This window comes from Halorubrum sp. F4 (assembly GCF_027257195.1).
In the GTDB taxonomy this organism is placed as follows: Archaea; Halobacteriota; Halobacteria; order Halobacteriales; family Haloferacaceae; genus Halorubrum.
Genome location: NZ_JAPDFS010000001.1, coordinates 680,837 through 736,171, shown reverse-complemented (window position 1 = coordinate 736,171; position 55,335 = coordinate 680,837). Strand labels below are relative to the sequence as shown.

54 protein-coding genes and 1 pseudogene (2 of these 55 only partly in view) are annotated in these 55,335 nt (G+C 69.1%); 21 read left to right on the top strand and 34 right to left on the bottom strand.

Annotation, left to right across the window (positions count from 1 at the left end; genetic code table 11):
• Window positions 1-625, top strand: partial view of a CoA ester lyase gene (locus OKW78_RS03745; RefSeq protein WP_281193962.1) — the 3' portion only. 323 nt of this gene lie to the left of the window's left edge; the window shows 625 of its 948 coding nt (coding positions 324-948); its start codon lies off the left edge, out of view; it ends in the stop codon at window positions 623-625.
• A gap of 108 nt (window positions 626-733) precedes the next feature.
• Window positions 734-1,987 (top strand): Glu/Leu/Phe/Val dehydrogenase, encoded by a 1,254-nt coding sequence (locus OKW78_RS03740; RefSeq protein ID WP_281193961.1) that lies wholly within the window; start codon window positions 734-736, stop codon window positions 1,985-1,987.
• Between the two features lie 55 nt (window positions 1,988-2,042).
• On the opposite strand, the gene OKW78_RS03735 is transcribed toward OKW78_RS03740, so the two are convergent.
• The 7 genes from OKW78_RS03735 to OKW78_RS03705 form a co-directional block, all read right to left on the bottom strand.
• Window positions 2,043-2,510: a hypothetical protein gene (locus tag OKW78_RS03735; RefSeq protein WP_281193960.1), complete on the bottom strand. Its 468-nt coding sequence runs from the start codon at window positions 2,508-2,510 to the stop codon at window positions 2,043-2,045.
• 90 nt (window positions 2,511-2,600) lie between these two features.
• On the bottom strand, window positions 2,601-3,317 hold the full coding sequence (locus tag OKW78_RS03730; protein WP_281193959.1) for a diphthine--ammonia ligase: 717 nt from the start codon (window positions 3,315-3,317) through the stop codon (window positions 2,601-2,603).
• A gap of 147 nt (window positions 3,318-3,464) precedes the next feature.
• Window positions 3,465-4,754: a dicarboxylate/amino acid:cation symporter gene (locus tag OKW78_RS03725; RefSeq protein ID WP_281193958.1), complete on the bottom strand. Its 1,290-nt coding sequence runs from the start codon at window positions 4,752-4,754 to the stop codon at window positions 3,465-3,467.
• A gap of 96 nt (window positions 4,755-4,850) precedes the next feature.
• Window positions 4,851-5,420: a hypothetical protein gene (locus tag OKW78_RS03720; RefSeq protein WP_281193957.1), complete on the bottom strand. Its 570-nt coding sequence runs from the start codon at window positions 5,418-5,420 to the stop codon at window positions 4,851-4,853.
• Between the two features lie 148 nt (window positions 5,421-5,568).
• Window positions 5,569-5,913 (bottom strand): glutaredoxin, encoded by a 345-nt coding sequence (locus OKW78_RS03715; protein ID WP_281193956.1) that lies wholly within the window; start codon window positions 5,911-5,913, stop codon window positions 5,569-5,571.
• A 141-nt stretch (window positions 5,914-6,054) separates the two neighbouring features.
• Window positions 6,055-6,687: a transcriptional regulator GfcR gene (gene gfcR / locus OKW78_RS03710; RefSeq protein WP_281193955.1), complete on the bottom strand. Its 633-nt coding sequence runs from the start codon at window positions 6,685-6,687 to the stop codon at window positions 6,055-6,057.
• Window positions 6,674-7,744: a glucose 1-dehydrogenase gene (locus OKW78_RS03705; protein WP_281193954.1), complete on the bottom strand. Its 1,071-nt coding sequence runs from the start codon at window positions 7,742-7,744 to the stop codon at window positions 6,674-6,676. The genes gfcR and OKW78_RS03705 overlap by 14 nt, the downstream gene beginning before the upstream one ends.
• Before the next feature lie 115 nt (window positions 7,745-7,859).
• Between OKW78_RS03705 and OKW78_RS03700 the strand changes: the two genes are divergently transcribed.
• Together OKW78_RS03700 and OKW78_RS03695 are read left to right on the top strand one after the other, a co-directional pair.
• Window positions 7,860-8,633 carry an NRDE family protein gene (locus OKW78_RS03700; protein ID WP_281193953.1) on the top strand — a complete coding sequence of 258 codons (774 nt, stop codon included), beginning with the start codon at window positions 7,860-7,862 and terminating at the stop codon, window positions 8,631-8,633.
• A 25-nt stretch (window positions 8,634-8,658) separates the two neighbouring features.
• On the top strand, window positions 8,659-9,012 hold the full coding sequence (locus OKW78_RS03695; RefSeq protein ID WP_281193952.1) for a MarR family transcriptional regulator: 354 nt from the start codon (window positions 8,659-8,661) through the stop codon (window positions 9,010-9,012).
• A 91-nt stretch (window positions 9,013-9,103) separates the two neighbouring features.
• Here the strand turns inward: OKW78_RS03695 and OKW78_RS03690 are convergent, their stop codons facing one another.
• The 13 genes from OKW78_RS03690 to OKW78_RS03630 all read right to left on the bottom strand — a co-directional run bounded on the left by OKW78_RS03690 (window position 9,104) and on the right by OKW78_RS03630 (window position 23,997).
• Window positions 9,104-9,955 carry a hypothetical protein gene (locus OKW78_RS03690; RefSeq protein ID WP_281193951.1) on the bottom strand — a complete coding sequence of 284 codons (852 nt, stop codon included), beginning with the start codon at window positions 9,953-9,955 and terminating at the stop codon, window positions 9,104-9,106.
• Between the two features lie 10 nt (window positions 9,956-9,965).
• The gene (locus OKW78_RS03685) at window positions 9,966-11,741 is read right to left on the bottom strand and encodes a Na(+)/H(+) antiporter subunit D (protein WP_281193950.1); all 1,776 of its coding nucleotides are present in this window, start codon (window positions 11,739-11,741) and stop codon (window positions 9,966-9,968) included.
• Window positions 11,738-13,855, bottom strand: a complete 2,118-nt coding sequence (locus OKW78_RS03680; protein ID WP_281193949.1) for a cation:proton antiporter — start codon at window positions 13,853-13,855, stop codon at window positions 11,738-11,740. Before OKW78_RS03680 ends, OKW78_RS03685 begins: the two co-directional genes overlap by 4 nt.
• Window positions 13,852-15,459 carry a proton-conducting transporter membrane subunit gene (locus OKW78_RS03675; RefSeq protein WP_281193948.1) on the bottom strand — a complete coding sequence of 536 codons (1,608 nt, stop codon included), beginning with the start codon at window positions 15,457-15,459 and terminating at the stop codon, window positions 13,852-13,854. The genes OKW78_RS03680 and OKW78_RS03675 overlap by 4 nt, the downstream gene beginning before the upstream one ends.
• Window positions 15,452-15,988 carry a cation:proton antiporter subunit C gene (locus OKW78_RS03670; RefSeq protein WP_281193947.1) on the bottom strand — a complete coding sequence of 179 codons (537 nt, stop codon included), beginning with the start codon at window positions 15,986-15,988 and terminating at the stop codon, window positions 15,452-15,454. Before OKW78_RS03670 ends, OKW78_RS03675 begins: the two co-directional genes overlap by 8 nt.
• A complete protein-coding gene (locus OKW78_RS03665; RefSeq protein ID WP_281193946.1) occupies window positions 15,985-16,680 on the bottom strand; it encodes an MnhB domain-containing protein in 696 nt (231 codons plus the stop codon). The genes OKW78_RS03670 and OKW78_RS03665 overlap by 4 nt, the downstream gene beginning before the upstream one ends.
• Window positions 16,677-17,246: a DUF4040 domain-containing protein gene (locus OKW78_RS03660; RefSeq protein ID WP_281193945.1), complete on the bottom strand. Its 570-nt coding sequence runs from the start codon at window positions 17,244-17,246 to the stop codon at window positions 16,677-16,679. Before OKW78_RS03660 ends, OKW78_RS03665 begins: the two co-directional genes overlap by 4 nt.
• Entirely contained in the window at window positions 17,243-17,569 is a 327-nt protein-coding gene (mnhG, locus tag OKW78_RS03655; RefSeq protein WP_281194144.1) for a monovalent cation/H(+) antiporter subunit G, read from the bottom strand. Before mnhG ends, OKW78_RS03660 begins: the two co-directional genes overlap by 4 nt.
• Entirely contained in the window at window positions 17,569-17,874 is a 306-nt protein-coding gene (locus tag OKW78_RS03650; RefSeq protein WP_281193944.1) for a cation:proton antiporter, read from the bottom strand. The genes mnhG and OKW78_RS03650 overlap by 1 nt, the downstream gene beginning before the upstream one ends.
• Window positions 17,871-19,043, bottom strand: a complete 1,173-nt coding sequence (locus OKW78_RS03645) for a monovalent cation/H+ antiporter subunit E (RefSeq protein ID WP_281193943.1) — start codon at window positions 19,041-19,043, stop codon at window positions 17,871-17,873. Before OKW78_RS03645 ends, OKW78_RS03650 begins: the two co-directional genes overlap by 4 nt.
• 149 nt (window positions 19,044-19,192) lie before the next feature.
• Window positions 19,193-20,362: a bifunctional phosphopantothenoylcysteine decarboxylase/phosphopantothenate--cysteine ligase CoaBC gene (gene coaBC, locus OKW78_RS03640; RefSeq protein ID WP_281193942.1), complete on the bottom strand. Its 1,170-nt coding sequence runs from the start codon at window positions 20,360-20,362 to the stop codon at window positions 19,193-19,195.
• A gap of 25 nt (window positions 20,363-20,387) precedes the next feature.
• A complete protein-coding gene (locus OKW78_RS03635; RefSeq protein WP_281193941.1) occupies window positions 20,388-21,473 on the bottom strand; it encodes a DNA topoisomerase IV subunit A in 1,086 nt (361 codons plus the stop codon).
• A gap of 40 nt (window positions 21,474-21,513) precedes the next feature.
• Complete coding sequence (locus tag OKW78_RS03630) at window positions 21,514-23,997, bottom strand: DNA topoisomerase VI subunit B (RefSeq protein ID WP_281193940.1); 2,484 nt, start codon at window positions 23,995-23,997, stop codon at window positions 21,514-21,516.
• Between the two features lie 135 nt (window positions 23,998-24,132).
• On the opposite strand from OKW78_RS03630, the gene OKW78_RS03625 reads away from it, so the two are divergent.
• From OKW78_RS03625 to OKW78_RS03610, 4 genes are all read left to right on the top strand, one after another.
• Complete coding sequence (locus OKW78_RS03625; RefSeq protein WP_281193939.1) at window positions 24,133-24,639, top strand: desampylase; 507 nt, start codon at window positions 24,133-24,135, stop codon at window positions 24,637-24,639.
• A gap of 278 nt (window positions 24,640-24,917) precedes the next feature.
• Complete coding sequence (locus OKW78_RS03620; RefSeq protein ID WP_303653808.1) at window positions 24,918-25,862, top strand: agmatinase family protein; 945 nt, start codon at window positions 24,918-24,920, stop codon at window positions 25,860-25,862.
• 111 nt (window positions 25,863-25,973) lie between these two features.
• Entirely contained in the window at window positions 25,974-26,675 is a 702-nt protein-coding gene (locus tag OKW78_RS03615) for a YqjF family protein (RefSeq protein WP_281193937.1), read from the top strand.
• Window position 26,676: 1 nt separating this feature from the next.
• Window positions 26,677-27,147 carry a thiol-disulfide oxidoreductase DCC family protein gene (locus tag OKW78_RS03610; RefSeq protein ID WP_281193936.1) on the top strand — a complete coding sequence of 157 codons (471 nt, stop codon included), beginning with the start codon at window positions 26,677-26,679 and terminating at the stop codon, window positions 27,145-27,147.
• Between the two features lie 38 nt (window positions 27,148-27,185).
• On the opposite strand, the gene OKW78_RS03605 is transcribed toward OKW78_RS03610, so the two are convergent.
• Both OKW78_RS03605 and OKW78_RS03600 read right to left on the bottom strand, forming a co-directional pair.
• Window positions 27,186-27,905 (bottom strand): type 1 glutamine amidotransferase, encoded by a 720-nt coding sequence (locus tag OKW78_RS03605; RefSeq protein ID WP_281193935.1) that lies wholly within the window; start codon window positions 27,903-27,905, stop codon window positions 27,186-27,188.
• 123 nt (window positions 27,906-28,028) lie between these two features.
• Window positions 28,029-28,622 carry a DJ-1/PfpI family protein gene (locus tag OKW78_RS03600; RefSeq protein ID WP_281193934.1) on the bottom strand — a complete coding sequence of 198 codons (594 nt, stop codon included), beginning with the start codon at window positions 28,620-28,622 and terminating at the stop codon, window positions 28,029-28,031.
• Window positions 28,623-28,888: 266 nt separating this feature from the next.
• Between OKW78_RS03600 and OKW78_RS03595 the strand changes: the two genes are divergently transcribed.
• Together OKW78_RS03595 and OKW78_RS03590 are read left to right on the top strand one after the other, a co-directional pair.
• Window positions 28,889-29,956, top strand: coding sequence for a hypothetical protein (locus OKW78_RS03595; RefSeq protein WP_281193933.1), 1,068 nt, complete (start codon window positions 28,889-28,891; stop codon window positions 29,954-29,956).
• Between the two features lie 93 nt (window positions 29,957-30,049).
• Window positions 30,050-31,036 (top strand): oxidoreductase, encoded by a 987-nt coding sequence (locus OKW78_RS03590; protein WP_281193932.1) that lies wholly within the window; start codon window positions 30,050-30,052, stop codon window positions 31,034-31,036.
• An 85-nt stretch (window positions 31,037-31,121) separates the two neighbouring features.
• On the opposite strand, the gene OKW78_RS03585 is transcribed toward OKW78_RS03590, so the two are convergent.
• The gene (locus tag OKW78_RS03585) at window positions 31,122-31,316 is read right to left on the bottom strand and encodes a cold-shock protein (RefSeq protein WP_007999482.1); all 195 of its coding nucleotides are present in this window, start codon (window positions 31,314-31,316) and stop codon (window positions 31,122-31,124) included.
• Between the two features lie 139 nt (window positions 31,317-31,455).
• Between OKW78_RS03585 and OKW78_RS03580 the strand changes: the two genes are divergently transcribed.
• Window positions 31,456-32,421 carry a D-2-hydroxyacid dehydrogenase gene (locus OKW78_RS03580; RefSeq protein ID WP_281193931.1) on the top strand — a complete coding sequence of 322 codons (966 nt, stop codon included), beginning with the start codon at window positions 31,456-31,458 and terminating at the stop codon, window positions 32,419-32,421.
• Between the two features lie 3 nt (window positions 32,422-32,424).
• On the opposite strand, the gene OKW78_RS03575 is transcribed toward OKW78_RS03580, so the two are convergent.
• Window positions 32,425-33,909, bottom strand: a complete 1,485-nt coding sequence (locus OKW78_RS03575) for a M20/M25/M40 family metallo-hydrolase (RefSeq protein WP_281193930.1) — start codon at window positions 33,907-33,909, stop codon at window positions 32,425-32,427.
• A gap of 254 nt (window positions 33,910-34,163) precedes the next feature.
• Between OKW78_RS03575 and OKW78_RS03570 the strand changes: the two genes are divergently transcribed.
• A complete protein-coding gene (locus OKW78_RS03570) occupies window positions 34,164-35,672 on the top strand; it encodes an MATE family efflux transporter (RefSeq protein WP_281194143.1) in 1,509 nt (502 codons plus the stop codon).
• Between the two features lie 11 nt (window positions 35,673-35,683).
• Here OKW78_RS03570 and OKW78_RS03565 read toward each other — a convergent pair whose 3' ends face one another.
• The 7 genes from OKW78_RS03565 to acs (OKW78_RS03535) form a co-directional block, all read right to left on the bottom strand.
• Window positions 35,684-35,941 (bottom strand): hypothetical protein, encoded by a 258-nt coding sequence (locus tag OKW78_RS03565; RefSeq protein ID WP_281193929.1) that lies wholly within the window; start codon window positions 35,939-35,941, stop codon window positions 35,684-35,686.
• A gap of 109 nt (window positions 35,942-36,050) precedes the next feature.
• Complete coding sequence (locus tag OKW78_RS03560) at window positions 36,051-36,512, bottom strand: universal stress protein (protein ID WP_281193928.1); 462 nt, start codon at window positions 36,510-36,512, stop codon at window positions 36,051-36,053.
• A 3-nt stretch (window positions 36,513-36,515) separates the two neighbouring features.
• A complete protein-coding gene (locus OKW78_RS03555; protein ID WP_281193927.1) occupies window positions 36,516-38,282 on the bottom strand; it encodes a VC_2705 family sodium/solute symporter in 1,767 nt (588 codons plus the stop codon).
• Complete coding sequence (locus OKW78_RS03550) at window positions 38,279-38,719, bottom strand: DUF4212 domain-containing protein (protein ID WP_281193925.1); 441 nt, start codon at window positions 38,717-38,719, stop codon at window positions 38,279-38,281. Before OKW78_RS03550 ends, OKW78_RS03555 begins: the two co-directional genes overlap by 4 nt.
• 105 nt (window positions 38,720-38,824) lie before the next feature.
• A complete protein-coding gene (gene acs / locus OKW78_RS03545; RefSeq protein ID WP_281193924.1) occupies window positions 38,825-40,819 on the bottom strand; it encodes an acetate--CoA ligase in 1,995 nt (664 codons plus the stop codon).
• Between the two features lie 131 nt (window positions 40,820-40,950).
• The gene (locus OKW78_RS03540; protein ID WP_281193923.1) at window positions 40,951-42,852 is read right to left on the bottom strand and encodes a bacterio-opsin activator domain-containing protein; all 1,902 of its coding nucleotides are present in this window, start codon (window positions 42,850-42,852) and stop codon (window positions 40,951-40,953) included.
• Window positions 42,853-42,999: 147 nt separating this feature from the next.
• On the bottom strand, window positions 43,000-44,961 hold the full coding sequence (gene acs / locus OKW78_RS03535) for an acetate--CoA ligase (RefSeq protein ID WP_281193922.1): 1,962 nt from the start codon (window positions 44,959-44,961) through the stop codon (window positions 43,000-43,002).
• Between the two features lie 176 nt (window positions 44,962-45,137).
• Here acs (OKW78_RS03535) and OKW78_RS03530 point away from each other — a divergent pair, with 176 nt between their 5' ends.
• Window positions 45,138-45,446 (top strand): hypothetical protein, encoded by a 309-nt coding sequence (locus OKW78_RS03530; protein ID WP_321169318.1) that lies wholly within the window; start codon window positions 45,138-45,140, stop codon window positions 45,444-45,446.
• A 104-nt stretch (window positions 45,447-45,550) separates the two neighbouring features.
• Here OKW78_RS03530 and OKW78_RS03525 read toward each other — a convergent pair whose 3' ends face one another.
• Window positions 45,551-46,015, bottom strand: coding sequence for an MGMT family protein (locus OKW78_RS03525; protein WP_281193921.1), 465 nt, complete (start codon window positions 46,013-46,015; stop codon window positions 45,551-45,553).
• Window positions 46,016-46,120: 105 nt separating this feature from the next.
• Between OKW78_RS03525 and trpC the strand changes: the two genes are divergently transcribed.
• The 6 genes from trpC to OKW78_RS03495 all read left to right on the top strand — a co-directional run bounded on the left by trpC (window position 46,121) and on the right by OKW78_RS03495 (window position 51,846).
• Window positions 46,121-46,978, top strand: a complete 858-nt coding sequence (gene trpC, locus OKW78_RS03520) for an indole-3-glycerol phosphate synthase (RefSeq protein WP_281193920.1) — start codon at window positions 46,121-46,123, stop codon at window positions 46,976-46,978.
• Complete coding sequence (gene trpB, locus OKW78_RS03515; RefSeq protein WP_281193919.1) at window positions 46,975-48,279, top strand: tryptophan synthase subunit beta; 1,305 nt, start codon at window positions 46,975-46,977, stop codon at window positions 48,277-48,279. The genes trpC and trpB overlap by 4 nt, the downstream gene beginning before the upstream one ends.
• The gene (gene trpA, locus OKW78_RS03510; RefSeq protein ID WP_281193918.1) at window positions 48,280-49,134 is read left to right on the top strand and encodes a tryptophan synthase subunit alpha; all 855 of its coding nucleotides are present in this window, start codon (window positions 48,280-48,282) and stop codon (window positions 49,132-49,134) included.
• Between the two features lie 181 nt (window positions 49,135-49,315).
• On the top strand, window positions 49,316-50,107 hold the full coding sequence (locus OKW78_RS03505; protein WP_281193917.1) for a 2-amino-3,7-dideoxy-D-threo-hept-6-ulosonate synthase: 792 nt from the start codon (window positions 49,316-49,318) through the stop codon (window positions 50,105-50,107).
• A 159-nt stretch (window positions 50,108-50,266) separates the two neighbouring features.
• Window positions 50,267-50,842, top strand: a complete 576-nt coding sequence (locus tag OKW78_RS03500) for a halocyanin domain-containing protein (protein ID WP_122105037.1) — start codon at window positions 50,267-50,269, stop codon at window positions 50,840-50,842.
• Window positions 50,843-50,952: 110 nt separating this feature from the next.
• On the top strand, window positions 50,953-51,846 hold the full coding sequence (locus OKW78_RS03495) for a DUF5821 family protein (RefSeq protein ID WP_281193915.1): 894 nt from the start codon (window positions 50,953-50,955) through the stop codon (window positions 51,844-51,846).
• Window positions 51,847-51,992: 146 nt separating this feature from the next.
• Here the strand turns inward: OKW78_RS03495 and OKW78_RS03490 are convergent.
• Window positions 51,993-52,784, bottom strand: a pseudogene (locus OKW78_RS03490) (RIO1 family regulatory kinase/ATPase); the annotation flags it as partial.
• 169 nt (window positions 52,785-52,953) lie between these two features.
• Here OKW78_RS03490 and OKW78_RS03485 point away from each other — a divergent pair.
• Window positions 52,954-54,102, top strand: coding sequence for an acyl-CoA dehydrogenase family protein (locus OKW78_RS03485; protein WP_281193914.1), 1,149 nt, complete (start codon window positions 52,954-52,956; stop codon window positions 54,100-54,102).
• A 54-nt stretch (window positions 54,103-54,156) separates the two neighbouring features.
• Here OKW78_RS03485 and OKW78_RS03480 read toward each other — a convergent pair whose 3' ends face one another.
• Window positions 54,157-54,747, bottom strand: coding sequence for a hypothetical protein (locus OKW78_RS03480; protein WP_281193913.1), 591 nt, complete (start codon window positions 54,745-54,747; stop codon window positions 54,157-54,159).
• A 252-nt stretch (window positions 54,748-54,999) separates the two neighbouring features.
• Here OKW78_RS03480 and OKW78_RS03475 point away from each other — a divergent pair, with 252 nt between their 5' ends.
• Window positions 55,000-55,335, top strand: the 5' portion of a protein-coding gene (locus OKW78_RS03475; RefSeq protein WP_281193912.1) for a halocyanin domain-containing protein. The gene runs 177 nt beyond the window's last position; the window shows 336 of its 513 coding nt (coding positions 1-336); the start codon lies at window positions 55,000-55,002; its stop codon lies beyond the right edge, outside the window.

Here is a 55,335-nt window from a genome sequence, read left to right as displayed (position 1 = left end):
GGTCATGCTCCCGAAGGTCGAGGCGGCCGCGGCGGTCGATCGGGTCGCCGACTCGTGTGCCGACCGCGGGATCGACCCCGTCGTCTTCGCGCTCGTCGAGACCGCGGAGGGAGTCCTCACCGCCCGGGAGATCGCGAACGCCTCGGCGACGACGGCCCTCGTCTTCGGCGCGGAGGACCTCGCCGCCGACCTCGGCGCGACGCGGACCGCGGAGGGGACGGAGGTGCTCTACGCCCGTGAACACGTCGTCCTCGCGGCCAGCGCCGGGGACGTCGACGCGCTCGACACCGTTCACACCGACTTCACCGACGAGGAGGGACTCCGCGAGGAGGCCGAGTTCGCGGCCACGCTCGGATACGACGGCAAGCTGGCGATCCATCCGGATCAGGTCGACCCGATCAACGAGGCGTTCACGCCCTCTACCGACGAGATCGAGTGGGCCGAGTCGGTCCTCGACGCCCGAGACGCCGCGGACCGGGCGGATCGGGGCGTCTTCTCGGTCGACGGCGAGATGATCGACGCGCCGCTCGTCGCGCAGGCGGAGCGCGTGATCGAGCGCGCCGTAGCCGCCGGAGTTCGAGAGAGCCGACGGGGAGGGTTGACGGGAGCCGACGGGGAGGGTTGACGGGAGACGACGGGGAGGGTTGACGGGAGACGACGGGGAGCACTGGCAGATCGTACTCGAGCGGACCGCAGCCGCCACCGTTAACTCACGCGGTTGGGATGGACCGGTATGAGCGAGGAGGCGAACCCGTACGAGAGCCTGAAAGAGCAGATCGATGACGCCGCGGCGTACCTCGACGCCGACGAGGGGGTCATCGAGCGGCTGAAGAACCCCGAACGGGTGCTGGAGACGAACTTGACGTTCGAACGCGACGACGGCTCGCTGGAGACGGTCCGTGCGTACCGCTCGCAGTTCAACGGCGACCGCGGTCCCTACAAGGGCGGGATCCGGTATCATCCCGGCGTCACTCGCGACGAAGTGAAGGCGCTCTCCGGCTGGATGGTGTACAAGTGTGCGGTCGTCGACATCCCGTACGGCGGCGGAAAGGGAGGGATCGCGATCGACCCGGCCGACTACTCGACCGACGAGCTCGAGCGGCTCACGCGGAGCTTCGCGACGGAGCTCCGGCCGCTGATCGGCGAGGACCGTGACGTCCCCGCACCGGACGTGAACACCGGCCAGCGGGAGATGAACTGGATCAAGGACACCTACGAGACGTTGGAGAACACGACCGCGCCGGGCGTGATCACCGGGAAGGCGCTCGATTCGGGCGGAAGCGAGGGACGGGTCGAGGCGACCGGTCGGTCGACGATGCTCGCGGCCCGCGAGACCTTCGATTGGCTCGACCGAGACATCGAGAACGCGACCGTCGCGGTTCAGGGATACGGCAACGCCGGCTCGGTCGCGGCCGCCCTCATCGAGGACCTCGGCGCGACCGTGGTCGCCGTCTCGGACTCGAGCGGCGGGATCTACGACGCCGACGGGCTCGACGCTCGCGAGGTCAAAGACCACAAGGTCGAGACGGGGTCGGTCTCGGGATACGGCGACGCCGAGCCGATCACCAACGAGGGGCTGTTGATGCTCGACGTCGACGTTCTCGTGCCCGCCGCCCTGGAGAACGCCGTCGACGCCGACCTCGCGACGGACCTCCGGGCGGACGTCGTCGTCGAGGCGGCGAACGGCCCCCTCACGCCCGGCGCGGACGACGTGCTCACCGAGCGCGGGACCTGGGTCGTCCCCGACGTGTTCGCGAACGCGGGCGGCGTCACCGTCTCGTACTTCGAGTGGGTTCAGAACCGGCAGCGGTTCCACTGGACCGAGTCGCGCGTCAACGAGGAGCTCGAACGCACCATCACCGAGGCGTTCGACGGGATCGTCGAGGCCTACGAGCGGGAGGAGCTCCCGAACCTCCGGACCGCCGCGTACGTCGTCGCGCTCCGCCGAGTCGTGAACGCCTACGAGCAGGGCGGCAACTGGCCCTGAACCGGTGACCCCGGAAAGCGCCGCGGCGGTCGCTCGGACGTCGCTCGGACGTCGATCAGACGTCGAACAGCCGCTCGGCGTCCGCCGACTGGCGGCGGTAGATGCCCCGTCCCTTCAGCCTGGGGACCGGGTGCGTGTGGAGTTCCTCGGCGTTCGTGTCGTATACCAGCGGGAACACGTTCGTCCGTCGCTCGGCGACGGTGTACGACGTCGCCGCCGACACGACCGCGTCGTCGGGGGAGCCGACGGCGAAGGCGACGTAGCCGATCGGGGTGGTGCCGTCCCGTTCGCCGAGCCGGGAGAGGATCTCGCCCCGGAACCGGTCGGCCACCTCGACGACGTCGTCGGGGTCGTAGTCGTCCGCGTCCGCGACGGCCGCGAAAAGGGAAACGCTCCCGACCGTCGGGTCCTCCTCGCGCGTTCGCCAGAGTCCGTCGACCCCGGAGACGTCGCCGTCGAGTCGGTCGAATCCGTGTTTCCGTCGGTTCGCAGCGACCGCCTCGCAGTACCGATCGAAGTCCATGTCACCACGAGTGGTCCGCGTGGTGAAAAGTGACACACATGGTGGCAGGACTTCCGCGCGGGATACGCACGACTCGCGACCGATCTCCGGTCAGGCCAGCTCGGCGTCCGTCACCTCGAGGTGGCCGCGGTCGCCCTCCCAGACCGTCCGGTACGAGAGGTCGATCCGGCGGTCCATGTGGGGCCCGTCGACCACGAACGTCTCGAACTCCCCGCCCTCGCCGAGCGGGTGGACGCCGTACTCCTCTCGAAGGTCGAGCAGCTCGTCGAGGGCGTCGGCGTCGTAGCGTCGTCCGAGCCACGACTCGTCGAGGCCGTAGGCGGCCACCTGGACGATCCGGACCTCGAAGCCCGCCTCGAACATCGCCTCGGCGAGCGCGACGGGATCCTCCCCCCAAAGCGGCGCGAAGAGGTCGATCCCGAGCCGGTCGCACATCGCGCGGATCCGGCTGGTCTGAAACTCGCTCTCGACGGCCCCGGCGGTGACGCCCGCCAGACCGAACCCGTCGGTCGCGGCCAGCTCCCGGAGGGCGGCCTCCATCGGCTCCAGTTCGGCGTCGCCCTGGACGCCAGCGTCGTCGACGTCGTCGGCTCCGAAGTCGTCCGGTTCGACCTCCACGAGGTCGATCCCGATGCTCTCGGCGGCGAGTTCGGCCAGGTGCGTCGCCGGCGTGTGGTACATGTAGGAGTCGCCGGCGGGGTGAACGGTGAGGAGTCGAGAGACGTTCAGTCCCTCCTCGAGCGCTCGATACAGCGCCCACGAGGAGTCCTTTCCGCCCGAAAAGAGGCTCACCCAATGGTCCGTCATACCGTCGGTAGGGCGGGCGACGCTTAAAACGTCGAGGAAACGCGAGCATGCGGACGGAACGGACGAGAAACACGGACGGAACGGACGAGAAACACGGACGGAACGGACGAGATACACGAGAGAACCGAACGCGGGAGACGGCTCGCCTCAGTCGGCCGGCTGTGGCGTGTCGCCGCCCCAGACGCCCGCGGTGAAGTCGACCGCGCCGTTCCACTTCGCGACGACCGTCGTCACCGCGAGGTCGCCGGAGATGTTCGTCATCGTCCGCAGCCGGTCGAGGATCGGGTCGACGCCGGCGACGAAGCCGACGACCTCGAGCGGGAGTCCGAGCTGGGTCAACACGAGCGTCAGCATGATGAGCCCCGTGCCGGGAACGCCGGCCGACCCGATGCTCGCGAGGACGGCGATGAGGACCACGGTCAACTGCTCGAAGAGCCCGAGCTGGACGCCGACCAGGTTCGCGGCGAACACCGCAACGACGCCCTGGTACAGCGCGGTCCCGTCCATGTTCACCGTCGCGCCGAGCGGCAGCGAGAAGCTGTAGACGCTCTCGTCGATCTTCAGGTACTCGTCGGCGTTCGACATCGTCACGGGGAGCGTTCCGCTCGACGAGCGGATGCTCAACGCGGTCACGAGCGCGTCACGACCGCCGACGAGGAAGTCGACCGGCGACTGTCGGGAGAAGAGGACGATCAGGATCCCGAGATGTACCACCGCGATGTGGATCGCGACGGCGAGCACCAGCGTGAGGATCAACAGCGCGAAGGGGACGATCGCGTCGACGCCCGCCTGGCCGAAGACCGCGGCCATCAGCGCGAACACGCCGAGAACCCCGAACTCGAGGACGCCCCAGACGATCTTGAACATCGCCTCCGCGCCCGCCTCCGCGAGGTTGAAGAAGGACTCGACGCCCTCGGCGACGTTCTCGCTCACGTCCGACTCCTGGACGACCGCGAGCGCGTACGCGAACACGATGACGAAGAAGATCAGCGGGAGGATGTTCCCCTCGGCCATGGCGGCGAAAGGGTTCTCCGGAACGATCCCGAGGATCACTTCGACGGGGTCCGGCGCGTCGGCCGGGTCCACCTCGGCGTCGCCCAGCGTCAGGCCCGTGCCCGGATCGATCAGGTTCGACACCGCGAGCCCGATGAACACGGACAGCGTCGACGTGAGAGCGAAGAGCCCGACGGTCTGTCCGCCGACCCGTCCGAGCTTGCTCGGCGTGAGCCGGCGTGCACCCATCAGCAGGGTGAACACCACGATGGGAATGATGAGCATGCTCAACAGTCTGACGAAGAGGTCACCGAGAGGCCGGAGCGCCGTCGCCGGCTCGCCGAGACCCAGCCCCAAGAGCGAGCCGAGAAGGAACGCGACTCCGATCCGATACACGATCGGGACCGACCGGTACCTCGACCACGCGTCTGAAACGAGACTCATTTCGTCGGTACTCCGAGAAGGGGATAATAAAGTCTGTTCGTGTGGCGTCGAGAGGAAAACAGCGCGCCGTCGCGTCGTCTCGATCGCGTCGTCGACTCAGTCCGAGATGAACTCGTTGTCGCGCCAGTTCACGCCGCCGTCGCCGTCGCCCGCGCCCTGCGGGCTCTCGACGACTTCGATGCTCGCGGGACGGGACTCGCCCTCGACGATCCGGGTCGCCTCGAGCTCGCCGTCGGCCTCCGTGATGGCCGTGAGCGTCCCCTTCTCCGCACGGGTCGCGATCTCGCGGAGCACGAGGAACATCGGGTACTGGAGCGCGGTGTTCTGGAGGACGGTCTCGCGGTCACCCTTGAAACACGCGAACTCGACGAGTTCGGAGGGGATCTCCTCCTCTTCGTCGTCCATCCACTGCGGACCGCCGGCTCGCGGGGGCTCCTCCTCGTACACCCGGGTCTCCGTCACCGAGGCTTTCAGCTGGGCCGTCGGGGTGTACTTGCTGATGCTCTCGTCGTCGGACAGGGCCTTGATGATGAGGGTGTTGTTTCGACGCGTGATGTCGATGTCGTCGATCTCCGCGGGGAGGTCGGGGTCTTCGTCGAAGTACGCCTCTACGTCTTCGAGTGGCAGTTCGAGCGTCGAATGAAGTCGGAACACGCGGCCTGTCATTGTTTACTGGGATGGGTGTGGGTCGGACCGGTCGTCGCGACGCGGGCGGTAAACGACTGCACCTACCCCACCTAGGTGACGTAGGCTTATATGGGCTACTCTTCGGAGGGCTCGGAAGCGGGCGGGACGGTTTCGGGCGACTGCGCGGCTACTCGGCTCCGAGCTCGGCGGCCAGCTCGCCGCGCTCTTCGAGCTCCCCGAGCACGTCGCTGCCGCCGACGAACTCCCCGTCGACGAACGTCTGCGGGATCGTCTCCCAGCCGCTGTGATCCGCGAGCGCGTCTCGGTAGGCCGGAAGCGCGGGCAGCACGTCGACCGTCTCGAACTCCTCGACGTGCCCGCTTATCAGCTCGATGGCACGCTGTGAGTAGCCGCACTGCGGCATCAGTCGGTTCCCCTTCATGAAGAGCACCACGTCGTTGTCGGCTATCGCCTCGTCGACGCGCTCGCGCACTACGTCCTCGTCCATGTCGCTTTCGGGCTGGAACGTCATGAGGACCGTTAGGCGGCGACGAGCCAAAGGGGTTCCGGCCGCCCACTGCGAGAGCAACTCGCCCGCGACTCCCTCACCCGGGACCGGCTCGTCCGCGGTCCGCTCGCTCTTCCACTCGCGGTTCGCTCACTCGCGGTCCGCTCACTCGCGATCGACGCTGACGACGTCGACGAGCGAGTGGACCGGAACGCCGTCGAGCTCGTCGTAGCCGACCTTGTCGACGAGCACGACGCACGCGACCGGCTCGCCGCCGTGTTCGCGGATCGCGTCGATCGACTCGCGCATGGTCGTCCCCGAGGTGACGATGTCGTCGACGACGTAGCAGTCGCGGTCGCGGATCGCGGCGAAGTTCCGGGAGAACCCCCCGCCGTGGTCGGCGATGTCACCCTCCTCCCACTGGTGTTTCGCCGGGGCGTACGTGCCGAGGTCCGTGTCGAGCTCGCGAGCGACCGCGGTCGCGAGGGGAGCGCCGGCCTTCTCGATTCCGACGGTCAGGTCGACCGACTCGCCCTCCTTCGTGAGGAGGTCGGCCATCGCCTTCGCGGCGTAGGTGAGCCGCGTGGAGTCGCGACCGAGCGCCGACCAGTCCACGTGGATGTCGGCGGTCGTTCCGGCGTCGGTCTCCGGTGCGCCCCCGTCGTTTCCGCCGGCGCGCTCGACGAGCCAGCTCGCCGTCTCCCGCGAGACGTTCAGCTCGTCGGCGATCTCGCCCTTCGAAAGCCCGTGTTCGGCGAGCTCGGCCGCGCTGTCGATCAGGTCGTCAACGTTCTTCATATGCGGCGAATTCGACCGCCGTTTTAATAGTCGTGTCGTCATCCACGAAGGCCGCCTCGAACGACTCGAGCGGATGGACGCCGGTGACCAGATCCGAGAGGAACGGCTCCGAGAGCACCGACAGCGACTCGACGGCCGCCTCGAAGTGTTCGTATCCGGAGTTGACGCTGCCCACGAGCGCCTTGTTGTGTAAGACGAGCTCGCGGTGGAGCCGGCCGCCGTCGACCTCGAACGTCCAGTCGCCGGGCACGCCGAGCAGCGCCGCGACCCCGTTCGGCGCGAGCGCCTCGATCGTCTCGAAGGCGTGAGGCGCGTACCCCGTCGCCTCGTAGACGAGGTCCATCGGCTCGTGGACGTCGGGAACGTCCGGGACCGACGTGTCGTTCGAGTTCACGTACGTCGCCCCGAGCGACTCGATCACGTCGATCGTCGGGTCGGGTCGTTCCCGGCGGCCGAGACAGTAGATCCGATCGAGGTCCGCGTCCAGCATCGCGACGGTGAGCAGTCCGAGCGAGCCGTTCCCCAACACGAGCGCCGAGTCCGGCTCCCAGTGGAACGCGGACCGGCTCGCGAACGCGTGTTCGAGCGCCTTCTCCGTGATCGACGCGGGCTCGACGAGGAAGCCCCACTCGGCGAGTTCGGGCGGGATCTCGACGAGGAACTCCGCGGGGCTCGTGAAGTACTCGGCCATGAAGCCGTGCGCGCCCACGATCCCCCGCTCGTGATACTCGCCGTCGGGGGCCATGTCCGGCTCGCCGCGCGCGAAGTACTCGTTCGCGCCGTTCGGCGGCCGGCGGACCGTCGGGACGACCACGTCGCCGACCTCGAACGGCGTGTCGTTCGGCTCCTCGACGACCCCGACCGCCTCGTGACCGAGCACGATGTGGTCTTCTCCCTCGGGTCGTCCGCCGTGGCCGCCGGCGATGACTTCGTGATCCGTCCCGTCGACGCCGACGCGGAGCGTACGGACCAACGCCTCGCCGGCCTCGGGCTCCGGACGTGGTTTCTCGATCACGACCGGCTCGGTTCCGTCCTCGTACACGGCGATCGCTTTCATACGCGGACCGAGAACCCCAGTGACCAAAAGATTTCTTTTATCGCGAGTAAACGTATGTTCCCGGTGGACCCCCGTCGGCGTCGGGCTTTTCACCCGGCCCGTCCCACTCGGAATCGTGTGCACGCTCACGCTCGCATGGCGGGTCTTCCCGGAGGTCCCGGTGGCGCTGGCCGCCAACCGCGACGAGTCGCTCGGGCGCGCCTCGGAGCCTCCTTCCGTCCGGGGAGACGACCTCCGGTTCATCGCGCCGCGCGACGCCGAGGCCGGCGGCACCTGGATCGGGACCAACGACGCCGGCGTCGTCGTCGCCGTCACGAACCGGTGGCTCGAGGCCGACCGCGAGGGAGACCGCTCGCGGGGCCTGCTCGTCGAGGACTGCCTGCGGGAGCCGTCCGCGGAGTCGGCGGTTCGAGCGGTCGAAGGGGAGACCGCCGACCGCGACTACGACGGTTTCAACCTCATCCTCGCCGACGGCGCGGCGGCCTTCCTCTGCTCGTACGACGGCGGGCTGGCGGTTACCCGTCTCGATCCGGGGGTTCACGTCGTCGGCAACGTCGGCGGCACGGTGAACGGAGAGGCACGGTTCGCGATACCCGACCGGCGAGCGGAGGTCGGCGGGGAGCGCGCGGAGAGCGTCCGCCGGATCGCGGACGCGCTCGTCCCCCAATCGGGGGAATCCGGCGAGGCGTGGCTCGACCGTGCGAGCGAGGCTCTCGCCGACCACGCGTACGGCGCGTGTATCCACGGTGACGGCTATGGAACGCGCTCGTTCACCCGGATCCGGACCGGCCCCGAGCCGGCGATGGCGTTCGCCGACGGCCCCCCCTGTGAGACGGCGGCCGAACCGATCGCGATTCCGGCGGGCTTCCGGACGGAAAGCCAGTTTTAAGCGACTCGCCGGCGGCTGTGTGGGTATGAGCGTGTCCGAACTCGAGTCCGAGCTGTCGGCGGACGAGCGCGCCGGCCTCGAGCTCATCCGCGAGACCGGCGGGATCCACCAGAGCGACTTCTGGAAGGAGCTCGACGTCTCCTCGCGAAAGGGGAGCCGAATCGCGGAGGCCTTACAGGAGTCCGGGCTGATCCAGCGCGAGAACACGGTGTACGACGGCCACAACACCTACTACCTGGAGCCGGCCCCGAGAGACCTCGACTTCTCGCTTCTGATGGCCGGCGACATGCTGTCGCCGTTCATCGGCGAGGAGGAGATCGACCCGCAGTCCGACGCGTTCTCGCAGTGGCTGATGAACCTCGCGTACGAGGAGTACTGAGCCGATCCTTCCGAGACCACTGAGCCGATCCCTCCGGCTGCGTCGTTTCTCTCCGCATTCGGGCCCGTTCTCCCGAACCCTCGCTCCGCGTCTATCCTCGCCGATCGTCGACGATCGCCCGCGCGACCCGCACGGCGTTCGCGAGCCCGACCTCCACTCCCGTCTCGGTGAGCGACGTCTCGAACGACTCGCGTGAGGAGCTCCCGGGCTCCGGCCGGTCGTGGTTCGAGATCCCGCGGATGCTGAGGTACCGATCGCCGAGGCCGAACCGTCGGAGCGCCGCGGCCGTCCCCGAGTCCTCCATCTCGGTCGCGCGGTACGGGCCCCGTCCGACCGCCTCGACGAACCACGACACGCGCTCGGCGACGGTCCGGCCGTGCCACAGCTCGTCCGCACAGACGTTGGTTCCGACGACGACGGTCGGGTCGCTCCCCTCCGCGGCCTCCTCGAGATCGGCGTGGGTCGTCAGATCGACCGCGTCTTCCGCCGCTTCGGTCGCAGTCGAGACGAGGTCGGGATCGAGGTCGAAGACGCCCTGCCCCTCCGTGTAGGGATCGGGAGCGATCGGAACCTCCCCGTCGGCCGGATCGAACCGGCACTTGTCGTCCCAGTCGACGATCGCGTCGGCGATCACGACCGATCCGACCGGGAGGTCGGGCGGCGCGCCGGCGATCCCGACCGAGAGGACGAGCGCGTCCGTCAGGTCGGCGGCGTCGCCGGCGCGGAGCGCGGCGGTCGTCGTCGCCGCCGCGGTCTTGCCGATCCCCGTCGGGACGACCCCGAGTCCGTCGCCGTCGTGACGCAACGGGGCGGGAACCCCCGGGACGTCGATCCGCTCCGTGAGGTCGTAGGCGTCCTCCCACGGGCCGACCTCACCCACTGTCGGCAGCGGGTCGAGCTCCTCGAACGCCGGCAACACGAGCGCGTCCAGCGCGACCGACATTCGAACCCGGTCACCCCAGAAGCAGCGCGAACAGGGTGACGGCCGCCGTGAGCGTCAAGAACAGCACGCTCCGGCCGATCCCGGCCCGGATCTCGGCGTCGACGCCGGCGTTCGCGAGCAGCTGCCGCGGGTTCATCGCGACCCACTTCGCGCCCGCGACGAACCGCATCGTCGCGCGGTCGACCGCGGCCCATCCCTCGGTCACGCCCCACACCGACCACCGCCCGGCGTAGAAGGCGGCCGGGAACAGGACGGCGTCGACGTCGCGCATGTGGTGGGCGAGCCAGCCCAGCGGCCGCTTCAGCGCGAAGAAGCCGACGAAACCGGCGACGAGCAGCGCGGCGCTCTCGGTCAGGTGGCTCGTGCTGTACGGGTGAAGCTCCGGCTTGACGACCTCGGTAAACGGCATCAGCTCGACGAGGTAGCCGTAGGTCAGCGGCGTGCCGAAGAAGACGCACGCGCCCGCGGCCAGCAGCATTCCCGCGGTCTGGAACGGCGTGGCGTCGTCCGGCGAGATCGACGCCGATCCGTGGAAGAACACGTAGTAGCCGAGCTTGATGAACGACATGAACGTGCCGACGCCGCCGAGGATGAGGAGCCACCAGAGCAGTCCCTCGCCGAGGAGCAGCTCGTAGTTGTGGACCTCGTGAGCGGAGTCGATCACCATCCCCTTCGAGATGAACCCGTTGAACCCGGGAACGGCGGTAATCGAGGCCGCCCCGACGACGTACACGAGGAAGGTGACGGGCATCACCCGCCAGAGCCCGCCCATCTCGCGGATGTCCTCGAGTCCGGTCCGGTAGATCACGACGCCGACCGCCATGAACAGCAGGCTCTTGTAGAGGACGTTGTTGAACAGGTGCGCGAAGCCGCCGGTGACGGCGAACTCGCCGACGTAGGTCGCGAGCCCGAGCCCCGCGAGCATGTAGCCGACCTGCGCCTGGATGTGGTACGACAGCAGCCGGCGCGGGTCGTACTGGAGCAGCGCGAAGAAGGCCCCGTAGACGGCCATGAAGCCGCCGAGGTACGCGAGCCACATGCCGCCCTCGGGGAACGCACGGTACATCACGTACACCGCGGTCTTCGTCGTGAACACCGAGAGGAACACCGACGCCGCCACGTGCGGGCGCGGGTAGGTGTCGGGCAGCCAGCTATGGAGGAAGATGAATCCGCAGTTGATCCCGATCCCGATCGCGGCGAGGAGGGTCGCGGCCGGGTCGATCCCGCTCGTCGCCGAGAACAGGAACGTTCCGGCGTTCGCGAAGTGGACGACGACCGCGGCGAGCAGGATCGTCCCGCCCGTGCCGTGAAAGAGCGCGTAGCGATAGCCGGCCCGCACCGCCGCGCCGCCGTACTGCCAGACGAGCAGCGTCGAGGTGACCGCCATCAGCTCCCAGAAGAACACCAGGGTGAGCCAGTCGCCGGCGTAGATCGTCCCGATCGTGGTGGCGACGTAGATCAGCGCGAGCGACGTGACCCACTTCGGGGCGTCGCTGCCGTAGGCGTACAACACCGCGGCCGTCGCGAGGAAGCCGACGACGACGCCCATCAGCAGCGAGAACCCGTCGACGTTGAAGAAGACCACGTCGAACTCGAGGAACGTCGTCGCGAGGTGTGCGCCCGTTCCGCCGTCGTCGAGCAGCACCGCCTGCGCGAAGACGAACGCGGTCGCCAGCGCGCCGAGGCCGTGCCCGATCGCCCGCGGGAGCGCGAGCACGAGCAGCGACGCGACGGCGACGACGAGGTACGGCGGGATCGCGGTCAACGCGGCGGTCGCGCCCGTCATGGGCGAGCCACCTCCTCGGGGAGCCGCGTGTCGACGATGAGTTCGATCAGCTCCAGGAAGCCCATCTCGTAGGGGATCACGCCGAGCAGGACGGCGAGCGTCATCGCCGTGAGGATCGGCGCGAGCGTGAACCACGTGGACTCGCGGCCCCGGAGGGCCTCGAGCCCGCGGAAGTGCTCCCAACCGCCGGCCGGCGGTCCGCCGTGGTGGTCGGCGTCGTGCTCATCGTGGTCTACGTGGTCGGCGTCGTGCTCATCGTGGTCTGCGTGGTCGACGTCGGTCGCGGGAGCGTCGTCGATCCCGCCGTCCCTGCCGTCCCCCGTATCGTCCCGACCGACGCCGAACGGGACGTCGACGTCCGAGGGACGCTGGTCGACCGCGTAGTCGCCGGTGTCGACCCGGTCGGCGGGCTCCGAGAAGTCGCGTTCGCTCGTGTTGAAGTCCGGTCGGACGACGCCCTCCCCGTCGGTCGGGAGATCGTCCATCTCCGCGTCCGGGATCGCGGACTCGTCCGTACCCTCGGGGGCCCCGGCGTCGACCTCGCCATCGGGTCCGTCGGCGTCCTCGACGATGTCGTCGACGTCGACCGCGTCCTCGTCGGATGCGTCGTCATCGTCCTCGGGACGCCCTCCGTCGGTCGCGGCGTCGCCGTCTGCGCCGCGACCAGCGGTCGCCGCCAGCGTCGACCGTCGCTCCCCGCCCATCCGGAAGTCGACGAGGGGTTTCGCGTCGTGGTCGTCCTCCGCCTCGAAGAAGGCGGTGTAGATCACCGGCCAGAAGTACGCGACGTTGAGGACGCCGGATAGGAGCAGCGCGCCGACGAGGTAGTAGGCGACGGGGGTCAGTTCCATCCCCATCCGGACCCCGCCGATCAGCATGTAGTACTTGCTCACGAAGCCGGCGAGAAGCGGGATCCCGGCCATCCCGAGCGAGGCGACGGTGAACGCGCCCATCGTCAGCGGCATCCGCTTTCCGATCCCCGCCATCTCCGAGATGTAGTCGGTGTGCGTCGAGACGTGGAGGTTCCCGGCACAGAAGAACAGGGTGAGCTTCATGAACGCGTGCGCCGGGATGTGGAGCAGCGCCCCGACGAGCCCGTACCAGCCGAACAGGCCGAGCCCGAGCACGATGTAGCTCAACTGGCTCACCGTCGAGTAGGCGAGCCGCTGTTTCAGGTGGTCCTTCCGGAGGGCGATGAGCGAGGCCGCAGTCAGCGTGATCGCGCCGATCGTCGACAACACCAGCCCGGCGGAGAAGCCGAACGGCAGCGAGAGGTCGAAGACGAGCTCCGGGCCGAACACGTCGAGGACGACCCGCGAGACGCCGAACGCGCCGGACTTGACGACCGCGACCGCGTGGAGCAGTCCGGAGACGGGCGTCGGCGCGACCATCGCCTCGGGAAGCCACTGGTGCAGCGGCATGATCCCGGCCTTCACGCCGAAACCGATCGCGAGCAGGAAGAAGGCGAGCATCGCCAACCCGGGGTCGGCGTTCGCGAGCTCCTCGATGCCGCCGGCGGTGAACGCGACGGTCCCCGTCAGCCAGTAGACCATGACGGTCCCGGCGAGCACGAGCACGCCGCCGCCGAACATCGTGTACGCGAGGTACTTCCGGCCGGCCGAGCGCGCCTCCGGCGTCTCGTCGTGGGCGACGAGCGGGTAGGTCGCGATCGACAACAGCTCGTAGAAGACGAAGATCGTCACGAGGTTGCCCGCGAACGCGATCCCCATCGTCGCCGACAGCGACACGGCGAACGCGGCGAAGTAGCGAGTCTGGTTGGCCTCGTCGAGCCCCCGCATGTACCCGATGCTGTAAAACGAGGTGACGATCCAGAGGCCGGACGCGAGGAACGCGAACAGCATCCCGAGCGCGTCCGCGCGGAGGACGAACGCGATGTCCGGGAGGAACTCGACCACCGTCCACTCGAAGACGGTTCCCTCGAGCACGCGCGGAAGCATCGAGGCGACGATCCCGAACTTCGCGACCGCCGCGAGGATCGTCCACCCCTCGCGGACGTTCGGCGAGCGGTACGACGCGACGATGAACGCGGCCGCGACGAGCGAGACGAGGACGGCGAGCAGTGGACGTGGGTCCTGAACGATGGCTTCGGTCATGCGAACACCTCCGAGAGGTACGGGTCGAGAAGCGTCTCGAACCCGGCCCCCGCGAAGCCGAGTCCGACCGTGACGAGCGCGGCGACGACGAGCACGGCGAGCGGCGCGGTCGGAACCGTTCCGGGAACCGCGGCGTCCACGCCGTCTCCGGCGTTTCCGCCGTCCCCCCCGTCGGCGACCGCGCTGCCGGCGTTACGGCCCGCCCCGTCGCCGGGACCGCCACGGTTGCCGGGAGCAGTCACCCCGTGTGCCGCGTCCTCGCGGTCGACGCCCGCGAAGTACAACTGTTCTATCACGCGGGCGACGTACGCCAGCGTGAACAGCGTGCTGGCGAGGATCACCGCCGCGAGCCCGATCCCGACGACCCCGCCGGTCGCGCCGGCGGAGCGGACCGCCCCGAGCGCGATGTACCACTTGCCGAGGAACCCGACAGACGGGGGAATGCCGACCAACGAGAGTCCGAGGACGGCGAGCGCGCCGGCCGCGAACGGGGCGTCACGCGCGAGGCTTGCGAGGTCCTCGACGCGGCGCGCGCCGTAGCCCGCGGCGAGGAGGGCGAGTCCACAGAAGAGCCCGAACTTCATCAGACCGTGGCCGAACAGGTGGACGATTCCCCCCAGTAACGCCGTCTCGTCGGCGATCCCGACGGCGGCGGCGATCATTCCGAACTGTGCAACCGAGGAGTACGCGAACATCCGTTTGAGGTCCGATTGCATGACCGCGAGCGCGGACCCCGCGAGTATCGAGACGCCGGAAACGACGAGGATCCCCGTCGTGATCGCGTCGTTGGCGGCGAGGAAGTCGACGGTGAACACGGAGTAGCTCACCCGTATCAGCGCGTAGGCGCTGGCTGTCGACACGAGCGCGGCGACGAGCGTCGTCACCGCGTCGGGCGCGCGCTGGTAGGCGTCCGGCTGCCAGGAGTGGACGGGGAACAGCGCGATCTTCAGCGCGAAGCCGACCACGATGAAGGCGTACCCCGCCCGGATCAGCGGGTCGGTGTAACTCGCCTGTTCGACGATCTGGGTGCTCACGTCGGCCATGTTCAGCGTCCCCGTCGCGAGGAAGACGTATCCGACGCCGACGAGGTACAGCGACGCGCCGACGGTCCCCACGACGAGGTACTTCAGGGAGGCGTAGGCGCTCGCGCCCGAGCGGTCGGCCGCGATGAGCGCGTACGTGGTGAGCCCGACGATCTCGAGGAAGACGAACAGGTTGAACAGGTCGCCCGTGAGCGAGACGCCGACCAGCCCGCCCGTCAGAAGCAGGTAGGCGCTGTGGAAGGCGTTCCCGCGCGGACCGATCGCCCGCGAGAGGACGAGCGTGGCCGCCGAGACGAGCGCGACGAGGAGGAACACCGCCGCCGAGAGCTCGTCGGCGACGAGCTCGATCCCGATCGGTGGCGCGAACCCGCCCAACTCGTGGTCGAACGGGCCGGCCGTGTACACCTCGAGCGCGACCGCGGCGGCCGACCCGACCACTCCGAGGGTCGTGACCGCCGCGACCGGCCAGCCGACGTCGTCGTACCGCAGCCCCAGCGCGAGCGGTAGCGTCGCCGCCACGATGGGAACCGCGATCGAGAGCGGCAACAACACGTCAGTCATCGCGCTCACCTCCCTCGCGACCAGTCGCGGGCTCCGAGCCCGAGCGTCCCGACTCCGTGCCCGGAAGTCCCGGGCCCGCGGGCAGCGATCCCTCCTCGCGAAGGAGCTCCCGAAGGGTGTCGACCCGGAGCGTGCCGTACTCGTCGTAGATCCGGATGCACAGCGCGAGCGCCACTGCGGTGAGGCTCACGCCGACGACGATGGCGGTGAGCACGATCACGTGCGGGAGCGGGCTGACGTACGGGCCCTCCCCGCCCGAGTGGACGATCGGGATCGCTCCGCCCTCGACGTACGCCGAGGCGATGAAAAGCAGGAATATCGCGGTCTGGAACAGGTTGAGGCCGATGACTTTCTTCACCAGGTTGGGGTTGGCGATCATCATGTAGAGTCCGATACAGAGCAGCAGCGCGAACGTCACGTACGCGTGACGCGTCCCGAGCACGTCGAGTGCCGAACCGGCGGCGACGGACGACCCGGCGAGCAGCTCGGCCGTGGACCGCGCGGCGGATCCGACCGAAAGCGTCGTCATCGCTCACCCCCGTCGGTGGCGACGCCGTCGCCGTCCTCCGGGGACTCCCCGTCGGAGAACGGGTCCCGCTCGCCGATGGACGGTCCCGAGTCCTCGCCGTTGAAGCCGCGGGCGAGCACGAAGAACAGCCCCATGAGCACGCCGCTCACGATGGCGGCGATGCCGATTATCTCCACCGCCTCCATCCCGTACTTCACGGGATCGAGGATCGGCAGCGGGAGCAGGTCGTACTGGAGGAAGGCCCCGCCGAGCGCGACCGGGAGCAGTCCGATCGCGGCGAACGCGAGGGTTCCGCCGACCGCGAGCGCGACGACGACCGTGTTGGCGAGCCACTGCCGGGTCGCCTCGATGCCGAACGCGAAGGCGATCATGAACACGACCGCCGCCATGATCGCACCGCCCTGGAAGCCCCCGCCGGGCGAGCCGCCGCCGTGGAACGTGACGAACAGCCCGTAGGTGAACGCGAACGGCGAGACGACCTTCACCGTCGACATGATGACCTGGCTCTCCGTGTACGGCGTTCCCTGTCTCGTCTCGGAGTCGAGCCGTCCGGACCGTCGGGGCGGATCGGCCGATCCGGATCGGTCGTCGTCGCGTCCGCCATCGTCAGCGTCGCGTTTGCCGCCCGCGTCGTCGCGTCCGCCGCTCTCGTCTCCCCGTCCACCCGCGTCGACGTCGGGAGCGTCGCTCATGCGAACACCTCCCGTCGGAGGACGATGAGGGCGGCGATCCCGGCCGCGAAGACGACGACCGCCTCGCCGAAGGTGTCGAACCCGCGGAACGCGGCCAACACCGCCATCACGGTGTTCTCGACGCCGGTCTCGGCGTACGTCTCCGCGAGGTACCACTGGGTGACGTCTGGGTTGCTCCAGACCGGCGCGTCCGGCGAACCGACCGCCGGAACGTCGACCATGGTGATCGCGAGGCCGGCGAACAGCAGTCCGGCCGCGCCGGCCGCCGGGTAGTTCACCGACTCGAAGACGGCCTCGTGGTCGATCCGCGTCGTCTTCGCGAGCGTGAGTAGCAGGAGGACGGTCGTCACGCCCGCGGAGATCGCCGCCTCCGTCATCGCGACGTCGGGCGCGCGGTAGAAGGTGTACAGCGCGGCCATCCCGAGGCTGTAGGCCCCGAAGACGATGACCGCGGCGAGCACGTCGCGTGCGAACGCGGTCGCGAGCGCCGTGAGCACGACGAAGACGAAGAGGCTCGCCTCGATCGCGGTGACCTGCGCGACGGCGGGCGAGACGGTCCCCGTCATCGGCGCTCGTCCCCCTCGGTCCACGGCACGATCCCCGCCTCGAAGGCCGCCCGCGCGATGGCGTGGGCCGCCGTCGGGTTCGTCACGAAGATGAAGAAGACCAGGAGTACCGACTTGAATCCCACGCCCTGCCAGCCGGCCGCGAGCGCGACCGCCGCGAGCGTGAAGCCGGCTCCCAGCGTGTCCGCCTGCGAGGCGGTGTGCGCCCGGGAGTAGACGTCCGGCAGCCGGATGACGCCGGTCATCGAGACGAAGGTGAAGAACAGCCCGAGCAGGCTGAAGGCGACGATCAGCGCGAGCCGCGCGGGACCGATCGCGTCGATCACAGGACACCACCCCGTTCGACGGTGAACTTCGAGATGGCGATCGCCATCAGGAAGTTCAACAGCGCGTACACCAGCGCGATGTCGAGGAACGTCGGCTCCGAGAGCGCGGCCCCGAGGATCGCGAGGATGACCACGGTGTTCGTCCCGAGCACGTTGACCGCGAGCACGCGGTCCTGCATCGTCGGACCCTTCACCGCCCGGTAGAGCATCCCGATCGCGAGGACGACGAAGCCGGCGGCCACGATGAGGAGGAAGTCACCCACGGTGTAGCCGGCTCCGAGGGTCGCGTCGACGACGCTCATTCCGGCGTCACCTCCTCGTCGGCGTCGGCGACCGAGCCGTCCACGGGGTCACCCTCCTCGCGCGTTCCGCCGTCCGAGCGCGCGCCGGGGTACTCCTCGGTCGCGTCCGGTCCCTGGAAGATCCCGACGTCGTCTCGCTCGCGTGGGGTCGGCAGCCGGGCCGCCTCCCGACCGTAGAAGACGAACCGGGTCCAGCGCTCCAGCGAGCCGTCGAAGAGCCCCTCCCGGGCCCACGGGATGAGCGAGTGGACGTAGAGGTTCCCGTCGCGGGCGCGGACGGTCAGCGTCCCCGGCGTGAGCGTGATCGAGTTCGCGAGCGTCGTGATCGGGAGCCCGCTGCCGACGATCACGCGGACCCGATTCAGCGTCGGGTCGATCGGCAGCCGCGGGTCGAGTATCACCCGCGCCACGACGAGGTTCGACTTGAGGATCTCGAGGAGCAGGACGGGGACGTACACCGCACCGCGGAGCAGCCGGATCGGCGTCCGCGGGAGGGACGGATCGGCGTCGAGGCTGATCCGCGAGAGCGTGATCGCGACGATAGTCGCGCTCGCGACGCCGCTCACGAGGTCGAACGGGTAGAGCGGGTCGCCGAGCGCGAGGTAGAAGGCGAGCGACAGCCCGAAGATCGCTACGAAGCGGATCCCGGTCGCCTCCTTGCGAAGCCGCTCGCGGCGGGTCGGCCGAGTGACGGGAGCCTCCCGGACGGCCAGGTCGGTGCTCGAGAGGGCGAACTCGAGCGGCTGGAGCAGCGTCGTGTTGCCGACCGGCGTGTACTCCGGGTCCAACACGACGGTCTCCGCGCCGTGTTCGTCGGCGTACGCCGCCAGTTCGCGGACGTAGTCGTCCGCCCCGAAGAGGTATTCGTCGTCGCCGACGACCGCGGTGACGACCTCCACGTCGTCGACGTCGACGTCGTCGGCGTCCGCGAGGTCGGCCTCGGCCCACGTCGAGACGCGCTCGAGCAGCCGGTCGACGGCCGCCTCCCGGTCGGCCGTGTCCGGGTCGTCGCGACGCCACGTGGCGAAGACGACGAAGTGGATCGACGAGAACTCGCCGTCGGCCGCCGACTCGACGAGGTGTGTGACGGTCGCGCGCAGCGTCGGCGTCGATTCGACGGGCACGACGACCGAACCGCGCTTCGGGGCGGCTTCTCCGGCGTCAGCCACCCGATTCACCTCCCACGGCGTCGGGGATGGCCGTCTGGCTACACATGGGTATGTCTACCCGAGGCGTGGCCCTACCGCCCCAAAACAGTTTGTATCCCGGTCGGCTTACCGGCGGTCGAGTCGGCCGATCCGATCGCCGCTCGGGACCGTCAGTCATCGCGTTCCAGAACCGTCGCCAGCCGGTCCGCGATCCGCCCGGCGACGACGTCCTTCGACCCCGAGACCGGCTCCGGGTCGGTGCCCGCCTCCCCGACGAGCAGGACGCGCGTCCGGTCGTCGCCCATCACGCTCGCGTCGTTGGCGACGACGAACGCGAGCCCGACCCGGTCGCGGATGCGTTCCGCCTCCGCGACCATCGCCGCGTCGTCGCCGGACGTCTCGGCTTTGAACCCGACGAGCGGGAGGTCGGGATGCGCCTCCCGGACGGAGTCGAGCAGCTTCGGCGTCGGCCGGAGGTCGACCGACAGCGGCGACCCGGACCGGATCTTCTCGTCGACGGCGTCGGCGGTGAAATCGGAGATGGCCGCCGCCGAGACCAGCGCGTCCGCGGTCACGGCCGCCTCCCGACAGGCCTCGATCATCTCGTCCGCGGTCTCGACGGCGACGGTATCGGCGTAGGGGACCTCGGGGCCGTCCTGCACGAGCGTCACGTCCGCCCCGCGGACGTAACACGCGCGGGCGACCGCCCGTCCCGTCTTGCCGGAGGCCCGGTTCGTCAGGATCCGGATCGGGTCGATCCGCTCCTTGGTCGCGCCGGCCGTGACGACGACGTGGGCACCGGAGAGCGTGTCCGGCGTCGTCGCGCGGGCGACCTCCGTGAGTATCGTCGACTCCGCGGCGATCTTCGCCTTCCCCTCCTCGATCCGCGGGTCGGCGAACGTCAACCCCCACGCCGAGAGCGTGTCGAGCGCGGCGAGCACGCCCGGGTGGTCGTACATCGGCTCGTGCATCGCCGGGGCCATCACGACGGGCACGTCCGCGCCGAGCGCCGTGGTCGCACACGTGGTCACCGGCGTGTCGTCGACGGCGGCCGCGACCTTCCCCGCGGTGTTCGCGGTCGCGGGCGCGAGCAACAGCACGTCCGCCCAGCCGTCGCGACCGCAGAGTTCGACGTGCTCGACGTCGCCGGTTATCTCCGTGACGACGGGCTCGTCGGTGGCGAAATCGACCGCCCACGGGTGGACGATGTTCGTCGCGGCCGGCGTCATCACCGCGCGGACGCTCGCGCCGTGGCGGCGCAACTCGTGGGCGAGTTCGACCACCTTCACCGCCGCGATGCTGCCCGAGACGCCCAACGCGACGTTGACCCCCGTTAACATTGTCGGCCGTTCCAGCCCCGGCGGCTTATATCACGCCCATCTCGTCGAGCCGCTCCGGGAGGTAGGTGTCGGTGACGAAGTCGAGCCCGCGGCTCGCGAGCGACTGCTGTTCGGACTTCTTGCCGATGTCGAGCTGGAGCTCGATCTGCTCCTCCCAGTAGTCGGTCTGGAACCGCGGGTCCTCGAGCTCGGACTCGAGGGCGTTGACGTCGGAGTCGGAAAGCGGGTCCGACGGGAGGTCGTACTCCACGATGTCCTCGGGTTGTATTCCGACGAACTCCGCCTCGGGCGTCGCGAGGTACTTCGAGAGGTGCGCCGACTTGATCGACCCGTACGCGACGGAGCCGTAGATCCGGTAGGACCACGGGTCACCGTCGGCGAAGACCACGATCGGCACGTCGAGTTCGTCGTGGACGCGCTTCGTGATCCGGCGGGTCGCCCGGGCGGGCTGGCCCTTGAGGTGGATCACGAGACAGTCGTACGCCTCGTCGAACCCGTTCTCGACCAGCCGGTCGCGCATCCCGCCGGTCTCGACCGCCAGCGCGAAGTCGATGTCGTGGTCGAGGAACTCGATCATGTCCGGGTTGTTCGGGATCTGGTAGCCGCCCTCGCCGACGTCCTTCTGGCAGTGGATCTCGCGTTCCCCGCGGCGGGTCTGTTCGCGAAGCTCCAGCGGCCCCATGAGCGTCGCGCCCGACTCCTCCGGGCGCATGTGGAAGTCCTCGCGGGTGACGCCCGTGACGATCTCGAGGTCCTCGATGAGATCGTTCGACTCGTCCTGTGAGCCGAACTGCGCCTCGTCGTTGTCCCACGACTCCGAGAGGTAGTACAGCTCCCGCAGCGTCGACGAGCGGTCCTCGTCGAGCTGGTCCGCGAGGAACTCGATCGTGTACGCCGCCTTGAGCAGCTTCCGCGCGCCGTTGACGGAGTTGGCGCTCCGGATCGACGTGCGGTCGCCGTACGTCCACACCCCGCTCTCCTCGTCGTACTCGATGTTGCTCTTCGTCCGGGTCGGCAGCTCCATCTCCGGGATCTCCCCGGCCGCGAACTGGTCGTAGAAGTCCGCGGCCAGGTCGATGAGCTGGTCCCGTGCGTCGCTTTCGGTCGTCATTTGGCGTTCTCCGTCGTCATTTGGCGTTCTCCGTCGTCATTTACGCGTTCACCGTGAGTTTCTCCGTCTCGACGCCGCCGACGCTGACCTCGAAGTCGGCCTCGCCGTCGACGCTGTAGGTCAGTTCCCGCTCGTCGCCCGAGGCGACCTCGGGCTTCCACTGGACGAACCACTCGCCGTCCATGTCCACCACGGTGCCGTCGGAGACGTCCGTCGGCTCGGTCGAGACGATGTCCGTGATCTCCAGCCGCTCGTTCACGTCCGAGTGGTTCTCGACGACGAGCCGGACCGTGCCGTCGTCGACCTCGCGTTCGAGGCTGACGTTGTTCATGATCCGCGCCAGCGCGCCGTCGATGTCGGGCCGCGAGCGCCCGGTCACCTCCGAGACCTTGTCGGCCATCTCCGGGAGGATCCGTCCGAGCACGTCCTGTTTCTCCCGGCGCTGTTGCATCGAACGCCGCTTGTTGAGGTACGACTTCAGCTCGCGGGCTGCCTCGCGGACCGCGAGCTCGATCTCGTCCTCGATCGCGGGCACGTTCGCGATCGCGTCCTTCGACTCGCTCGTGAACGGGACGTTCGTCGATGCGACGTGGATGCTGATGACTGCGGGGCCGTTCGGCATCCCCGAGCCGCCGGGCTGGTCGAGCCCGTAGTTGCGCCAGCCGATGGTGCGGATCACGTCGGTGGTCGCACAGGCGCCACGTTGATAGACCAGCGGGACGCGGTTCGCGAACCGCAGGAGCTCGACCGCGCCCTCAGCGGGGATCTCCCCGCCGTAGGCGATCCCGGCCTCGACGATGAACGGGTCGCCGCCGTGGACCTCGGCGTCCCGGGTCGCCGCCGCGTAGAAGTCGGCGTCGTACTCCTTGCGGAGCCCGGCCTCCACCAGCTCGGCCGTGATCGGCGCGAGACAGTCGGTCGGCGGCGCGAGGATGTCCGTGCCGCGCATCGCCTCGAGTAAGTCGGCCGCGGCGTCGCGGTCTCCCGCCACGTCCCGCACTTTCGGCGGGTCGTCGGGGACGGTTCGAGCCCGCGACCAGACCGACTCGACGACGTTCTCGCGGGCGGTCTCGCCGAACGTGGCGTCGTGCTGTTCGGCGACGAACGCCGCCGCGTCGGCGACGAGCCGCTCGAGGTCGTCGCGGGTGATCCGGTAGGCGTCTCCCTCCAGGTCGGCGAGCCGGAACGCGAGCGCCTCCGCCATCGCTCTGATCGTCTCGTCGTCCTTCCGCGTCGAGGTGGCCTCGTCGACGAGGGCGTACAGGTCGGCCACGAGCGGGGAGTCGCCGTCGCCGGCATCGTCGGCGTCCGGGTCGTCGCCCACGGCCGCGTCCGACTCGCCCGCGGAGCCCGTCGTGACGACCCGCCACGCAGCCTCCGTGGCGTTCTCCCGAACCGTGGAACCGAACGTCCGGCCGGTGTCGTCCTCCACCGCGTCCGCGACGTTCCCGACGATCGTCACCAGATCGGAGCGAGAGAGGTGGTCGTTTCCGGCCACGGTCTCGGCGACTCCCCCGGCGAACGAGCTGGTCGCGTCCGCGCCCTTGTTCGCGACGGCGGCCTCGACCGCCGCCTCGACGTCCGCGCTCGTCGCGCCCGTCCCCGTCGACCGCGACGACGGCGGCGACCAGGCGAGCTCCCGGCCGTAGTGGCGGTCGCGGAACTGGTCGATGACGCCGTCGGCGGTCTTCTTGCCGACTCGCGTGAACTCCTCCTGGAGGAACCCCGAGACCGAGTACGACTCCGTCGCCTCCAGCATCTTGATCAGCGCGCCGAGTTCGACGCCGTGCGGATGTGGGCGGATCTCCTCCGTCTCGGCCGGCAGCTCGTCGGTCGCGCGCTCGAACTTCCAGGGCTCCTCGAGCCCCGGCTCGCGCAGCTCGATCCGGGCGTGCGGGTTGACGACGGCGGTGTGTTTCACGTAGTCGTGGAGCTGCGAGCGCGCCCGCATGTTCGCCTCCATCTCCAACTCGATCCGCGTGCCGTGTGGACGGTCCCAGGAGGTGGTCTCGTCGACGCTGATCTCCGGCTCGTTGGTGTCCGTGTCGATGATCAACTCGAAGTACTGCGCCTCCGACTGTCCCTTCGGCCGCGACGTGATCTTCGCGGGCTGTCCGGAAGTCAATTGAGCGTACAGTACAGCCGCTGAAATACCGATCCCCTGTTGACCGCGATTTTGTTCGCGCTTGTGGAACCTCGAACCATACAATAACTTCCCGAAGACCTTCGGGAGTTGCTCTTTCGTGATCCCCGGCCCGTTGTCCTCGATCACGAGGCGGTAGTAGTCGCCGACCTCCGTGATCTCGACGTAGACGTCGGGCAGGATCCCGGCCTCCTCGGTCGCGTCGAGGGCGTTGTCGACCGCCTCCTTGACGGCGGTGACGAGCCCGCGAGCGCCCGAGTCGAACCCGAGCATGTGTTTGTTCTTCTCGAAGAACTCGGCGATGGAGATCTCGCGCTGGCTCTCGGCCAGCTCCTCCGCGATCCCCTCGTCCTCGCCGAGACTCGACTGGAAGGACGTCATTCGGTGCCCGTACCTTTCGCCGAGGGGAATAAAAACGAACCGGCAGCGAGGTGAAAGTGGAGACCGGGTCGATCCCGCCCCGTTCCCGCCGCCCCGACGGAGGGGTTTATGCGTCGCTCCGACGTGATTCCGGCCGTGATCGAGTTCACCCGCAGGGCCCACGACGTCGTCGTCGACCACGCCCGCCGCGGCGCCCCGGCGGAGGTGTGCGGCGTGTTGGCGGGGAGACGCGCCGACGAGGCCGTCGACCGGGATCGCGCCGACGACGTCGTCGATCGGAATCGTGCCGACGACGCCATCGACCGGGATCGCGGCGTCGTCCTCGAGGCCCGACCGACCGACAACGTCGCCGACCGGCCGGAGACGCGCTACCGGATCGACCCGGAGGAGCTGTTCGCAGTCGTCGAATCGATCGAGGACGACGGGCTCGAAGTCGTCGGGTTCTATCACTCACATCCCGCGGGACCGGCGGAACCGAGCGGGACGGACGTCGCCCGCGCGACGTGGGTCGATCACTCGTACGTCATCTGCGCGCTGGACGGCCACCCGTTCGTCGGGTCGTGGCGCTGGCGGGGGGACGACGAGGGGTTCGAACCGGAGACGGTCGCGCTCCGCGACGACCGGACCGGGACCCGTTCGTGAACGTCCGGAACCTCCCACGAACGAGCACCGGCACGAACGTTTAATTGGAGACGACGCGACTGCCCACGCGAACCGCGCGTTTCGCGATCGGCACATGACTCCTCAGACACACACATGACACGGCAGAGACACCACGCGATCGAGACCGTCCGCAACGATACGACGAGCGACGACGCCGGCGAGGTGATCCGAGCGTGAGCGATCCGGATCCGGACGCGGCGGGCGCGGCGAACCGGGCCGCGGCCTTCCGTGAGTCGACGCCGGGCGCGGACGTCGAGATGGCCTACGCCGGGCTCGACACGTTTCTCAAGGCCGATCCGCGCGACCCGGACGACCTCGACGACGTCGACGTCGCGGTCTTCGGCGTCCCCTACGACGGGGCGGTCTCCAACCGACCGGGCGCGCGGTACGGCCCGGGAGCGGTCCGCGAGGCGAGCGCGTGGTGGGCGTACCTCTCCGAGTACAAGGGCGCGCTGACGAACATGCGAACCGGCGACCAGGTGGACTTCGACGCGTTCACCGTCGCGGACGTGGGCGACGCCCCCGTCTTCCCGATGGACCACGAGGCCACCGCCGAGAGCGTCACCGCCCACGCCGCGACCCTCGCCGCACGGACGTTTCCGGTGATGATCGGCGGCGACCACTACTGTACGTTCCCCGCCTTCCGCGGCTTCGCCGAGGGGTCGGACCACGACCGCGTCGGCTTCGTCCAGATCGACGCCCACACCGACACGGTCTCCGAGAGCCCCGTCTTCGGCACCGACTTCCACGGGTCGAGCACCGCCCGGATAGCGGAGCTGCCCGGCGTCGAGTACGACTCGGTGAGCCAGGTCGGGATCCGCGGCTACGAGTCGCCCGACTACTTCGAGTTCGCCGAGGAGACCGGGTTGAACCTGTACACCATGCGAGACGTCGAGGAACGCGGGATCGGACCGGTCGTCGCCGACGCGGTCGAGGCGGCCGCCGAGGACGCGGACGCGGTGTACGTCACCTTCGACGTCGACGCCGTCGATCCGGGCGTCGCGCCCGGTACCGGGACGCCGTGTCCCGGCGGACTGACCGCACACCAGGCGCTGGAGGCGATGGAGGTGCTCGGCACACACGACGCGGTCGGGGCCGTCGATATGATGGAGGTCGCCCCGCGATACGACGCCACCGAGGGGACGGAGCGACTCGCGGCGTACCTCCTCGTCACGTTCCTGGAGCGAAAGTTCGCGACGTGAGGGCGGTCGGGGACGGACTCGACCGAACACGTCCGGACGCGTCCGGACGCCTCGGACGCCCCTGACGACCGCGGCCAGAAGGTATTTTCCTCCGCGCCGCCGAGTTCGACCATGGTTCTTCCGTTGGAGATGGGCTGGCGACACCTGCTGTTCGAGAGCTGGCCGGTCGACCCGGAGCTCGTGGCGGCACACCTCCCCGAGGCCCTCGAGCCCGACGAGCACGACGGCTCGGCGTGGCTCTCCGTGATCCCCTTCACCAACGTCGCCGTGCGGCCGGAGGGACTCCCGCGGTCGCTCGGCGTGCGGCTGCCGGAGGTGAACGTCCGGACGTACGTCACCCACGACGGCGTGCCGAGCGTCTACTTCTTCAGCCTCGACGCACAGGGGCTCGCGAGCGTCCTCGGCGCGCGGGCGTTCCACCACCTTCCCTACTACTACGCCCGGATCTCCCTCGAGTGGAACGACGGCCGGGTCGCGTTCGACAGCCGCCGGCGACACCCCGGCGACCGCCCCGCCCGATACGAGGCGACCTACTGGCCGACCGGCGAGCCCTTCGAGGCCCCCTCGGACCCGCTCGCGACGTTCCTCGTGGAGCGCTACCGGTTCTACACCGAGGCCCCGGACGGATCGGTCCGATACACCGACGTGGACCACGACCCGTGGACGCTCTACCCCGCGGCGGCGACCGTCGAGATCGACACGCTGCTCCGGGCGAACGGGTTCCGTCGGCCGGACGAGGAGCCCGTGCGCTACTACAGCCCCGGGGTGGACGTGACGGCCTCGCGGAGCCGGCGGGCCGCGGAGGTGAGCTGAGATGGCATCGGAAGGCGCCACGGACCTCCCGGAAGACGCCACGGACCCGGCCGACGAAGCCGCAGCGAGCCCGCCGGAGACGCCCGTCGTCCTCTTCGACGGGGTCTGTAACCTCTGTAACGGGGTCATCCAGTTCCTGATCCCGCGCGACCCGGAGGGACGGCTCAAGTACGCCGCGTTGCAGTCGGAGGCCGGCCAGGCGCTGCTGGAACGACACGACTTCCCGACGGAGGAGTTCGACTCGTTTGTTCTCGTCGAGGGCGAGCGGACCTACACCAAGTCGGGGGCCGCGATCCGGATCGCGGAGCTGCTCGGTTGGCCCTACCGGATCGCGGGGGTGGGCCGGATCGTCCCGCGTCCGCTCCGCGACCGGCTGTACGAGTTCGTCGCGGACAACCGGTACGACTGGTTCGGGCGGAAGGACCAGTGTATGATCCCGGACGAGGACGTCAGCGACCGGTTCCTCTCGTGAGCGGACACGGGGGACCGAGCACCACCGATAGCACCGACCTACTCCGGCGTTCCGGCCGTCTCGACGGCCGAGCGCGTTTCCGACGCGGCGGCGGTCGTCCGCTCCGCGACGAGCCGCTCGAAGTTCTCGAAGACCCGCCCCGGCGTGACGTCCGCGAAGGAGAACTCCCGTTCGTCCCAGTCGCCCGCCTCGCGGATCGCCTCGCGGTGTTCGGCCTCGATCTCCGGGTGGAACTGCACGGTCCACAGCGGCGCGGTCCGGTGGCGCGTGCCGAAGATCCGGGCGTGGTCGGCCGAGGCGAGCACCTCCAACCCGTCGCCGAGTTCCGTGACGGCGTCGCCGTGGAGGGCGACGACGACCGGGGCGACTCCGTCGAAGATCGGGTCGTCGCCCAGGTCGGCCTCGACGAGCGCGTGGGTCGTCTCGACCTGCTCGACCGTCCCGCCGAGCGCGGAGTTCACGACCTGATGGCCGAAACAGACGCCGAGCGTCGGGATCCCTCGGTCGACGAGATCGCGGACGAACTCCTCCGCCTCGGCGATCCACGGGCGGTCGTCGACCTCGTAGACGCCCGCGGTGCTCCCGGTGAGGACGACGCCGTCAGCCTCCTCGAGCGGGACGCGCTCGCCCGCGACGAAGTCCACCTCCGTGGCGTCGGGAAACCACGACGCCAGCGCGTCACAGTGGTACTCCCGGTCCGGATTCGGCTCGTTTCGAACGACGTACAGGTTCGGCTTTCCCGCGTCGGCGGTGCTCATGGATGCCGAAACATCGGACCCGAAGCGTCTTAAGTTGTAACCCGATCGTCGTCTCGGACCGACGGTTTCGTGGCGACCACCGGAGACGACCGCGAAAAGACGACCGGTCGGGGACGACCGCGATCAGTCGTCGGCCGTCGCCACCGGGTCGCCGTGCGTGATCTCGTCGCCGAGGAGGTCGATGAACTCGGCGAGCCACTCCGGATGGTCCGGCCACGCCTGGCCCGTGACGAGGTTGCCGTCCCGAACGACGCCGTCGACCCACGAACAGCCCGCGGCCTCGACCTCGGGGCGAACCGCCGGGTAGGCGGTCATCTCGTAGCCGTCGAGGACGCCCGCCGCCGCGAGTATCTGCGGGCCGTGACACAGCGCCACCACCGGTTTCTCCGCCTCGAAGAAGTGCTGGACCGTCTCGATCACTTCCTCGTGGGTTCGGAGGTACTCGGGCGCACGACCGCCCGGGACGACGAGCGCGTCGTAGTCGGCGGGGTCGACCTCGTCCATCGTCGCCGTCAGCGCGAAGTCGTGTCCGCGCTCCTCGAGGTACGTCTGGTCGCCGCGGAAGTCGTGGATCGCGGTCTTGACCGTCTCGCCTTCCTCCCTGTCCGGACACACCGCGTCGACGCGGTGGCCGACCGCCTGCAGGGTCTGGAACGGGACCATGATCTCGTAGTCCTCTCCGAAGTCGCCGACGATCATCAGGATGTCCTTCGTCATTGCGTCTCGATGATACGTCGGGAGCCATCATAAGTCTTTAACGAACGTTGCTGATCGAACGAACGTTGGACCGGCTTCGATCCATACATCAGAATCGACGATTCGCGGCCTGGACGGACGGGCGGATTCCAAACGGCATCATCAATACCATTGTTTCGACGAATCTAATTCTCGTTTTATCCATCACTTTCATATCGTTTCGGCATGTTGACGTGTGTTGTACGGTAACTGGATACATGGCCGTATCCGGGCCGCAACGAGGAACCATGTTCGAGGAACACACGGACGAGCGGTCGGATCGACAGCGAACTACTGGACGACGAGCCTTCATCCGGTCAGCGGTCGTCGGCTCCGCCCTCGTCGGCGGATCCGGGGTGGTCGCGGGCGCACCTGGAAACGGACGAGGCGGAAACGGTGGTGGGAACGCCGGCGGAAACGGCGGTGGAAACGGATTCCCGCCGAAGGGGATCACCGAGTACGGGGGTAGCGTCAACCTCGGAAACGGTGAAGTTCGGACGTTCACCACCGAGACGCCGTCGGGGAATCCGAAACATCACGGCGTCGAGTTTGAACGGTCGGCACTGGAGGGGTTGCCGAGCGCCGACGATCTCGCAGCAGCCGACAACCGGGCCGAGACGGACAAGTACCGCGTCGGCGGACAGGCGACGAAGGTCCATTTCAAGCAGTCACTACAGTTCTTCGTCCCGTTCCCGGCAGCGGAGCGGACGCCGTTCACGTTCCTGGGACTCAACTGGAATCCGGGCGGCCACTTCGGCGGGGCGGGGGCGTGGCTCAGGCCGCACTTCGACATCCACTTCCACATGCTCGATCCGGCGACGGTCGACAGCGTCGAGGGCCCACGACTCCCGCCGTACGACACCGGGAACGGGGAGTACACGCCCGATAGCCCGGATCCGGACCCCGACGGGAAGGTGACGGAGACGAACTTCGATTACGACCAGCTCCCCGAGGGATACGCCCGGTCCCCGGATCCGGTCGCCGACCAGCGCTACATCACGGACATGGGCGAACACACCGCGCCGGAAGACGCGCCCGAACTCCCGGACGCGCCGGGCGAGCCGGGCGACCCGGAGGCCTTCGACAACACCCTCATCCAGGGGTTCGTCGGCGACGCCGGCGGGTCGCGGTTGGCGTTCGTCGAGCCGATGATCACGCGGGAATTCCTTCGGGAGTTCGAGGGGAACGAGACGTACGAGGTTCCCCAGCCGGATGCGTATCCCCACGAACGGCAGCACCCGACCGAGTACGGCGTCCGCGACGTCCCGTCCAAGGACGCGGTGACCGTGGTGCTGAGCGGGTTCGAGGAGACCTGATCGCGGGGAGTCATCGCCCGGTCCGGAGCAGTCCCCACGGGCATCGGTTCGCCCGTCGACAGGTTTCTGCCCGTGAAACCCCTACGGTCGATCATGGCCGTATGGACGGCGAACGAGATGCCGCGGCTGGACGGGAAGAAGGTGGTCGTCACCGGAGCCAACAGCGGGCTCGGATTCGAGGGGACCCGGGCGTTTGCCCGGAAGGGCGCGACCGTCGTGATGGCGTGCCGGAGCGTCGAGCGGGGCGAGCACGCGGCCGACGAGATACGCGCGCAGTCTCGTGATTCGGATGTCGCTCCCGACCTCGACGTCCGGGAGTGTGATCTCGCCTCGCTCGACTCGGTGGCGTCCTTTGCTCGGGATCTCTCCGCCGACTACGACGCGGTCGACGTCCTCTGTAACAACGCCGGCGTCATGGCGATCCCGCGAAGCGAGACCGCGGACGGCTTCGAGACACAGTTCGGCGTCAACCACCTCGGTCACTTCGCGCTCACCGGGCGGCTCTTCGACCTCCTGACCGCGGCCGACGGGGTCGGCGGGGAGGGCGCTGCCCGCGTCGTGACGCAGTCGTCGGGGGCTCACGAGCAGGGCGAGATGGACTTCTCGGACCTCAACTGGGAGGAGTCGTACGGGAAGTGGAGGGCGTACGGCCGGAGCAAACTCGCCAATCTGCTCTTCGCCTACGAGCTCCAGCGCCGGGTCGACGCGGCCGAGTCGGCGGGCGAGGGCGTCGGCGTCAGGAGCCTCGCCTGCCACCCGGGGTACGCGGACACGAACCTCCAGCTACGGACCGCAAGCGAGAGCGGTAATCCGCTCTTGAAAGTCGGGATGCGGCTCGCGAACGCGATCCTCGGCCAGGACGCCGCGGTCGGCGCCGAGCCCATGCTGTACGCCGCGACCGCCGACGTCGACGGCGGCGCGTACGTCGAGCCGGGCGGCTTCATGAACATGCGCGGGCACCCGACCGTCGGCCGGTCGAACGACGCGTCCTACGACCGCGCGGACGCGCGCCGGCTCTGGGAGTACTCCGTCGAGGCGACCGGCGTGACGTTCCCGTTCGACGGGTCGGACGGTTCGTAGGGTCTGCGACCGATGCCGCCGCTGGCGGGCGTAATATACGCGGGACGCGTTTCGGGAACTGTCCGAGCGGTCGTCGAACCGCCGGTTACAGTCGAGTGAGGTTCTTCGCGCGCGGACCCTTGTCCGCCTCCTCGATATCGAACTCTACCTCCTGGCCTTCCTCGAGGTCCGGGCCGCCGACGTCCTCCATGTGGAAGAACACGTCCTCGTCAGCGTCGTCAGTCTCGATGAATCCGTAACCGCCGGTGTCGTTGAAGAAGTCGACCTTGCCTGTCGCCATCGCACCTGAAGCCTCTCGTAACGAGAATATAAGTGTTGGGTGTACCCGTCCCGCTCCCGACACGAGCGCGGATTTATTTCTGTCGCCCCATATCCGGATGTATGACCGGATCCGTTCCTGAAATCCGTGGTGACGCCCGATGACCGACGCTCCCGACGTGGTCGTGCTCCGACGAAGCGCTCACGGGATGGACACCGAGGAGTACGCGCGGGAGCTCCGGAGCCGTCTCCCGGATCGGACGGTGGCGCGGGCGGCGACGCCGGCCGAGGAGCGGGAGCTCGTCGGGCGGGCCCCGGTGGTGACCGGCCACCGGCTCCCGCCGGCGGTCCTGGAGGCCGCGGAGGCGATGGAGTACTTCGCGTGCGCCTCCGCCGGAACCGGTCACCTCCCGCTCGAGACGCTCGCCGAGCGCGGCATCGCCGTCTCGAACGGGTCGGGCGTTCACGGCCCGAACATCGCCGAGTACGTCCTCGGACAGCTCCTGGTCTTCACCCGCGACTTCCATCGGTCGTGGCGGCAGAACGAGAAACGGGAGTGGCGCCACCACCAGTCGCGGGAGCTGAAGGGGGACACGGTGACGATCGTCGGGCTCGGCGCGATCGGTCGGGAGGTCGCCCGTCGGTTGCCGCCGTTCGGCGTGGAGACGGTCGGCGTTCGGTACACTCCCGACAAGGGAGGTCCGACCGACGAAGTGATCGGGTTCGACCACGACGCGTTCCACGAGGCGCTCTCGCGGACCGACTACCTCGTGATCGCCTCCCCGCTCACGGCGGAGACGAGGGGGCTGGTCGGAACGGCGGAGTTCGAGACGCTCCCGTCGAGCGCGGTCCTGGTGAACGTCGGTCGCGGTCCGATCGTCGACACCGACGCGTTGCTTTCGGCGGTCCGAACGAACCGCCTCCGGGGTGCCGCACTCGACGTCACGGATCCGGAGCCGCTCCCGGCCGACCACGACCTGTGGGGGTTCGACAACGTGTCGATCACGCCCCACAACGCCGGTCACTCGCCCGAGTACTACGCCCGACTCGCGGAGATCGTCGCGACCAACCTCGAACGGGCCGAGGAAGCCGGCGACTACGGGACGATCGAGAACCGCGTGGCGTAGGGATCAGCGCGAGCCGAGCGACCGGATCACCCGCGCGCTCGTCCGGATCCCGTTCTCGAAGCAGTCGACGTCGAGGTGCTCGTTCGGCGAGTGGTTCCCCTGGTCGTGGTTGGCGTACGGGACGACGAGCACGGGGACGTCCGCGAGCGCCTCCACCTCGCGGAAGTAGGCGGCTGGCAGGCTCCCGCCGAGCACGGGGAGTTCGACCACCTCCTCGTCCCACACCGTTTCGAGCGCGTCGCGGACCGGCGCGGCCATCGGCGTGTCGACCGGCGTCTTCATCGGCGGGAACGTGCCGTGTTTCGCCACCTCGACCCGCGGCTCGCGCTCGCGGAGGTGGCTCCGGACCGCCTCGAAGACGGCGTCGGGGTCCTGGTTGGGGACGAGCCGGAAGTCGAGCTTCGCCGACGCCGTCGCCGGAAGGACGGTCTTCATCCCCTCGCCCTGGTAGCCGCCCGAGAGCCCGTTGATCGTCATGGTCGGGCGGGTCAACAGCCGCTCATAGTAGGGGTCGTCGGTGACGAAGCGGTCGACGTCCAGTTCCTCGCGGATCGCCTCGCTGTCGTCGGGGATCGCCGCCACGAGCTCGCGATCGGCGTCGGTGATCGCGGTCCCGTCGTGGAAGCCGTCGACGTCGACCCCGTCGCCGTCGTCCGCGCGCATCGACGCGAGCAGTTCGACGAGTCGGTTCGTCGCGCCGGGGACCGGTCCGCCGAAGTTGCCCGAGTGGAGGTCGGTGTTCGCGGTCCGGAGGTCGACCTGGACCGAGAGGACGCCACGGTTGCCGTACATCAACGTCGGCACGCCCGCGCGGACGCCGTCCTCGCCCGCGACCGCGTGGCGCGGCCCGTCGGCGACGTACACGAGGTCGACGTCGGCGAGGGCGTCGGGTTGGCTCCGGAGGTACTCGCGGAGCCCGGCGCTCCCGCTCTCCTCGCCGCCCTCGATCAGCAGTTTCACCGTCACGTCCGGGAACGCGTCGGCCGCGAGGAGCGCGTCGACCGCGAACGCGTGGGCCGCGAACTGGCCCTTGTTGTCGCCCGAACCGCGGGCGTAGATGGAGCCGTCGCGGATCGTCGGCTCGAACGCCGGCGACTCCCAGGCGTCGACGTCGCCCGGCGGCTGGACGTCGTAGTGGCCGTAAAAGAGAACGGTCGGCACGTCGTCCCCGGTCTCGGCAGCGTCGCCCGTGTCGTCGGCGTCGTCCTCGTCACCCACGGGACCTCGCTCCGCGTACACGAGCGGGTATCGCTCGGTGTCGATCCGTTCCGCGTCGAGCCCGGCGTCCTCGAGGACGTCGATCACCAGATCCGCGGCGACATCCATTCCCTCCCCGGTCGTCGAGACGCTGGGTTGGGCGAGTAGCTCGAAGAGGCGGTCGCGATACGCGTCGACCCGTTCGTCCACCGCCGCCGCGAGCGCGTCGTTTCCGTCCGATACCCCGCCGTCCGTGCGCGCCCCGTCGTTCGCGTGTTCCTCGTCGTCCATGTCGAGTCCGACGTCGGGGCGGGTCCTCGTCCTTGCGGTCGCGGCACCGGTGTCCGGGAGGTGAGCGAGGTCTCGGTCGCTTCGCTCCGGGACAGCTTGCTCCGCGGGTCGCTTCGCTCCCCGCTCCGCCACGAGGTCTCGGTCGCTTCGCTCCCTCGACCTCGCTTACCCCGCCGGCTCCCGAAAGATTAGGTCGGATGCGCCCTACTGGCCGGACGGACCTCCCCGTGGGAAACGACGACGCCCGGGTCGACATGACGACGGGAGCCATCTCCCCGAAGCTGTTCGACCTCGCGTGGCCGCTGGTGCTCGGTAACCTCCTCCAGACGCTGTACAACCTCGCGGACATGTTCTGGGTGGGACGCGTGAGCACCGACGCGGTCGCCGCCGTCTCGCTCATGTTCCCGCTGTCGTGGCTGTTCGTCTCCACCGCGATGGGGCTCACCGCCGCGACGATCGCCTTGGTCTCCCAGCACGTCGGCGCGGGCGAGGACCGCCGGGCGGACGAGATCGTCGCCCAGACGGTGTTGCTCGCGATCGTCGTGAGCGTCGTCCTCGCGGCCGTCGGATTCGCGGCACGTCACTGGCTGCTCTACTGGATCGGCGCACGCGACGCGGTGTTCACGGAGTCGCTCGCGTACATCGAGGTGATCTTCCTCACGCTGCCGCTCACCTTCCTCTTCTTCGCGTTCCGCGCGTCGCTCCAGGGAGCCGGCGACACGCGGACCGCGATGTGGCTCGTCGCGATCTCCGCGGCGCTCAACATCGTCATCGACCCCGTCTTCATCCTCGGCTGGGGGCCGATCCCGGCAATGGGGACCCGTGGGGCCGCGATCGCGACGTTCATCGCCCGCCTGTTCGCGACCGCGGTCGGGATCTGGATCCTGCTCCGGGGTGACTGGGGCGTGAAGCTCTACGTCCGCGACCTCCGGCCCAACCCCGAGATCCTGCGGAAGCTGATCGATGTGGGATATCCGGGGACGCTCGACGGATGGGCGCGGTCGTTTGCGGCGGTCGCGATGGCGGCGCTCGTCGCGCGGTTCGGTCCGGCCGCGACGGCCGCGTACGGCATCGGCGTCCGACTGATGTCGATCTCGTGGGGCGTCGCCGGCGCGGTCGGCCAGGCGACCGCGACCGGCGTGGGACAGAACCTCGGCGCGGAAACGCCCGACCGTGCGGCCGCAGTCACGCGCGCGGCCACCGCCGGGACGATGGGGCTGCTCGCGGTGGCCGGCGGACTCGTCTGGGTGTTTCCGGGAGTCGCGATGGGCGTCTTCGTCGACGACCCGGCGACGATCGCGGAGGGGATCGGATTCCTGCGGATCGTCGCGCTCTCGTGGGCCTTCTTCGGCGGCCTCATGGTTATCCAGGGCGCGTTCCGCGGCGCGGGTCACACCAAGGTGGCGATGGCGCTGTCGCTGCTCTCGCGGTGGATCTTCCGGATCCCGGTCGCCGCACTCTTAGCGTTCGGAGCCGTGAGCGTCACCCTCGGCGGGTTCTCCGTCGGCCCGCTCGCCGTCCCCGCCTTCGAGGTCGGTTACACGGGACTCGCCTGGGGAGTCGAGGGGCTCTGGTGGGCGTACACGACGGCCGCGGTCGTCTCGTTCGTCCTCGGCGTGGCGTGGTTCCGGCGGGGAACGTGGACGGAGGGGGTCATCGACGAACCCGGGGAGACGGCGATCGACCCGGACGCGGACTCCTCCGTCGCGGTCGGAGACGACGAGGAGAACGCCGAGGCGTCCGCCGAGACGCTCGACGATTGAAACCGCGGTGACTACCGCCGTTCCTTCGCCATCTCCAGCGAGACGAAGAAGCCGAAGTACGCCGGGATCCCGGCGAGCAGGAACATGTACAGCACCCACTGCGGGGCGCTCGCGAACGCGAAGTCGTAGAGGAGGGAGGTGAGCGTCACCCACACGACCGCGAACACGAGGTCCTGTAGCATGCCGTTCCGATTCTCGCGGACGTGCGACCCGACGCGGTCGAGGAGGGTGTCCTCGTCCGGTTCATCGGTCGGTTCGGTCCCGGTCATGCGTGAGCGTGTCGGTCGGGGTACGTCGGTGTTCCGGAAGCGAAACGCGTCGACGGCGGGAGACGGATCGACGCCCGGTCGCGGGGCGGAAGCCGTCCAGGGCCGCGAGTCAGTCCTCGTCGACGTAGTCGACGACGAGGACGGGGACGTGCGTCGAGCGCAGCGTACGCTCCGTGACGCTCCCGAGGAGCGCACGCCGGACGCCGGCCCTGCCGTGGCTCCCCATCACGATGAGGTCGATCCCGTGGTCCTCGGCGTAGTCGGCGATCACCTTGTGCGGCCGGCCGCCCGAGACGTGCTCGACGACGTCGACGCCCCGTTCGGATCCACGCCCGGCGACCACGCCGGTCGCCTCGTCCGCCCGCTCCTTCAGCTCCTCCATCTCGTCGAACCGACCCTGTTTGAGCCGGTCGACCTGTTCGGTTCCGAGACTGAAGTTCACGGAGTCGATGTCGACCACGTACAGCGCGTGAACCTCGGCGTCGTACTGCTCCGCGAGGTCGAGCGCGTGGTCGACGGCCGCCTCCGCGACGTCGCTTCCGTCCGTGGGAATCAGGATGCGTTCGTACATGGATCACTCCTCCGTGGCCGCGTCGTCAGTTGCCTCGTCCGTCGTGTGGTCGCCGTCGGTGCCCGCGTCGTCGACTGCGCGGCCACCGTCGGTCGCCACCTCCTCGCCGCCGTCGGCGACGACGTCCTCGGCGGTCTCCTGTTGCCCCATCGGCTCGGGGCTGTGACACTGCCGGACGATCCGCTTCGTTTCGAGCGACGGCTCGTCGGTCGCCATCGAGACGACGATGGTGACCACGAACACGACCGGGAGGGTGATCAGCGCCGAGCCGATGGCGGGCATCCACTGGGCCAGTCCCGCCGACAGCGGCGCCTCGAGCGATCCGATGTACGTCGGGACGATCTCGTTGATCATCGGGACGGACCAGAGCGTCAGCCCGGTCGTCATGCCGGCGAGCGCCCCCTGTCGATTGGCGTTCTCCCACCACATGCCGAGGAAGAACATCGGGAACAGGACGGAGCCAGCGAGCGAGAACGCGTATCCCACGAGCGCAGCGATCGACGACGCGGGATTGAGCGCGGCCAGCGTGGTCAGCGCGCCGAGCGCGACGATCGAGAGGCGGCCGACGAGGATCTGTTGACGCTGTGTCGCGTCCTCGTTGATGATGTTCATGTAGATGTCGTGACTGATCGCCGACGATCCGGCGATGAACAGACCGGCGACCGTCGCGATCGCCGCGGCGATACCGCCCGCCGCGACGATGCCGACGAACCAGTCCGGTAGTCCGGACAGCTGTGCCGCCAGCACGACGATGACCTCGCTGGCCGCGCTCGTCATGCCGGGATCGCCGTACGTCGCGCCGACGTTCTGGGAGTAGAGGTCCGTACCGAACGCCGCGAAGGCCGGCGCGCTCCAGTACAGGATACAGATGAAAAAGAGGCCCCAGACGGTCGACCATCGAGCCGTTCGTTCGGTTTCGACCGTGTAGAACCGGACGAGCACGTGCGGCAGACCGCAGGTACCGAAGATGAGCGAGAAGGTGGTGGCGACCCAGAGGTAGTAACTCGAGGACGCGAACGGCTCGGAGAACTCGCTGCCGAGCTGATTGATCAGCGCGCCGTACTCGAGCTGCGGCAACACCGTGGAGTAACCGTTGGTGTAGCCGACGACGAACAGTCCGATGATGAACGCGAGAATGAGGATGACGTACTGGACCGCCTGGTTCTTCGTGGCGCCCAGCATCCCGGACAGCGTCAGGTAGCCGACGGTGACGACCATCATCGCGACGACCATCACCTGATAGCCGTCCAGGCCGGGGATGAGTCCGCCGTAATCACCGAAGATGTACAGGCCGACGAGCGCCATGCCCTTCGCCTGCCCGATGGCGTAGACGAAGCCGATGAGGAACGTCGTCACCGCCGCGATGGCGCGCGCGGTGTCGGAGTTGAATCGGTCCCCGACGAAGTCCGGCGCCGTGTACTTCCCGAACCGGCGCAGCTGCGCGGCGAGGAAGATGAGGAGGATGAAATACCCCGTCGTCCAGCCGACGACGTACACGAGCCCGTAGAACCCCGCTAACGCGATCGACGCCGCCATGCCGAGGTACGAGGCGGCCGACATCCAGTTCGCCCCGATCGCCATCCCGTTCTCGACGTTCCCGATGGATCGGCCCGCGACCCACATGTCGTCGGTGTCGGCGACGCGGAAGACGAAGCCGATCGTGAGGAACAGCCCCAACATCGCGAGCACGAGGATCGACGGCGCCAGCTTGAACGAGATGTCGAGCGCCTCCGGAAGGAGGGACTCCTGTAGGAGGACCGCTCCCGTCATTCGTCGGGTCCTCCGTCCGTCGCCGCGGCCTCAGCGCCGCTCGCGGTCTCCGTGTCGGGGGCGTGATCGATGCCGTACTTCTCGTCGAGCGCGTCCCGCTTGCGGGAGTACCAGAACGCGAGGATCAGCGCGCTGGTCGGCGCGCCGAACGCGACGAGGAAGTAGTGGAGCGGGAAGGCTAAGATCGGCATCTGGCTCGTCATCACGTCGGGTGCGAGTCTCGTCAGCGTTACGGGACCCCAGATCGCGAGGACCCACACGGCGAACCCCGTCCAGACGATGCGGAGGTGATCGCGCATGTACGGGGTGCTCGGGCTGAGGATGTTCACCTCCGAGTCGAGGTAGTTCGTGTCTCGATGTGCCTGTGCGGCTCCGGCCGCGACGCCGCCGTCGGTCTCGGTGGCGTTCGCTCGGTCGTGCATGTCGTTATCTGTCATGATGTGATCCGTACGTCTTCGCGGATGGTCCTCGATCGATGCGTCGGGGATCGGTTCGGTCGAACGCGATCCGGTCCGGACGGGGCCGGACCGGAGAAACGGTCGTCAGTCGTCGTTCGCTTTGGCTTGGATCTCCTCGACGATCTCGGGGTTACGAAGCGTGCTGGTGTTGCCGATCTCCTCGCCGTCGGCGATATTCTCGAGCAGTCGCCGCATGATCTTTCCCGACCGGGTCTTCGGGAGGTCCGGGCTGAAGACGATCCGCTCGGGGCGGGCGATCGGACCGATGGCGTCCTCGACGCCCGCGACGATCCGCTCGCGGAGTTCGACGTTCCCCTCGTAGCCGTCCTCCGTGATCACGTAGGCGTAGACGGCCTCGCCCTTGATGTCGTGGTTCCCGCCGACGACCGCGGCCTCGGCGACCCCCTCGACGCCGACGATCGCCGACTCGATCTCCATCGTGCCGAGCCGGTGGCCGGAGACGTTGATCACGTCGTCGACGCGGCCGAGAACGGTGATGTAGCCGTCCTCGTCGATCTTCGCGCCGTCCTCGGGGAAGTACACCCAGTCGTCGGGGTCGTTCGAGTCCGTGTCGGAGTACTCCGCCCAGTACTCCTCGATGAACCGCTCGTCGTTCTTGTACAGCGTCCGGAGCATTCCGGGCCACGGCTTCTGAACGGTGAGGTAGCCGGCCTGTCCGGCCTCGATCTCCTCGCCTCTAGTGTCGAGGATCTCCACGTCGAGCCCCGGCAACGGCGGACCCGCGGAACCGGGCTTCATGTCCTTGACGCCCGGCAGGGTGGTGATCATCATTCCGCCCGTCTCGGTCTGCCACCACGTGTCGACGACGGGACAGTCCTCGTCGCCGATGTGCTTGTAGTACCACTTCCAGGCGCGCGGATTGATCGGCTCGCCGACGGTCCCGAGCAGTCGGAGACTCGAGAGGTCGTGAGCGTCCGGGTACTCCGAACCCCACTTCATGAACGCGCGGATCGCGGTCGGCGCGGTGTACAGCTGGGTCGCCTCGTACTCCTCGACGACCTCCCAGAGGCGATCACGGTCGGGGTGGTCGGGCGTCCCCTCGTACATCATCGTCGTCGTTCCGAGCGCGAGCGGTCCGTAGACGATGTAGGAGTGACCCGTGATCCAGCCGATGTCGGCCGAACAGAAGTACGTGTCCTCGGGTTTGACGTCCAGTACCGCCTGCGAGGTCCACGAGACCCACGAGAGATAGCCGCCCGTGGTGTGTTTCACGCCCTTCGGTTTCCCGGTCGTCCCGGAGGTGTACATCAGGAAGAGCATGTCCTCGGCGTCCCGGGTGACGGGGTCGACCTCCGCGCCGGCGTGCTCCTCGACGAGGTTCCCGTAGTCGAGCTGGTCGTCGCCGAGGTCGTGGCCGAAGTCGTCGTCGTTGGGGCCGAGTCGGTCGACGACGACGGTCGTGGTCCCGTGGTCGACGTTCGCGAGCCCCTCGTTGGCCTTCTCGAGGTGGTCGAGCGGGTCGCCACGCCGGTAGTAGCCGTCACACGTGATCAGGTACTCGGAGTCGGCCGAGTTCATTCGCGTCGCGAGCGCCTCCGCGGAGAACCCCGCGAAGACGACGCTGTGGGGCGCGCCGATGCGTGCACACGCCAACATCGCGACCGGCAGCTCCGGGATCATCGGCATGTACATCGTGACCACGTCGTCCTCCTCGACGCCCATGTCCCGTAGCGCGGCCGCGAACTCGTTGACCTCGCGGTGGAGCTCCTCGTAGGTGTACGTGCGGTTCTCCTCGTCGACGGGCTCGCCGACCCACTCGATGGCGGCCTCGTCGCCGCGCTCCTCGAGGTGTCGGTCGAGGCAGTTCGCCGAGGCGTTCAGCTCCCCGCCCGTGAACCACTCGTAGAAGGGCGGGTCGTCGTCGTCGAGCACCTGATCGTAGTCCGTCTCCCAGTCGAGCAGCGACGCGGCGGCCTCCCAACACTGCGGCCAGTTCTCGTCGAACGTCTCGTAGATGTCCGCGTCCGATACGTTCGCCTGCTCGACGAACGAGTCGGACGGCTCGAACACCTCCTGTTCCGCCAGTCTCGCTTCCAGTTGTCCGTCTTCCTCTGTCATGGGTCCGATCGTATACTCCGAAAGGGCCTACATAAACAACCACCCTAAATACGAAAAATCGTGAAGGATACGGGCGGGGAGGCGGGATCGATGGTCGGAGCCGGAGCCGAGGGGTCGACTCCGGAGAGCGTTCACGGGGGGGCCCGTCCATCGCGACGGTCGCGATCCCGTCCATCACGCTCCTCGAAGAGCGTCTCGAGGAGGGCTCGCTCCGCCTTCCGGAGGTGGTTGTGGAACGTCGGCGAGGAGACGTCCATGGCGTCCGCGACCTCCTCGGCCGTGCTTCCCCGCGGCCAGTCGAAGTAGCCGCTGTGATACGCCGCCGACAGCGTCGCCCACTGGCGGTCGGTGAGTCGGTCGGCGACGCCCTCCCGTAACGCCGACTCGGTTCGGGGGGAGCGCGCGACCGACTCCTTGCTCACGAGCCGCGCGTCCGGGAACGACCCCCGGAGCCCGTCCGCGATCCGGCGGACGTCGGTACCGTCGGGGAGGGCCGCGACGACTCGGACCTCTCCCTCCGTCGCGACCGCGTCGTCGACCGCCGCGCCGCGCTCGGTCAACGTCCGGACGAACGACCCGCCGGTCACTCGAACCGACACGGAACACCCGTCCTGGCGGGTCTCGATCACCCGTATCTCGGACGCGCCCGTCGTCCCCTCGACCGCGTCGGCGACCGCCCGGGTCCCGGCCCCAGTCACGCGGAGATACCACCGCGAGGCCGCCGCCGAGACCGCGACCGTCGAATCGAGTTCGATCCGGCAGTCGAGCGCGGCGCTCGCCGACGCGAGGAACGCTGCCGACGACGACGTGCGGAACTCGACTTCCGTGACCGCGTCCGAGTGGAGCAGTTCCCGCCACCGCCCGGCCGCGACCGCCCAGCCGAGACAGCGTCCGAGCGCCCCGACCGCCCGTCGTTCCGTCGGCGTCACCGGCGCGTCGGCCGCGAGGAGACACAGCGTTCCGTAGGCGGTCCCGCGATACGCGATCGGGGCCGCGATCCAGGCCGCTTCGTCTCCCTGCTGGTTCCCCTCCTCGTCGACGACCGGCCCGGCCGCCCCGGCGGTCGTCGTCTCCCGATCCGCGATCGTCGCGTTCCACGGCGGATCCGAGCCGTCCGTCTCGGCCGGCACGGTCACCGCCGCCGGAACCGAGCTCGGCTCCACGTCCCCGGCAGCCGCGAGGAAGTCGTCGCTCCGTCCGCCCGTCGATCGGCCGCGGACGACGCACGCCCCCCGCCAGCGTTCCCCGTCGGTCACCCGCTCGACGACCGCCTCGAACGACGTCTCTCCGCCGGGAGCGTCCACGATCGCCTCAAATGCGGCGAGGAGCGGGGATTCCCCGTCGGATCCGGATCGATAGGCGCGCGATCCTTCGTCGCCGTCGACCCGAGGGCTCCCGTCGATCCGAGCGCTCCCATCGATCCGAGCGCCCCCATCGTTCCGGTCGGCCCCATCGATCCGGTCGGGCACGGAAACTCGATCGCCCCCGGCGACCGCCGTGGCGATCGCCTCCCCGTCGAGCGGGTCCAGGTGGGGATCCAACGCGTCCATCGTCTTCCACCCGCCCGCCTCGCGGACCACGTGCGGGTCGACCCCGCGGTCGACGAGCAGCCGTCGGGCGAAGACGCGCCGCAGATCCCGTGGCGTGACCGACGCCAGGGACGGGTCGTTCCGACGCTCCCCGGCCCGCTCGGCGGTCTCGCGCACCAGCATCTGGACGCGACGCGTGGAGACGTCCACGAACGGCTCGTCGGACGCGATCCCCTCGCTTTCGGCGTACCGCCGGAGCGCCGCGGAAAGCGACGCCGGGATCACGGTCTCGCGGTCGGTCCCAGCCCGGTCCTCCGTCGGGACCGAAAGGAGATACGTCCCGGGGGTCGACTCCGACTCCCGGCGGTCACGGGGGCGGACGCGCGTGATCTCGGCGGTACGGAGGCCGGCCTCTCCGGCGAGCCGGACGACGATCGCCGCCCGATGCGTCTCCGCCGCCGTCACCAGCGCGTCGTACGCTTCGGAGGGGATCGTCTCGGCCATTCGTTTCGTATCTCTCCGATGGACCGAAACTAGATTCTTGTGATAGCTGGTCGGTACACGGCTCGCAAACCGAGATCGGCCACAGCCTCGATCGATCCCCTCCTTAGAGGACGATATCTCGTTTCGCTTCTCACTCTGCATACGAAATCACTCCCCGTCGCGAACGGTGGACTCGATCTCGCCGACGACCTCGGGGTTCCGCAGCGCGCTCACGTCCCCGAACTCCTCGCCGCGGGCGATGTCCTCCAGCAGTCGACGCATGATCTTGCCGGACCGGGTCTTCGGAAGCTCGGGGGTGAAGACGATCCGGTCGGGCCGGGCGACCTCCGCGACGACGCCGGCGACCTCCGCCGTGATCGCCTCCCGGAGGGCGGCGTCGGGGTCCACGTCGCCGCGGGTCGTCACGTACCCCACGACGCCCCCGTCGTCGTCGCCGACGACCGCCGCCTCGGTGACGCCGTCGACGGCGACGATCGCCGACTCCAGCTCGGCGGTGTTGAAGCGGTGGGCCCGGACGTTGATCACGTCGTCGACGCGACCCAGGATCGTCACGTACCCGTCCTCGTCGACGGTCGCGCCGTCGCCGGTGCGGTAGCGCCACCCGTCCTCGCCTTCGACCCAGTACTCCCGCCGGTACCGCTCGTCACCCTCGCGCAGTCCGCGGAGCATGCCGGGCCACGGCGACGCGAGCGTCAGATAGCCGGTCTCGCCCGGCTCGACGGGGTCGCCGTCGCGATCGACGACGCGGGCGTCGATCCCCGGCAGCGGCGGGCCGACCTTCCCGGGCTTCATCGGCGTGACGCCCGGCAGCGTCGCCAGCGTGATCGCGCCGGTCTCCGTCTGCCACCAGGTGTCGACGACGGGGACGTCGCCCCCGCCGACGTGCTCGTGGTACCACCGCCACGCCTTCGGCGTGATCGACTCGCCGACGGTTCCGAGCAGCCGGATCGAGGAGAGGTCGTGGGCCTCCGGGTACTCCACCCCCCACTTCATGAACGAGCGGATCGCGGTGGGAGATGTGTAGAAGACGCTGACCGCGTTGCGTTCGATCAGGTCCCACACGCGGTCGCGGTCGGGGTAGTCGGGCGATCCCTCGTAGAGCACCGTCGTCGTCCCGACCGAGAGCGGGCCGTACACCCCGTAGGAGTGGCCGGTGATCCAGCCGATGTCGGCGGCACACCAGTAGGTGTCGTCCGGCCGGACGTCGAGGACGTTCCGGGTCGTCCACGCGACGTGCGAGAGGTAGCCGCCCGTGGCGTGCTCGACGCCCTTCGGTCGCCCGGTGGTTCCCGAGGTGTACATCACGAAGAGCAGGTCGGTCGCGTCGCGGGCGACCGGCTCCACCGTCTCGCCCTCGTGTTCTCCGATCAGCGTCCCGTAATCGTGTTCGTTCTCGCCGAGGGGTATCTCGAGCTCGTCGCCGAGGCGGTCGACGACGACCGTCGCCGCGAGGTCGGCGTCGGCCCGGAGCCGGGCGTTGTCCGCGCGCGACTTCTGGTTGAACGCGTCCTCCCGCCGATAGTAGCCGTCACACGTGATCAGATATCCGGAGTCAGCCGCGTCGATCCGCGTCGCGAGCGCCTCCGCCGAGAGTCCGGCGAAGACGACGTTGTGGGGCGCGCCGATGCGCGCACACGCGAGCATGACGACCGGCAGCTCCGGGATCATCGGGAGGTAGAGGGTGACCACGTCGCCCTCGCCGACGCCCAACTCCCGGAGCCCCGCGGCGGCGGCGTTCACCTCGCGATGGAGGTCCGCGTAGGTGTACGACCGGCGCTCGCCGCGCTTGCCGAACCAGCGGATCGCCAGCTGGTTGCGCCGCTCCTCGAGGTGGCGGTCGAGACAGTTGACCGAGGCGTTGAGCCGGCCGTCGGGGAACCACTCGTAGAAGGGGGGATCGCCGTCGTCGAGCACCGTCTCGGGGTAGCGCTCCCACTCGAGCAGGTCGGCGGCTGCCCGCCACGCGTCGGGCCAGTCGGTCGCGAACGAGTCGTACACGTCGGCGTCGGCGACGGCGGCCGATTCGCGGAACGCCTCCGGCGGATCGATCGTCTCCTCGCCGCCGGACGGATCCCTCGCGTGCCGGCCGTCGGCCCCGGCGTCGTCCATACGGGTACTCCAGACCGGAGGACCGTATACTTTGTCCGCCCTTCCCCGACCACCTCCTTCTCCGGATCGGCCCCTCCGCTTCTCCCGTCCACGGCCGCCGTCGAACCCGAGCCGATCGTGTGGATCCGATGCTTTCGTACCCAACATTTATTGCCGGTAGTTTCGCATGTTAACACGTGATGAAACGGAGCGGCAGGTACGTCGTCGTCAGGGTACGGAACGATCACGACGCGATGACGGTCCGGGACCCGTCCCGGAACAGCACGTTTCACGTGGTCGAATGCGATGGCGAGGAGTTCGAGGACCTACTCGACGAGGTCGACCTCGGCGACGTCGTCCGGCTCGACCTCCGCCGGGTCGGGCGTCGCGGGAACGCCTGGTGTGTGATGAACGCGAGCCCTGCGGGTGACGCGACGCCGGTCGTCGGCGAGGAGGAGAACCCGCTCTCAGAGGGCGAGGAGGCGGACCCGGTCGTCGGCTGTTGAAGGGACGGCCGAGGTGGCGGGCGAGAGGGTCGGCACGGCCGCCGCGACCGCCCCGCCACGACTGCCGCGACCGCACGTCGCGATCCGCACGGCCGTCCCGCCGACTACAACCCCTCGACCCGCCGGAGCGTCGTCCGGACCTTCCCGGGGGTCGCGTACGGGCCACCCTCCACGCGGTGGTCCGGGAGGACGATCGGGAGCGGGTTCTCGCGGAGCGCCCGCGTCACCAGCTCGAGGTCCTCGGCGTCGTTGTCGTCGAGTCCGGCCAGTCGCGTGAGCCGACTCACTGACGAGGACTCTCCGACGGGTAGCTCACGGAGCGCCTCGAGCACCCGTCGCTCGTCGGTCGGGACGGTGAGCCCGATCTCGACGTCGTCGAACCGCTCGTCGCCCGCCGCGAGGTGGTCGCCGATCCGGTCGAGAACCGGGTGATCGCCCTCGGCGTCCTCGGGGACCCGATCGGGGAACGACACCGCGATCAGCTTCCCGCCGGCGAAGCCCGCCTCGACCGCTCGCCCGATCGCGTCGTACTCGCGCGCGAAAACCCCGGAGGTACCGGTCGTGGACATACGTTCCGGTGTGCGCCCGCGACGGTTAAACCGACCGAGGCGCCCCGTCGTCGGGGACCCGTCCCCGCAAGCCTTATGTACAGATACGTTCATTAGTGTACAGTAATGAACGATACGGCGGAGTTGGATCCGGCGGTACGGTCGATCCTGGCCGCGGCCCGCGATCGGGCGGGGACGGACGGACGGGACGACGGGGCGGACGGGCGAGACAACGAGGCGGGCGGAGGGCCCGGGACCGACCGCGTCGCCGTCGATCCGCGTGACCTCCGCGCGGCCTTCGAGCGCGCGGAGGCCGACGGGCGCGTTCCCGTGATCGCGGAGGTCAAACCGACGAGTCCGACCACGGAGGGAACCCGGGAGGACGACCCGGTCGAGCTGGCCGAGTCGATGGTCGCCGGCGGGGCGGCCGCGTTGAGCGTGCTCACCGAGCCGGAGCACTTCGGCGGGAGCACGGATACCCTCGAGCGCGTGCGAGAGGCGGTCGACGTGCCGGTCCTCCGCAAGGACTTCCTCGTGGCGGAGTCGCAGCTCGACGCCGTCGAGAGCGACGTGGTCCTGCTCATCGCCCGGTTCGTCGGCGACGACCTCCCCGACCTACTTGCGGCCGCCCGCGACCGCGGATTCCAGGTCCTCGTCGAGGTCCACGACCGGGAGGAGCTCGCCGCCGCCGTCGACGCGGGCGCGACGACGGTCGGCGTGAACAACCGCGACCTCGCGAGGCTGGACGTCGACCTCGGGACCTTCGAGTCGGTCGCACCGGAGGTCCCCGACGACGCCACGCTGATCGCCGAAAGCGGGATCGCGACGCCCGCGGACGCCCGCCGGATGCGGGCGGCGGGCGCGGACGCGTTGCTCGTCGGGAGCGCGATCATGGACGGCGACGTCGAGGCGAACACGCGGGCGCTGACCCGGGCGGAAACCGACACCCATTCCACCGACGACTCCCCGGAGACACGTATATGAGCGAGACCGAACCCACGACGAACGACGCGCCCGAGCTCTCGCGTCGCCCCGGCCGACGCCGCGGCCGCGACGACGGGAAGTTCGGCCGCTACGGCGGCCAGTACGTCCCCGAGGCGCTGATGCCCGCCATCGAGGAACTGACCGACGCCTACGAGCGATACGTCCTCGACAACGAGGACGGCTTCATGGACGAGTTCCGCGAGCGACTCGCCGACTTCGGCGGCCGGCCGACCCCGCTCCAGCGCGCCGAGCGGCTCTCCGAGCGCTACGACCGGGAGGTGTATCTCAAACGCGAGGACCTCCTTCACGGCGGCGCACACAAGCTGAACAACGCCCTCGGCCAGGTGCTGCTCGCGAAGTACATGGGGAAGGAACGGATCGTCGCGGAGACGGGCGCGGGCCAGCACGGCACCGCGACCGCGATGGCCGCGGCGCACCTCGACATGCCCTGTGAGATCTACATGGGCGAGCGCGACATCAACCGCCAGCGTCCCAACGTCTTCCGGATGAAACTCAACGGCGCGGAGGTGAACCCGGTCACCGCCGGCCGCGGTACGCTGAAGGAAGCCATCTCCGAGACGATGCGCGACTGGGCGACCACCGTCGAGAACACCCACTACGTGATCGGGTCGGTCGTCGGTCCGCATCCCTTCCCGGTGATGGTCCGGGACTTCCAGGCGGTCATCTCCGAGGAGGCGCGCGCACAGTCGATCGAGAAGACGGGCGACCTCCCGACCGACGTGGTCGCCTGCGCGGGCGGCGGCTCCAACACGATGGGGTCGTTCGCGGCGTTCGTCGACGACGAATCCGTCGCGCTCCACGCGATCGAGGCGGGCGGCTCCACGCTGGAGGTCGACGAGGAGGCGGGCGTCGCGCCCAACTCCGCGTCGCTCTTCGCCGGCGAGGAGGGCGTGCTCCACGGCGCGCGCACCAAGCTGCTCCAGGACTCCGACGGCCAGATCATGGAGAGCCACTCGGTCTCCTCCGGACTCGACTACGCCGGCGTCGGCCCCGAACTCGCGTACCTCGTCGACGAGGGGCGGGTCACGCCGGTCGCGGTCGACGACGACGCCGCCCTCGAGGGCTTTCACCGCCTCTCGAACACCGAGGGGATCATCCCCGCGCTGGAGACCGCCCACGCCTTCGGCTACCTCGAGGAGCACGCCGAGGACCTCGGCGAGCGGGTTGTCGTGACCGTCTCCGGCCGCGGCGACAAGGACCTCGAGTCGGTGATCGAGGAGACCGACAAGCGCGACGTCGCGGGTGCACCCGACATGTCGATGTTCTCGGGGGGGATCTGAATGCCGGCGACCGGAAACAGCGAGGCGCTCGCGGCGGCGTTCGAGGGCGGTCCCGCCTACGTCCCGTACCTCGCGGTCGGCGACCCCGACTACGACGCCTCGCTCGAGTACGTCGAGGCGCTCGACCGCGGCGGGGCCGACGTCATCGAACTGGGGCTTCCCTTCTCCGAGCCGATCGCCGAGGGGCCGACGATCCAGGGTGCGGTCGTCCGCTCGCTCGAGGGCGGGATGACGCCCGACCGGTTCTTCGCGTTCGTCGAGAAGCTCGACGTCGACGCGCCGCTCGTCTGTATGACGTACTACAACCTGATCTACCAGTATGGGGACGGCGACGGCCCCCGCGACTTCGTCGAGAAGGCCGCCGAGGTCGGCTTGGAGGGGTTCGTCGTCCCCGACCTCCCGGCCGAGGAGGCCGACCCGCTGCGGGAGGCCTGCGACGAGTTCGGGCTCGATCTCGTGTTCATCGTCGCGCCGACGACCACGGGCGACCGGCTCGAGCGCATCATGAGCCGGGTCTCGGGATACGTCTACGTCCAGGCGCGGCTCGGGACGACCGGCGCGAAGAGCGACGTGGCCGACAGCACGACCGAGAGCCTCGACCGCCTCCGCGAGTACGACGTGCCGAAGGCGGTCGGGTTCGGGATCTCGTCGGGCGAGCACGCCGAGCGGATCGTCGCCGGCGGCGCGGACGGGATCATCGTCGGCTCCGCGCTGGTGGACATCGTCGCCGAGGGCGTCGAAGCGGACCTGTCGACGGAGGCGGTCGCCGACCGGCTCGAGTCGCTCTCGCGGGAGCTGAAGGCGGGTGCCGAGCGCGGCTACGCGGCGCGGACGGAGGCCGCGGAGTCGCGCTGACCCGCGGCGGCGGAGTCGCGCTGACCCGCGGCGGCGGAGCCGCGTCGGACCGTGGTGGGGTGATCCCTTCGACCCGCACCGCATGACTGCGAGGGTCCGGGATGCGGATCCAAGCCAATACGTCCCGGAACGAAACCGACTTACCTCCCTTTGACACAGGGTCACATAAGAGCGATCCACAATGACAGCAGGACTCTCGGCACGACTCGACCGGATCTCCACGAACGATCGATACCTCATCGTCCCGATGGACCACGGGATCACCATGGGCGCGGTGAAGGGACTCGTCGACATCGAGTCGACGATAGACGGCGTCACTCGGGGCGGCGCGGACGCGGTGCTCACCCAGAAGGGGATCGCCCCGCGCGTCCACGACAACAAGAACGGCGCGGGATACATCGTTCACGTCAACGCCTCGACGACGATCGGCCCCGACGAGCAGGACAAACGCGTCACCGCGAGCGCGGAGGCCGCGGTCCGTGCCGGCGCTGACGCGGTCTCGTTCCACATCAACGTCGGGTCCGACTACGAGCCCGACCAGATCGAGGAGCTGGCCGAGCTCTCCGAGGACGCCTCGCGGCTCGGGCTTCCCGTGCTCGCGATGGCGTACGCGCGCGGGCCCGGCGTCGACAGCACGGATCCCGAGTCGCTCGGCCACGCCGTCCGGCTCGCCGAGGAGCTCGGCTCCGACGTGGTCAAGACCGGCTACTCCGGCGACGGAGACTCCTTCGGACGCGTCACCGAGTCGACCAGGCTCCCGGTCGTCATCGCCGGCGGCTCGAAGGGAACGGACCGCGAGACCGTCGAGATGGTCCGCGGCGCGATGGACGGCGGCGCCGCCGGCGTCTCGATGGGACGGTCGATCTTCCAGCACGACGACCCCACGGGGATCGCGAGCGCGGTGTCCGCGGTCGTCCACGACGACGCCGACGTGGAGTCGGCGCTCGAAGCCGGCGGCTTCCTCGAGGCCTGAGCGTCCGGACGCGAGCGCCGTCGACGCCACGGGTCGCCCGTCGCTCGCGTTCCGCCGCGTCCTCCCTTTTTCCCTTCGACCCGAACTGTTCGGTCGACCGGCCCATTCCACGGGAACTCTCACGGGGAATATCTCCCCTCGCGACCTACGTGAGCCCGTATGAGTCACGACACGCTCGACCGACGGACGTTCATCGGAACCACCGCGACGATCGGCGTCTCGACGCTTCTCGCCGGCTGTTCCGGCGGCGGGGCCAGCGGTGAATCCGGCGGAGACGGCGGCGGGAGCGGCGGAGGCGACTCCGAAAGCGACGGGGGCGATTCCGGGAGCGATGGCGGAAGTGGCTCCGACGGGGGCGGCGACTCCGGCGGCGACGCGGAGTACCTCTCGGAGGAGCCGAACTACGACGGCTGGTTCGACGGCGTGGGCAACTACGAGGGCACCGTGGACCGGACCGACGCCGACGAGGTGTCCGTCGAGGTCGGAGCGGCGGACGGCCTCTCGTTCGGCCCGGCGGCGGTGGCGGTCACCCCCGGCACGACGGTCGTCTGGGAGTGGACCGGCGAGGGCGGCGACCACAACGTCTCACACTCCGACGACGCCTTCGAGAGCGAGACGGTCGGCGACTCGGGGCACACCTTCGAGTACACCTTCGAGGAGTCCGGCGTCCACACGTACGTCTGTACGCCCCACGAGGCGGTGGGAATGAAGGGTGCCGTCTACGTCCAGGAGTAGCGCCGAGGCGGCCCCGATTCCGTTCGACGCGACCCGACGAGCCGCGTCGTCGTCACCCTCGTCGCTCGGAGCGCCTAAACAGTTAATCCGGTCGCCGCGAACGGTGAGCCATGTCCCCCGATCCGGCGATCCCGACCGCGGAGGGTTCGCTGCCGCTCGGGTCGTTCGCGGACCCGCTGCTCGTCGATCCGGAACCGCCCTTGCTGTCGGCGGTCGTCGGAGCGTACCGCGAGGCGGCTCCGAACCTCGTCGATCCCGACTTCCCGGCGCTTCGAGCGGCTGCCGTCGGGAGGCGAGACGCGTCCGCGACGCCGGCGGGACTGCCCTCGCTCACGGTACTCGTGACCGCCGCTACGTTCGAGTCGGTCACGGACGGGTTTCGCGACGCGAGTCGTCTCGCCGCGCTGGTGGACGCGGGCGCGATCGGGCTCCGGGTCCTCACGAAACCACAGCCGAACGCCGTCCTCGCCGGCGACGCGACGGGCTGCGTTCTCGTCGGTAACCAGGGAGACGGCGAGGGAGACGGAGACGCGGCGCGGTGGCACCCGATCGGAGACGATCGGACGCTTCGGGACCGGTACGAGCCGGTCGTCGCGGACGCCGACGAGCATCGGCTCCGGACCCCGAGCCGTCATCGCGTGTACGGCGCGTTCCGGGAACGATGCGGCGAGGCGGTCGCGGAAGACGTCGTCCGGCTGCTCGATTCGGGTCCCGACCTCGGCGGGGACGACCCCGCCGGCCCACGAACCCGCGCGTACGCGGTCGGCGCGCGCCACGGAACGCACGACCACACGCTCCGACGCGCCTGTGAGGACGCCGGGCTCGGGAGCCCCTCCACGTTCACCCGGATCAAGCGTCGCCTGATCGACGCCGGACTCGTCGAGACCGAACGGGTCGCCCGGCCGGTCGGCCGCCCGCGCGAGCGGGTCGTCGCCGCCGGCCCGCTGAGTGCTCCGCCCCTCGAGCGTGTCGCGGACGCGATACGGAAGTCGCTCGAAGAGTGATCCTCCGCGGTCGACGTGACTGGACGAGAACGTGGAGCGATAAGCGCGTGGAGCGACGACTACGTGGAGCGATCGGCCTCCGAGGAGGTCCCCGTCCCGATGTCCACTCCGCCCCTCGTGTTCCCCTCGGTCGCCCCGTCGGCGGTCGCGCGCTTTTCGATCTCCCCCTTGAGTTCGGCGGCGTCGAAGTCGTGGTCCGGACGGATCGCGACGAAGTCCAGGAACCGGCGGGCCGCGAGCAGCTCCGCGGGGTCGTAGCTCGCGAGCGCCGCGTCGATCGCGGCCGGCGCGCCGATGAGGGGTTCCAGCGCGGCGAGCGCGCTGGCGAGGTCGTACGACCGGGCGTCCGTCCGACCGTTCTCGCTCACGTTCGTCGCGTCGATGACGTAGATCTCGCCGTCGAGGACCAGCACGTTCTCCGCGCGCACGTCCCCGTGAGCGAGCCCGGCGTCGTGGATCCGCCGCAGGGTCTCGAACAGCTCCGGCGCGAGCTCGCGTTCCCGCTCGTGGTCGATCTCGTCCAGCGTGCGGAACTCGGGCAGATATTCCAACACCAGGACGCCGAACCCGTCCACCTCGAACGCCTCGATCGGCTCGGGCGCGTTCACGCCGATCTCCTGGACCTTCCGGGTGGCCTCCAGCTCGTGGCGGGCCATCTCATAGGGCGTCTCGTGGCGCTCGAAGAAGCCCTCGGTGCCGGCCGAGAAGGCTCCGAGGTTCCGGCCGGTGGTGAAGAGCGTGTGGACGAGCGTGTTCTGCCGCGTGATCACCTTCACGAAGAGGTCGTCGTCGAGCACGAACGGGATCGACAGCCAGTTGTCCGCGTCGAGGAACTCGACGCGCACGCGGTCGCGGTCGTACCGGTCCGCCAACTCGCGGACGACCCCCTCCAGCTCGGGCCAGCTCGCGGTCCCCCTGACGAGTCGGCGAAACTCCATACGTACCGGTCCACGCGCCGGCGACGCATAAAGGATCGCGAGCGGCTCGCGCGAGGATCGGTAGCGAGGGCTTCCCGGCGCTCGCGGAAGCGTCGCTCCGCCGCTCTATCCAACCCGATCGATCCTGATCGTCGTGTCGTTTATGCTCGCGGCGGGAAAACCTCCGGTCATGGAGTTCGAGCCCCCCGCGGAACACCGGATGATCAGGGACACCGTCAGGGAGTTCTGTGAGTCCGAGATCCGTCCGATCGCCCAGGAGATCGAGGACGACCACCGGTTCCCCGAGGAGACCTTCGCGGCGCTCGCCGACCTCGACGTGATGGGGATCCCGGTGAGCGAGGAGTACGGCGGGCTCGGCGGCGACCAGCTCATGTACGCGCTGGTGACCGAGGAGCTCGGTCGCGTCTCGGGCGGGATCGGGCTCTCGTACGCGGCACACACCTCCCTCGGAGCGAAACCCATCGAGGCGTTCGGCACGGAGGCACAGAAGGATCGATGGCTCCGCCCGCTCGCCGAAGGGGAGGGGCTCGGCGCGTGGGCGCTGACGGAGCCGGGGAGCGGCTCCGACGCCTCGAACATGCGGACGATAGCCGAGTACGACGCCGACGCGGACGAGTACGTCCTGAACGGGACGAAACAGTTCATCACGAACGCCAACGTCGCGAACTCGGTATTGGTGAAGGCGGTCACCGATCCCGACGCCGGCTACGACGGCATCTCGACGTTCATCGTCGACCCCCGGAACGACGACGGCTTCGAGGTCACCACCGTCTGGGAGAAGATGGGTCTCAACAGCTCGCCGACCTGCGAGATCGCCTTCGACGACCTCCGGATCCCGGCCGACCGCCTGCTCGGAGAGGAAGGTGAGGGCTGGGAACAGACGATGGAGACGCTCGACGGCGGCCGGATCTCCATCGCGGCGCTGTCGGTCGGACTCGCACAGGGTGCCTACGAGGCCGCGAAGGAGTACGCGGGCGAACGCGAGCAGTTCGGCAGGCCGATCGCGAAGTTCGACGCGATCCGGGACAAGGTCGTCCACATGTACCGACAGATCGAGCGCGCGCGACTGTTGACTCACAAGGCGGCGACGAAATACGACGCGGGCGAGCCGGTCACGAAGGCGTCAGCACTCGCGAAACTCGACGCCAGCGAGGCGGCCCGCGAGGTCGCGGAGGAGGCGGTTCAGACGCTCGGCGGCTACGGCTACACCACCGACTTCGCTCCCCAGCGGTTCTATCGCGACGCGAAGCTCATGGAGATCGGCGAGGGGACGAGCGAGATCCAACACGTCGTGCTCGGCCGAGAGTTGGGGTTGTAGGGCGGGTTGGATGCTCGGGATCGGTGATCCCGGACGGCCGGAGGTGATCCGCGGTCAGGGGTACTCGACGAGGTCGTCGTCGACGGCTCGCAGGCTCTCGGCGAGCCGTGACTCCTCGGGGACCGATTCCAGGAACGCGGGCGAGCCGAACGGGGCGTCGCCGTTGACCGAGAGATAGCCTACGTCGACGGGATCCCCGTCGAGGCCGGTGAGGAATCCGACGGTTCGAGCGACCGGCACGTCGCCGACCGTTCCCGTGGGATCGACGGAGGCGTACAGCGTCCGGTGGGTCGCGACGTGGTGGACGCAGGTCGGCGTCGGCGCGAACAACAGGAGGTAGCGCGCGCCCGGGCCGGATCGTCCCAGTTTCGGACGGAGCCGATGCGTCTCGTCGGCGTGGAAGTACCGCTCCATCCGACGGTACTGCCTGAGGACCTCGTTCGCGCCGGTTGCGCGGCGTACGGCGGCATCGGATTTGAGCTCGATGGCGTGGTCGACCCGTTCGGGCGTCCTGAGCCGGACGTAGACGTCGACGACCCCTCGGCGACCGTCGGCGTCGTACGGCTCCTCGAGCCGGATATCGGGGTCGTCGTGGGCTGTCTCGTAGTGGTCGACGATCCGCGTCGCCAACTCGTCCTCCCGCATGGACCCACCGAGGCGGCGGCGACGCTTAAGCGTCCGTTTCGTCGACGGCTCGATCGTCGGTCGATCCGCCGTCTCCGTGCCGCCGGTTCGTCGTCTCCGTGCCACCGATTCGTCCTCTCCGTGCCGTCGAACGCATCGACGATCAGCCGGGCGCTCAGAAACATATTATTTATTACATGTATGCCTTCGATCGTTCCCGAAAAATGGGAGTGATCAAGGGGTTTGTATGTCTCCAACTCCTTCGATCCGATGATGACACGAAGACTGTCTAGACGGCGGTACGTCGTCGGAACCGGCGCGGCGCTGACCACGGGTCTGCTTGCGGGCTGTTCGGGTGGCGGTGACGGCGGAGACGGAAACGGCGGGGACGGCTCCGCCGGCGAGCCCGCGGACGACGTGCCGAGCGAGATCGACGACTACCTCACCGAGAACGAGGCGCGACTCTACGAGGGAACGATCGCCGACTACACCGGCGAGGACGAGGTCGTCGTCGACGTGGGTGCCGGCGAGGTCGGGTTCGCGTTCGACCCCGCCGCGATCCGGATCTCCTCAAGTACGACGGTGGTGTGGGAGTGGACCGGCGAGGGC

Excerpts from the sequence above, each read along its gene's own strand:
- OKW78_RS03735 (WP_281193960.1), bottom strand. The coding sequence starts at position 2,510 with ATGGACTTCGATCGGTACTGCGAGGCGGTCGCTGCGAACCGACGGAAA.
- OKW78_RS03720 (WP_281193957.1), bottom strand. The coding sequence starts at position 5,420 with ATGACAGGCCGCGTGTTCCGACTTCATTCGACGCTCGAACTGCCACTC.
- OKW78_RS03525 (WP_281193921.1), bottom strand. The coding sequence starts at position 46,015 with ATGTCCACGACCGGTACCTCCGGGGTTTTCGCGCGCGAGTACGACGCG.
- trpA (WP_281193918.1), top strand. The coding sequence starts at position 48,280 with ATGCCGGCGACCGGAAACAGCGAGGCGCTCGCGGCGGCGTTCGAGGGC.
- OKW78_RS03670 (WP_281193947.1), bottom strand. The coding sequence starts at position 15,988 with ATGACGACGCTTTCGGTCGGATCCGCCGCGCGGTCCACGGCCGAGCTG.
- OKW78_RS03635 (WP_281193941.1), bottom strand. The coding sequence starts at position 21,473 with ATGACGACCGAAAGCGACGCACGGGACCAGCTCATCGACCTGGCCGCG.
- OKW78_RS03555 (WP_281193927.1), bottom strand. The coding sequence starts at position 38,282 with ATGACGGGAGCGGTCCTCCTACAGGAGTCCCTCCTTCCGGAGGCGCTC.
- gfcR (WP_281193955.1), bottom strand. The coding sequence starts at position 6,687 with ATGAAGAACGTTGACGACCTGATCGACAGCGCGGCCGAGCTCGCCGAA.
- coaBC (WP_281193942.1), bottom strand. The coding sequence starts at position 20,362 with ATGTTAACGGGGGTCAACGTCGCGTTGGGCGTCTCGGGCAGCATCGCG.
- OKW78_RS03550 (WP_281193925.1), bottom strand. The coding sequence starts at position 38,719 with ATGACAGATAACGACATGCACGACCGAGCGAACGCCACCGAGACCGAC.
- OKW78_RS03610 (WP_281193936.1), top strand. The coding sequence starts at position 26,677 with ATGGCATCGGAAGGCGCCACGGACCTCCCGGAAGACGCCACGGACCCG.
- OKW78_RS03570 (WP_281194143.1), top strand. The coding sequence starts at position 34,164 with ATGACGACGGGAGCCATCTCCCCGAAGCTGTTCGACCTCGCGTGGCCG.
- OKW78_RS03540 (WP_281193923.1), bottom strand. The coding sequence starts at position 42,852 with ATGGCCGAGACGATCCCCTCCGAAGCGTACGACGCGCTGGTGACGGCG.
- OKW78_RS03675 (WP_281193948.1), bottom strand. The coding sequence starts at position 15,459 with ATGACTGACGTGTTGTTGCCGCTCTCGATCGCGGTTCCCATCGTGGCG.
- OKW78_RS03695 (WP_281193952.1), top strand. The coding sequence starts at position 8,659 with ATGAGCGTGTCCGAACTCGAGTCCGAGCTGTCGGCGGACGAGCGCGCC.
- OKW78_RS03630 (WP_281193940.1), bottom strand. The coding sequence starts at position 23,997 with ATGACGTCCTTCCAGTCGAGTCTCGGCGAGGACGAGGGGATCGCGGAG.
- OKW78_RS03505 (WP_281193917.1), top strand. The coding sequence starts at position 49,316 with ATGACAGCAGGACTCTCGGCACGACTCGACCGGATCTCCACGAACGAT.
- acs (WP_281193924.1), bottom strand. The coding sequence starts at position 40,819 with ATGACAGAGGAAGACGGACAACTGGAAGCGAGACTGGCGGAACAGGAG.
- OKW78_RS03740 (WP_281193961.1), top strand. The coding sequence starts at position 734 with ATGAGCGAGGAGGCGAACCCGTACGAGAGCCTGAAAGAGCAGATCGAT.
- OKW78_RS03685 (WP_281193950.1), bottom strand. The coding sequence starts at position 11,741 with ATGACGGGCGCGACCGCCGCGTTGACCGCGATCCCGCCGTACCTCGTC.
- OKW78_RS03485 (WP_281193914.1), top strand. The coding sequence starts at position 52,954 with ATGGAGTTCGAGCCCCCCGCGGAACACCGGATGATCAGGGACACCGTC.
- OKW78_RS03650 (WP_281193944.1), bottom strand. The coding sequence starts at position 17,874 with ATGAGCGTCGTCGACGCGACCCTCGGAGCCGGCTACACCGTGGGTGAC.
- OKW78_RS03495 (WP_281193915.1), top strand. The coding sequence starts at position 50,953 with ATGTCCCCCGATCCGGCGATCCCGACCGCGGAGGGTTCGCTGCCGCTC.
- OKW78_RS03690 (WP_281193951.1), bottom strand. The coding sequence starts at position 9,955 with ATGTCGGTCGCGCTGGACGCGCTCGTGTTGCCGGCGTTCGAGGAGCTC.
- OKW78_RS03480 (WP_281193913.1), bottom strand. The coding sequence starts at position 54,747 with ATGCGGGAGGACGAGTTGGCGACGCGGATCGTCGACCACTACGAGACA.
- OKW78_RS03665 (WP_281193946.1), bottom strand. The coding sequence starts at position 16,680 with ATGAGCGACGCTCCCGACGTCGACGCGGGTGGACGGGGAGACGAGAGC.
- OKW78_RS03605 (WP_281193935.1), bottom strand. The coding sequence starts at position 27,905 with ATGAGCACCGCCGACGCGGGAAAGCCGAACCTGTACGTCGTTCGAAAC.
- OKW78_RS03590 (WP_281193932.1), top strand. The coding sequence starts at position 30,050 with ATGGCCGTATGGACGGCGAACGAGATGCCGCGGCTGGACGGGAAGAAG.
- OKW78_RS03600 (WP_281193934.1), bottom strand. The coding sequence starts at position 28,622 with ATGACGAAGGACATCCTGATGATCGTCGGCGACTTCGGAGAGGACTAC.
- OKW78_RS03705 (WP_281193954.1), bottom strand. The coding sequence starts at position 7,744 with ATGAAAGCGATCGCCGTGTACGAGGACGGAACCGAGCCGGTCGTGATC.
- trpC (WP_281193920.1), top strand. The coding sequence starts at position 46,121 with ATGAACGATACGGCGGAGTTGGATCCGGCGGTACGGTCGATCCTGGCC.
- OKW78_RS03585 (WP_007999482.1), bottom strand. The coding sequence starts at position 31,316 with ATGGCGACAGGCAAGGTCGACTTCTTCAACGACACCGGCGGTTACGGA.
- OKW78_RS03730 (WP_281193959.1), bottom strand. The coding sequence starts at position 3,317 with ATGACGGACCATTGGGTGAGCCTCTTTTCGGGCGGAAAGGACTCCTCG.
- OKW78_RS03565 (WP_281193929.1), bottom strand. The coding sequence starts at position 35,941 with ATGACCGGGACCGAACCGACCGATGAACCGGACGAGGACACCCTCCTC.
- OKW78_RS03595 (WP_281193933.1), top strand. The coding sequence starts at position 28,889 with ATGTTCGAGGAACACACGGACGAGCGGTCGGATCGACAGCGAACTACT.
- OKW78_RS03500 (WP_122105037.1), top strand. The coding sequence starts at position 50,267 with ATGAGTCACGACACGCTCGACCGACGGACGTTCATCGGAACCACCGCG.
- OKW78_RS03615 (WP_281193937.1), top strand. The coding sequence starts at position 25,974 with ATGGTTCTTCCGTTGGAGATGGGCTGGCGACACCTGCTGTTCGAGAGC.
- OKW78_RS03575 (WP_281193930.1), bottom strand. The coding sequence starts at position 33,909 with ATGGACGACGAGGAACACGCGAACGACGGGGCGCGCACGGACGGCGGG.
- trpB (WP_281193919.1), top strand. The coding sequence starts at position 46,975 with ATGAGCGAGACCGAACCCACGACGAACGACGCGCCCGAGCTCTCGCGT.
- OKW78_RS03580 (WP_281193931.1), top strand. The coding sequence starts at position 31,456 with ATGACCGACGCTCCCGACGTGGTCGTGCTCCGACGAAGCGCTCACGGG.
- OKW78_RS03725 (WP_281193958.1), bottom strand. The coding sequence starts at position 4,754 with ATGAGTCTCGTTTCAGACGCGTGGTCGAGGTACCGGTCGGTCCCGATC.
- OKW78_RS03620 (WP_303653808.1), top strand. The coding sequence starts at position 24,918 with ATGGCCTACGCCGGGCTCGACACGTTTCTCAAGGCCGATCCGCGCGAC.
- acs (WP_281193922.1), bottom strand. The coding sequence starts at position 44,961 with ATGGACGACGCCGGGGCCGACGGCCGGCACGCGAGGGATCCGTCCGGC.
- OKW78_RS03680 (WP_281193949.1), bottom strand. The coding sequence starts at position 13,855 with ATGACCGAAGCCATCGTTCAGGACCCACGTCCACTGCTCGCCGTCCTC.
- OKW78_RS03715 (WP_281193956.1), bottom strand. The coding sequence starts at position 5,913 with ATGACGTTCCAGCCCGAAAGCGACATGGACGAGGACGTAGTGCGCGAG.
- OKW78_RS03660 (WP_281193945.1), bottom strand. The coding sequence starts at position 17,246 with ATGACGGGGACCGTCTCGCCCGCCGTCGCGCAGGTCACCGCGATCGAG.
- OKW78_RS03560 (WP_281193928.1), bottom strand. The coding sequence starts at position 36,512 with ATGTACGAACGCATCCTGATTCCCACGGACGGAAGCGACGTCGCGGAG.